Raw genomic sequence first — 56,006 nt, forward strand, 5'->3', positions numbered from 1 at the left:
CGTGAGGCCCTGGCGGTGTGGGTGAACCACTACAACTACCATCGGCCTCATACCTCCTGCGGAGACGCTCCTCCGACCTCGTTGGCACCGGCCCGAGTCAACAACGTCATGCCCTCCTACACCTAGGGTGGGGGCATGCGCACTTCCTCCCCGATAGGACTCCTGCTGGACGTGGACGCCCCCGTGGCCTCCACCGAGACCCGGACCGTGCCGGAGGGGATCATCGACGTGCTCGTCCGCCTCGCGAGGCGCGGGGTGCCGGTCGGCTTCAACACGGGCCGCTCCACGGACTTCCTCCTGCACAACCTGATCGCCCCGCTGCGAGACGCGGGCCTCCCGGACGACGCTCCCTTCCACGCGATCTGCGAGAAGGGCGCCGTGTGGTTCCCGTTCTCCGCGGTGCCCTCCGGGGACCTGCCCGACGTCACCGTGGACGGCACCGCCCCGGACTGGCTCCGCACCGACCCGGACATGGCCATCGACGCGGACACCCGTGATGCAATCTGGGCCCTCAACGATGAGCGCGCCGGGGACCTGCAGTTCACGGACCACACCAAGCTGGCCATGGTCTCCCTCGAGAAGACAGTGGGCGCGGACCAGACGGAGTACGAGCGGGTGCGCGACGACGTCGCCGCGCGCGTCGAGGATCTGCTCGCCGAGCGCGGACTCGCCGAGGAGGTGCGCGTGGCCCCCTCGGTGATCTCGGTGGACGTCGAGCACCGCTCCTCCGGCAAGGACCTGGGCGTCGAGCGCTGCTTCGACCTGCTGGCGGAGGCGGGCACCCCGGTGCCCGAACGCTGGCTCACCGCGGGCGACTCGCGCAGCGACTACGCCATGGCCGACCGGCTGCACGAGCGCGGACTCGCCGTGGAGCACATGGACGTGCGGCCCGCCGACGGCGTCCCCGAGAAGCCCTACGGCGTGGTGACGGCGGCGATCCTCGCCGAACGCGGCATCGGCGACGCCGACGACGTCCACGAGCGGGCGGGCGAGTCCCTGCTGCGCTGGGTGGAGCGCGACCTGCTGCGCTGACCAGGCCGGACGCCCCCTCTGCGGACGGCCGACCCTCCCCGGGCCTGGACCTCGACCCCTAGCGTGGAAGGGAATGCCGCGCCCCTGCCGAACCGGCCCGGGCGCCTCCCGACCAGAGAGAGGTTCCACCGTGGCCACCGTCGCCCAGAACATCGTCGAGACCCTCCACGCCTCGGGCGTGCGCCGCATGTACGGCGTGCCCGGGGACTCCCTCAACGGGCTGACCGAGGCCCTGCGCTCCCACGGCGGCATCCAGTGGGTGCACACCCGGCACGAGGAGACCGCGGCCTTCGCCGCCTCCGCCGAGTCCCAGCTCACGGACGAGCTCGCGGTCTGCGTGGGCTCGTGCGGTCCAGGCAACCTCCACCTGATCAACGGCCTGTTCGACGCGCAGCGCTCCCGCACCCCGGTGCTCGCGATCGCCGCGCACATCCCGTCGGAGGAGATCGGCTCGGGCTACTTCCAGGAGACCCACCCGCAGGACCTGTTCCGCGAGTGCTCCGTCTACGTGGAGCACGTCTCCTCGGCGGACCAGATGCCCCGCATGCTGCGCACCGCGATGCGGGCCGCCGTCGAGCAGCGGGGCGTGGCCGTGCTCGTGATCCCGGGCGACGTGGCCCTCACCGAGCTCTCCGCGAAGCCCGAGGTGATCCGTCACACGCCGTCCCGCGTCATCCCGGCCGACTCCGTGCTGCGCGAGGCCGCCGAGGCCCTGGACTCGTCCAAGCGGATCACCATCCTGGCCGGCGCGGGTGCGGCCGGCGCCCACGACGAGGTCGTGGCCCTGGCGGAGCGCCTGCAGGCCCCGATCGTCCACGCTCTGCGCGGCAAGGACCGGATCGAGTACGACAACCCGTATGACGTCGGCTTGACCGGCCTGCTCGGCTTCGCCTCCGGCTACCACGCGCTCAAGGAGGCCGAGACGCTGCTGATCCTCGGCTCCTCCCTGCCGTACCGGCAGTTCTACCCCGAGGACGCCACGGTCATCCAGGTGGACGTGCGCGGCGAGCAGATCGGCCGGCGGGTGGCCGTGGACGTGCCGCTCGTGGGCGGTGTCACGGAGACGGCCCAGGCCCTGCTGCCGCTGCTGCGCGGGAACTCGTCGTCGGCGTTCCTGGACAAGGCGCTCAAGCACTACGCCAAGACCCGCAAGGACCTCGACCAGCTGGCCACCCCGGGCCGCGGACGCGTGCACCCGCAGTACGTGGCCCGCCTCCTCGACGAGCTGGCCGACGACGACGTGGTGTTCCTGCCCGACGTCGGCTCCCCGGTGGTCTGGGCCTCCCGGTACCTGACGATGAACGGGCGCCGCCGGATCATCGGCTCCCTGTCCCACGGCTCCATGGCCAACGCGGTCACGCAGGCGGTCGGCGCCCAGGCGGTCGACCCTGCCCGCCAGGTGGTGGCGATGGCCGGCGACGGCGGGTTGGCCATGATGCTCGGCGAGCTGCTGTCGTTCGTGCAGAACGACCTGCCCGTGAAGACGCTCGTGTTCGACAACGACTCGCTGAACTTCGTGGAGCTAGAGATGATGGCCGCCGGGTTCGTCCCCTTCGGGACGGACCTGCAGAACCCGGACTTCGCGGCGATCGCGGAGGCAGCCGGCATCAAGGGCTTCCGCGCGGACCACACGACGGACCTGCCTGCGGTGATGCGCGAGTTCCTCGCCCACGACGGGCCTGCGCTGCTGGTGGTCAAGACCGAGCGTCAGGAGCTGACGATCCCGCCGAGCATCGAGTTCGAGCAGGCCAAGGGCTTCGCGCTCTACGCCATGCGCACCGTCCTGGACGGCAAGGGCACCAAGCTGCTCGACCTCGCGAAGGCGAACCTGCGCCAGCTGTTCTGACCTGCCGCGCACGACGACGGCCCGGACGCTGGCGGCGTCCGGGCCGTCGTCGTGGTGGGGCGGGGAGGGCCCAGCCCCGCCGGCCCGTCAGGCGCGGTGGGCGCCGCCCTCGGTGACGATCGGGTGCTCGGCCGTGCCGGCGACGCCCTGGGTGATCAGGCCGTCGGCGCGGTGCTCCCAGAAGTCCGCGTTGCGGATGCCGAGCGGGCGCGGGTCGAACTGCGGGTCGAGACCCTGGCGCTTCTGTGCGCGGTAGTCCTTGAGGGCCTTGAGGGCCGGGCCCTGCAGCACGAGGATGCCGAGGATGTTCAGCCAGGCCATGGAGCCCACGCCGATGTCGCCGAGGCCCCAGGCCGCACCCGTGGTGGCGACGGCGCCGTAGGCCACGGACACGAGGATCAGGGCCTGCAGGAAGCGCAGCACGACGCGGCGGACCATGCCGTTGCGCAGGTTGCGCGTGAGGAACACGAGGTTGACCTCGGCCATGTAGTAGTACGCCACGATCGTGGTGAAGGCGAAGAACGCGAGCGCCACGGCCACGAACGTGGGGCCGAAGCCGGTGAACATGGCGTCGAAGCCGGTCTGGACGAAGGCCGGGCCCTCCGAGGCCGTCGGGGCGACGATGCCCTCGAACAGCAGGCCGGAGCCGGACTCGTCCGAGTACACCCGGTAGGCGCCCGTGGAGATGATGATGAACGCGGTGGCCGAGCAGACGAAGAGCGTGTCGATGTAGACGGCGAATGCCTGCACGAAGCCCTGCTTGGCCGGGTGTGAGACCTCGGCGGCCGCGGCGGCGTGCGGGCCCGTGCCCTGACCGGCCTCGTTGGAGTAGATGCCGCGCTTCACGCCCCACTGGATGGCGAGACCGAGGATCGCGCCGAACACGGCGTGCACGCCGAACGCGCTGGCGAAGATGGAGCCGAAGACCTCGGGGATCTGGTCGAAGTTCAGGAACAGCACGATCAGCGCGAGGATGATGTACAGCGCGGCCATCACGGGCACCACGTAGACGGCGAACGTCGCGATGCGCTTCACGCCGCCCAGGACGATGAAGGCCAGCAGGATGACCATGGCCAGGGCCACGACCCAGGCGGGCACGGCCCACGCCTCGCCCACGGCCGCGGCCACGCCGTTGGCCTGCACGCCCGGCAGGAAGTAGCTGGTGGCGAAGACGGTGACGACGGCGAACAGGATCGCGTACGCCTTGAACGCGGGGGCGGCGGCCGTGTGCTTGTAGGCCTTCTCCAGGTAGTACGCCGGGCCGCCGCGGTACTCGCCGGTGTCCGGGTCGCGCTCCTTGTAGATCTGGCCGAGCGTGCACTCGATGAAGGATGTGGCGGCGCCGAGCAGGGCCATGACCCACATCCAGAACACGGCGCCGGGGCCGCCGAACGCGATGGCCGTGGCGACGCCGCCGATGTTGCCCATGCCGACGCGGCCGGCGAGCGACATCATGAGGGACTGGAGGGACGAGGTGCCGTCCGCGGAGTCCTGGCCCTCGCGGAGCTGCTTCACCATGTCCGGGATGTTCACGAACTGCAGGAACATGGTCCGGATGGTGAAGTAGAGGCCGACGATCAGGCAGAGCCAGATCAGGGCCGGGGACCAGATGACGTCGTTCACGGCGGTGATGAGATCTGCGAAGGACATGGGGTCTCCAGATCGGGGTGGGGATGGCCGGTGCGGTGCGAGCTCCGAGCGGCGGCCGCCGGCGGTCCCGGGCGACTGGGGAGAAGGATACGCGCAAATGTGACGCACGTCTCGCACCCAGCGCGGCGGATGAGGAGTCCGGGCGCATCCTCCCCCTCGACAGCGGTCCCGGACATGCGAAAAGCCCCGGAACCACTGGGGTCCCGGGGCTTACCCGCGGAGGATGGGGGATTTGAACCCCCGAGGGCTGTTAACCCAACACGCGTTCCAGGCGTGCGCCATAGGCCGCTAGGCGAATCCTCCTTGGTGCGCCCTCATGCGGCGGACCGCGCGAGGGCAGGCTCCATCATAACCAGATCGTCCTGGGCCGCGCCAATCCCCCGCGGGAGGCGAGGGCCCGGTCCGGGTCTCGCCGCGGCCCGAATCGCCCCGCCCACCGCCGCCCTGGTAGAGTCGTGGGCGGCCCCTCACGTGGTGTCATCTCGCTGAACTCCCCCAGGACCGGAAGGTAGCAAGGGTAGGTGGGCTCTGGCAGGTGCGTGAGGGGTCTTCACTTTCCCCCAGGAGATCCCATGCCCGCCGGACGCTACGCCCCCTCCCCCACGGGGAGCCTGCACCTGGGCAACCTGCGCACCGCGCTCGTCGCGTGGCTCGCGGCGCGCGCCACGGACCGTGCCTTCCTGCTGCGGGTCGAGGACCTGGACCGCGTCCGCTCCGGGGCCGAGGCCGGGCAGCGGGCGGACCTGGCCGCCGTCGGGCTGGACTGGGACGCCGAGCCGGTGCGTCAGTCCGAGCGCACCGCCCGGTACGACGCCGCCGTGGCCGCCCTGCGGGCCGCGCACGGCGCGGACGCGGTCTACGAGTGCTTCTGCTCGCGCAAGGACATCGCCGAGGCGACGTCGGCCCCGCACCCGAGGCCCGACGACGGCGCCCCCGCCTCCGGCGGCGCCGTGCCGCTGCGTCCGCCCGGCTTCTATCCGGGCACCTGCCGCGGCCTGACGGAGGCCGAGCGGGCCGAGCGACGGCGGGTGCGTCCCGCCGCCCTGCGGATCGACGCGGCGAAGGTCGCGGGCCTGCCGGCGGGCGAGATCCCGCGCGCCACCGCCGTGGACGTGCTGCACGGCGAGGTCACGGGCCTGGTCGACGACCTGGTGCTGCGCCGGAACGACGGGGCGTACGCGTACAACCTGGCCGTCGTCGTGGACGACCTGGCGCAGGGCGTGGACCAGGTGGTCCGCGGCGACGACCTGCTCGACTCGGCCCCGCGCCAGCGCTGGCTGGCCGAGGTGCTGTGCGCCGCGCGCGGGGAGCCGACGCCCGCAGTGGAGTACCTGCACGTGCCGCTCGTGCTGAATGCGGAGGGGCGGCGGCTGGCCAAGCGGGACGGCGCCGTGACGCTCGAGGACCTCGCTGCGCAGGACCCGGCGTGGACCCCCGAGCGGGTGCGGGACCGGCTGCTGGAGTCCCTCGGCCTGCCCGCGGGACCGCTGGCGGCCGCCGTGCCCGCGTTCGACCCGGCCGCCCTGCCGCGTGATCCGTGGGTGTTCACCGGGCTCTGAGCGGGCCGGCGTCCCGGCCCGCCGCAGGCCCGGCCCCGGTCAGAGGACCTGGGCGGCCTGGGCGAAGTCGAGGCGGCCCTGGCGGGGCTGCTGCGCCTTCTCGTCGTCCGCGGCGGCGGGGCCGACGTTGATCACCAGGAGGGACTTCCAGGCACGGTCCGCGTGGAACTCGGCGTCCACGGCGGCGGCGTCGAACCCGGCCATGGGGCCGACCTCGAGCCCGTGCGCGCGCAGGGCCACGAGCAGGTAGCCCACTTGGATGAGCGCGTTCGTGCGGCCCATCCCCTCGCGCATGCCCGGCTTGCCCTCGGCATTCTCCTCGAAGCCCTGCCGGAACGGGGCGAGGTGGCCCATGTGGCGGTGCCAGTCAAGGTCGTAGGAGGCGATCAGCGTGAGCGGGGCGCGCTCCGTCTTCTCCCGGTTGAACTCGATCATGAGCGGGGCCAGGCGGGCGCGGGCCTCGGGGCTGTCCACGACGTCGAGCCGCAGCGGCTGGTTGTTCATGGCGGTCGGCGCCCAGCGGAGGTCCGCGTAGGCCCGCTCGATCAGCGCGAGGTCGACGGGCTCGTCCGAGAAGAGCTGCGTCGTGTGGCGGTCCGCGAAGAGGCGGTCGATCTCGGCCTGACTCAGCGGTCCCGCGTCCGGGGCCGGCTGCGTGGGGTGGATCGTGTCCTCGGCGTCGGTGTGCATGTGCGTGGTGGTCATGGGCCAGGGAACGGGCCGGCGGGCGTGCGCATTCCCCGGCTCCCTTAGCCCGTCCGCCCGCCGGATAGGCTTTCGAGGGTGAGCACCGCCCTGTATCGCCGCTACCGCCCGGACCGTTTCGAGGACGTGATCGGGCAGGACCATGTCACGGTCCCGCTGCGCACCGCACTGGCGAAGGACCGCGTGAACCACGCCTACCTCTTCTCCGGCCCGCGCGGCTGCGGCAAGACCACGTCCGCCCGCATCCTCGCGCGCTGCCTGAACTGCGCCCAGGGCCCCACGCCCACGCCGTGCGGCGAGTGCGACTCGTGCCGGGACCTGGCCACCGGCGGGCCGGGCTCGCTGGACGTGCTGGAGATCGACGCGGCCTCGCACGGCGGTGTGGAGGACGCCCGCGGCCTGCGCGAGCGGGCCACGTTCGCCCCGGTCCGGGACCGCTACAAGATCCTCATCATCGACGAGGCGCACATGGTCACCGCGGCGGGCTTCAACGCGCTGCTCAAGATCGTGGAGGAGCCGCCGGAGCACCTGAAGTTCATCTTCGCCACCACGGAGCCGGAGAAGGTCATCGGGACCATCCGCTCCCGCACCCACCACTACCCGTTCCGGCTCGTGCCGCCGGAGCCGCTCATCGCCTACCTCGAGCAGCTGTGCGCGGAGGAGGCCGTGTCCGTGGAGAAGGGCGTGCTGCCGCTCGTGGTGCGCGCCGGCACGGGCTCGGTGCGTGACACGCTCTCCGTGCTGGACCAGCTGATCGCGGGCGCCCAGGAGGGCCAGGTCTCGTACGAGCTCGCGGTGAGCCTGCTCGGCTTCACCCCGGAAGCCCTGCTGGACGACGTGATCGACGCTGTCGCCGCGGACGACACCCCCACCGTGTTCCGCGTGGTGGACCGTGTGGTGCAGTCCGGCCAGGACCCGCGCCGGTTCGTCGAGGACCTGCTGGACCGCTTCCGCGACCTCGTGATCGCCCGTGCCCTGCCGGAGGAGGCCGGGGCGATCCTGCACGGCATGCCGGAGGACCAGGTGCGGCGTCTGTCGGCGCAGGCCGCGCAGCTCTCCCGCGCGGAGCTCTCCCGCCTCGCGGACGTCACCAACCTCGCGCTGACGGACATGGTGGGGGCCACCAGTCCCCGCCTGCACCTCGAGCTGCTCATGGCGCGCCTGCTGCTGCCTGCCTCGGACGAGACGCACCGCGGCCTGGCCGCCCGCCTCGAGGCCCTCGAACGGCGCCTGGAGCTCGGTGGCGCCGCGCCCGTCGAGGACGGCGCCCCGGAGGGCACGACGACGCCGGCCCGGTCCGGCACGCCCGCCGCGGACGGCGGCGGATCGGCCGAGAACGCGGAGGGCTCCGGCACTCTGACCGGTGCCGCGCTCGCCCGGGCCGCCATGCGGCGGCCGGAGGAGCCCGCGCCGACCGCGTCCACCGCCCCGCCGGAGCGCTGGACGCCGCCTGCCCCGCAGTCCGCGGCAGAGGCGCCGGAGGGGGACGCCGCCGCCGGGGCCACGGGGTCCGAGCGTCCGCAGCAGGCGCCGCAGCCCGGGCGGCCCGAACCGGCTGAGGTCGGGGCCCGTTCCGGGGACACGCGCCGCCCGGAGGCCGGGAGCCGCGCCGAGCCTGAGGGCCGGCCCGAGCCCGAGGGCCGGTCCCAGGCCCAGGAGCGCACCGGTGCCGCGCCGGCCCCCGCCCACGGGCCGGAGGAGACGGCCGCGCCGTCGAGCCCCACGCCCGCCCCGGCGGCGAGCCAGGTGGAGATGATCCGCCGGGCCTGGCCGGACATCCTCACGGCCCTCGAGGACGCCTCACGCCTGGTGTGGATGCTGGTGAAGGACAACGCGAGCGTCGCGGGCTACGACGGCTCGTTGCTGACGATCGGCTTCCAGCAGGACGGGCCCCGCCAGTCGCTGCTCGGCCGGGGTGGCGACCGCGTGCTCGGCGAGGCCGTCCACCAGGTGCTCGGCATCCGCCCGCGGCTCGACCTGATCCTGGGTGGGGACGCGCCGACCGGGGACGCCCGCGCACAGTCCGGCGCTCGCCCGGCCGGTCCGGCGCGGACGGACCGGCCTGAACGTCCGGCCCCGCAGCAGAGCCGGCCCGACCGACCGGCGGCGGCGCAGCCGAACCGACCCGCTCCGGCACCGGGGCAGGCCCCGCGCGAGCCGGAGTCCTCCCGCCCCGCCCCGCCGCGCTCCGCCGCACCCTCCACCGCGGAGGACGACCCGGCACTGCCGGCGGCTCCGCCCCGGGCCACGCAGCAGCGTCAGACGCCGCAGCCGTCCCCCGCCTGGACGCCCGCGGCCCCCGCCACCTCCTGGGGGCCGGCGCCGACGTCGCCGACGACGCCCGCCCCCGCCCCGCCGGCGGACGGCTGGGGCGGCCCGGACGAGGAGCCGCCCGCCTGGGACGACGCTCCCCCGCCCGAGGAGGACCCGTGGGACTCGCTGCCCGCGTTCGACCCGGACGCGGAGCAGGACGACTCGGCCGGCCCCGAGGGCTGGACCCCGCCGGCCCGCGACGCCGAGGAGCGGCCCGTCGGCGCCGCCGGCTGGGACGGCCCCGTGCCGTCGGTCGAGGACTGGGGGGCGCCGCCGCAGGCCGCCCCGGCCCCCGGCGGCGCCGCGCCGGACGCCGGCCAGGACTCCCCGGTCCGGCCCGACGCCCCGGCCCCCGACGAGAGCGAGCCGAGCGCCGAGGAGGTCCGTCGGGCCTACGACCCGGGGCCGCTGGTCCGCGAGGAGGAGCACTCGATCCCCGTGTTCGCCCGTCCGGAGGCGGAGCTGCGCGCGGAGTTCGCGAAGCGCTTCGGCGCGACCCGTCCCGCCGGCTTCGACGACGGCGCGGGCGGAGCCGCGGACGGTGACTCCGCCCGGCCTGCCACGCCGTCACCCGCCCCGGATGACGACGCGGCGGCCACGGAGCGACGCGATCTCCACCCGGCCGCCTCGGGCGCCGGCCCGTCCTCGGACGAGCAGCGGCGCCCAACGGGCGCGCCCACGGCCGACGAGACCCCCGATCCGGGCGTGCCCGCCGACGACGCGGACGCCACGCCGCGTGCGGCTGCCGGCCCGACCGGTTCGGACTTCCCGGGCTCGGGCCACCCGGCGAGCATGTACCCGCGGCTCATGGAGCGGCTCCGGGCCGGAGGGCCCCTCGAGCCTCCGGTGAACGCGGGCTCGGGCGGCGGCAGCGGGACGGGCGGCGGCCCCGGCGCTCCCGGCGGCCCCGGCCCGGACGCCACGCCGGGCTCCCCCGCCGGGGGTCGGCCGAGCGCGGCCTCGCTCGGGGCGCGCCCCGCCGACGTCGAGCCTGCCGGGGGAGCCTCGGCGCCGCCCTCGTTGGACGCGCGGGCCGCGGCCATCCGCGCCGCCCGCGAGGCCGCCCAGGGTCGCGGCCCGGCCCGGCCCGCCGACACCGGCCCCGCCGCCCCGGCGACGTCCGGGGTGGGGTGGGAGGACGAGGTCGCCAGCGACGACGACGTCCCGCTCGAGGACTCGGGCCTCGTGGGCCGAGCCGTCGTCGAACGGGTGCTCGGCGGCCGTCTGCTCGAGGAACGCCCCAACGACGCCTGAGGCGAACGCGCCCGTACGCCGTCCGGGGCCGCGGGCATGATGGACGCGGCGCCGGACCACGGCGCCGCGTCGGGGCGCACGGACCACGAGACGCACCATCGGACGAGGGAGACGGATGTACCAGGGCGCGGTGCAGGACCTGATCGACGAGCTCGGCCGCCTGCCGGGCATCGGGCCGAAGTCCGCCCAGCGCATCGCCTTCCACATGCTGGAGGCGGACCGGGAGGACATGCTGCGGCTGGCGGACGCCATCCGCACGGTCAAGGACAGGGTGCGGCTGTGCTCGGTCTGCTTCAACGTGTCCGAGGACGAGGTGTGCTCGCTCTGCCGGGATGAGCGCCGGGACCGCTCCCAGATCTGCGTGGTCGAGGAGTCGCAGGACGTCATGGCCATGGAGCGCACCCGCGCCTTCCAGGGCCGCTACCACGTGCTCGGCGGCGCCATCAATCCGATCGCCGGCATCGGCCCCGAGCAGCTGCACGTCCGCGAGCTGCTCACCCGGCTGCAGGACGAGGCCGTGCAGGAGGTCATCCTCGCCACGGATCCCAACCTCGAGGGCGAGGCCACGGCCACCTACCTCGGCCGGCTCCTCGGCGCCACGGGCATCCGCGTCACGCGCCTGGCCTCCGGTCTGCCCGTCGGCGGGGACCTCGAGTACGCGGACGAGGTCACCCTCGGCCGCGCCTTCGAGGGACGTCGTCTGATCAGCGGCTGACACCGGCCGGCGTCGAGCAGGCCCCGCCCGACGCCGGCCCGGCTCAGGCCACGCGCGTGCCGGCGGGCAGCCGCCCGGCCGGGGTGTCCAGGCGACGGTGGCCCCACCAGCCCAGCCCGGCCACCAGCACACCCTGCATCGCCAGACCGAGCGGCCACACCGGCCAGGTGCCCTGCCGATCCGGCACGCCGGTGCTGTCGAGACCGCGCAGCTCGCCGTCGAGGCACTCGACGTCCCGGACGGGGTCTCGCTGGGTCCAGCGCAGCCCCACGGACAGCAGGTTGAGCGGCCCGGGCTCCGCCCGGGTCCCGTCCTCGACGAGCCCACCCTCCCAGGGGGAGGCATCCGCGAGCACGGCGTACGGGTTCGCCGCGAGCAGCCATCCGCTGCGCCGCGGGTCGGGGATCGTCCGGGTGGTCACCGGGCCGACGCACCGGTCGGCGATCCCGTCGTACAGCTCCGGGTGCGCCGCCTCCCACTCGGCCCAGGCCTGCTCCGCCTCCTCCGGGGTCATCTTCTCGAGCTCCGCCTCGGTGAACGGCTCCGCCGTCATGGAGCCGTACTCGGCGTCGTTGGCCCGCACCTCGGTCTGCAGGAACTGCAGGGACAGCCCGAAGGCCACCAGGGTGCCGATCGTCAGCGCCGCCACGATCAGGTACGTCACCACGACGGCGAACAGCGTGCGCCCGGCGATCGCCGAGACGGCCACGCCGATCCCCGCGATCATGCCGAACTCCACGAGGATCATCACGAGCCCCACCAGCACGGCCCACGGGGACACGCGCCCCACCACGGCCGCGACCGCGAGCCACGGCAGCGCGGCCGCGAGGAACGCGGCGGAGGCGATCCACGCGGCCAGCCACTTGCCCGCCATCAGGTGCCCGGTCCGCAGCAGCGTGACCTGGGTGATGGCCAACGTGCCGCCGGCACGGTCGCCCGAGATCGCGTTGGCCGCCAGGGCGGGCGAGACCAGCAGCGAGAGGGTGAGGACGAAGAGCAGGACGCCGTCGAAGAGCGTCCGCCCCAGGGCGCGCATCTGCTGCTCCGCCAGCTCCGGCTCCAGGCCGGACGCCTCCATCTCCGCCACGCCCAGGCCGCGCAGCCCGAGGGCGCCGAGGGTCACCGCCCCCACCACCACGAAGAAGACGCCCAACAGCACGTACCAGCCGCGCGAGCGCAGCCGCTGACGCAGTTCCATGCCCACCACGGTGGCCACGGCCTGGGCCGCGCCGAGGCGTCCCCCCGGCTGCGGCTGCGGCGGGCGGCGGTCATGGATCGAGGTCGCGACGGCGGTGCTCACGGCCGGTCTCCTTCGGTGCGGGGGCCCTCCAGATGGAGGCCCAGGTAGGCGTTCTCGAGGCGGGAGCCCTCCGGGGCGAAGTGGCTGACGAGCACACCCTCGCGCACGAGGTCCGCGAGCAGCGCGGCCGCGGCGGCCTCACCCCGCAGCTGCACCACGACGCCGTCCCGGCGCTGGCCCGCGCCGGCGCCGGTGGCCGCGGTGACGGTCAGGCCGCGGGTCTCGAGGGCGCGGACGAGGGTGTCCCGGGCCGTCGGGTCGGGCCCGGCGATCCGGTAGGGGCGGGCGAGGTCGTCGGCGGCGCGGAACTCCTGGGTGGCCACCGTGGCGCCCTCACGGAGGAACACGGCGCGGTCGGACATCTCCTCGAGCTCGGCGAGCACGTGGGAGGAGACGAGCACGGCGGTGCCGGCTGCCGCCATGGCGCGCAGGTCGTCCCGCAGCCGGATGCGGGCGGCCGGGTCGAGGCCGTTGGCGGGTTCGTCCAGGAGCAGGACGGAGGGCCGGTGCACGGTGGCCCGAGCCAGGGACAGGCGCTGCTGCTGGCCGCGGGAGAGCACGCGGGCGGGCCGGTGGGCGAACTCCGTGAGCTCGACCCACTCGAGCTGCTCGTCCGCGCGCGCGGACGCCTCCGCCTTCCCCATGCCGTAGAGCCGGCCCAGGCTGGCGAGGATGTCGTGGCAGGTCAGCTCCTCCCACACGCCCAGGGTGTCGGGCATCCAGCCGAGCCGCCGCCGGGCCTCGACGGGCTCGCGCACCGCGTCCACCCCGGCCACGGACACGGCGCCGGCGTCCGGGCGCAGCAGGGTGGCCAAGATGAGCAGGAGCGTGGTCTTGCCCGAGCCGTTCGGGCCGACGAGGGCCGTCACGGAGCCGGCGGGCACGGTGAGGGAGACGTCCCGCACCGCATGGACGGCGCCGAACGAGCGGGCGAGGCCGTGGGCCACGATCCCGTCGTGGGCGGCCGCCCCCAGGACGGGTGCGGCGGGCGGGGGTGCTGGAGCGGTCATGGCCCCATCCTTGCCGGGCCGTGCACGGACGCGGATCCACCCGGGGGATGATCCCGGCGCCGATCCGAGCCCGACCGGGGTCGCAGGCGGGGTCGCAGGCGGGGCCGCGGGCGCCGTCGTCCTGACCGGCCGCGGGCGCCGGGTCCAGCATCCGGAACAGGGGTTCACCTGGCGGACTCGCGCGGGTGCGCGCCCCTAGACTTGGCCCGAACCGACCCTCGATCCCGTCCGGAGCGACCCATGAGTCTCATCGTCCAGAAGTTCGGCGGCTCCTCCGTGGCCGACGCCGCCGGCATCCAGCGCGTGGCCCGCCGCGTCGCGGACACGGTCCGGGCCGGGAACCGCGTGTGCGTCGTGGTCTCAGCCATGGGCGACACCACGGACGAGCTGCTCGACCTCGCCGCCGAGCTCACGCAGGACGCGCCCGCACGCGAGATGGACATCCTGCTCTCGGCCGGCGAGCGCATCTCCATGTCCCTGCTGGCGATGGCGATCCACGCCGAGGGCGTCGAGGCCCGCTCCTACACCGGCTCCCAGGCCGGCATGCTGACGGACACCTCGTACGGCCGGGCCCGGATCGTCAAGGTCAACCCCCACCGCGTGCAGGAGGCCCTCGACGCCGGCCGCGTGGCCATCGTGGCCGGGTTCCAGGGCATGAGCCCCGAGTCCAAGGACATCACCACCATGGGCCGCGGCGGCTCGGACACCACGGCCGTCGCCCTCGCCGCCGCGCTCGGCGCGGACGTGTGCGAGATCTACACGGACGTGGACGGCGTCTACTCGGCCGACCCGCGCGTCGTGCCGACCGCCCGCAAGCTCACCGAGCTCTCCTCCGAGGAGACCCTCGAGATGGCGGCCTCCGGATCCAAGGTGCTGCACCTGCGCTCCGTGGAGTACGCGCGCCGCTTCGGCGTGCCGCTGCACGTGCGCTCCTCCTTCTCCGACCACGAGGGCACCTGGATCCTGCCCGACCCGAACGACACCATCACCCTTCAGGAAGGCGCTCCCATGGAACAGCCCATCGTCTCCGGCGTCGCCCACGACCGCTCCGAGGGCAAGGTCACGATCGTCGGCGTCCCCGACGTGCCCGGCAAGGCCGCCGAGATCTTCCGCGTGATCGCCGTGTCCAACGTGAACATCGACATGATCGTGCAGAACATCTCCCGCGAGGGCTCGGGTCGCACGGACATCTCCTTCACCCTGCCGATCGTGGAGGGCAAGGACGCCATGGCCGCCCTGCGCGCCGCCCAGGACCGGATCGGCTTCCAGGACATCGTCTCGGACCCGGAGATCGGCAAGCTCTCGCTGATCGGCGCGGGCATGCGCTCCAACCCGGGCGTCTCCGCCACCTTCTTCAAGGCGCTCGCCGACGCCGGCGTGAACGTGGACCTCATCTCCACTTCGGAGATCCGCATCTCCGTGGTCACCGCCGAGGACAAGCTCGACGACGCCGTCCGCGCCGTGCACGCCGCCTTCGGCCTCGACGCCGAGGAGGAGGCCACGGTCTACGGCGGCACCGGCCGCTGACGCCGCACCCGCCGCTGCCCCACCCACCAACGACGCCGGCCCCGCACCTTCAGCGTGAAGGTGCGGGGCCGGCGTCGTGCGGGCGGTTCCTCCCGTTCCGTCAGCGAGGACGGAGGGGGTCGGCGGTCACGGGACCTGGACGGTCACGTCGGTCGTGATGCCCGCGTCCCAGGTGACGAGGCCCTTCCAGGTGCCCGAGGTCAGGCCGGACCAGGAGAGGGTCGCCTCGGTGGCCTTGCCCGAGGTCACGGGCACCGGGTTCGGGGAGACCGTGAGGTTGCCCGCGTCCTCGCGCAGCTTGAGCGTCTCGAGGGTGCCGGTGTCCTTGCCGCCGTTGGCCGCGTACAGGTGGCCGACCACGGTGTAGGCGCCCGGGGCGGGGTCGGCGATCGTCAGCGTCTCGGACTCGTCCGCGGTCGCCCGGGAGAACTGCTTGCCCTCGGGGGTGATCACGTACAGGTCCCAGTCGGCGCCGGCGGCGCCCGCGTTGATCGAGGCCACCAGGGACTGGGTGCCCTCCTCCACGGTCACCGTGGACACGGCCAGTGCGCTGGACTCGAGCGAGTTGCTCGCGGTGGCGGCGGCCACGGTGGAGTCCACCTTGCCCAGGCCCAGGACCTGCGGGGTCAGCTCACCGGTCACGCCGGGGGTGATCTCCACGTCGGCGGAGCCGGTGGCGCCGGAGCCCTCGACGGCGGAGGTGACGGTCGCGGACTTCGCCTTCACGGTGACCGGGGAGGTCACCTCCGGGACGGCCTTGCCCTTGGCGGTGGTCCAGGACATGGAGCCGTGGGTCCAGGTGTTCACGGCGGCGTCGGTGCGGGTGACGGTCAGCTCGACGTCGGCGGACTGGCCGGCCTTCAGGTCCAGCACGGCCGGGGAGGCGGTCACCTCGAAGCCGGGCACGTTCGCAGAGAACCGCCAGCGGCCGTTCTCCAGGGCGGTCACGGTGCGGGTCACGGTGGCCGAGCCGACGACGTCGGGGATCGCCAGGGACGGGACGTTCACGTCACGGCCGGCGATGTCGCCGCGCAGCAGCGCGTCCCACTGCTCCTTGCCGGAGTCGTAGACCAGGCCCGGACGGGCGGCGGCGGCCGGATCGGCGGAGCCGGCACCCGTGGCGAAGTTGTCCGTGTTCACGGTGCCGTCGGCGTTGTACACGTCGCCGGCGGTGGTCATGAGGGCGGACTTCACGGCCATCGGGGACCAGGCCGGGTACTTGCCGATCAGCAGCGTGGCCATGCCGGCCAGGTTCGGCGAGGCCATGGACGTGCCGGACATCAGGCCGAACGTGTTGCCGTGGTAGTCGGGGTCCAGCGGGGAGACGCCGGCGATCACGTTCACACCGGGGGCGGCGAGGTCGGGCTTCAGGAGCTCCTGGTTCACGGCGTTGGCCGGCCCGCGGGAGGAGAAGCCGGCGATCTGGGGCAGCGGGTCCTCCGGCAGGCCGGTGGTGTCGCCCGGGACGATCGTGGCGGTGAGGTCGGAGGACTTCACCTTCTCGATCACGCCGTTGTCGTTCATGTGCACGGTCGGCACCGCGTGGATGTCCGCGTCCAGCGAGCCGGACGGGGTGTTCACGAGGATCATGCCGACGCCGCCGGCCTCCTCCACCACCTGCGACTTCTCGGTGCGGGCGTTCCCGCCGCGCTCGCAGAGCACGATCTTGCCGGCGGCCTCCTCGGTGAGCCCGCCGGGCAGGCAGAGACGCGCGGCCTCGGCGTCGCCGGCGGCGACCTCGGACGCATGGATGACCTCGGCCGGGCCCACGCCGGTGCGGGCCGAGGAGGCACCGCGGAGCTGCGTGCCGTCGGAGAACTGCACGGTGGCGGTGAGCTCGTTGGAGAACGTCTCCGCGGCCACGGTGGTCAGCCACGGGGAGCCGTGGTTCACGGTGTTCGGGCCGGGGCCGGAGTTGCCGCCGGAGGCGGCCACGAAGATGCCGGCCTCGGCGGCGGACTTGAAGGCCATGGCCACCGGGTCCACGATCGAGGTGTTGGAGCCGGAGATCGAGTAGTTCAGCACGTCCACGTTGTTCTCGATGGCCTGCTCGACGGCGGCCACGGAGGCGGAGGTGTAGCAGCCGCCGGTGTCCGGGTCGGTGTCCTCCCAGCAGATCTTGTAGGAGATCAGGTTCGCGGCGGGGGCCACGCCCGCGCCCTCGCCGAAGGAGTCGCCGTCGATGGTCTGCTCCACCCCGGTGTTGCCGAGGATGGTGGTGGCCACGTGGGTGCCGTGGGAGAACACGCCGAGCGGGGAGATGCGCTCCTCCGGGGCCCGCTCGTCCACCGGGACGAAGCGCTCGAAGTCGTCGGAGAAGGCGTAGGCGCCGATCAGCTTGGAGTCGCACGACGAGGCCGGGAAGTCCGGGCCGGTCTCGCACTCGGCCGTGGCGGTGGTGCCGTCCGCCTTGAGCACGGCGATCTGGCCGTCCGCGGTGCGGTACGGCACGCCGACCTTGGCCTTGCCCTTGAGCGGCTGGACGGGCTGGCCGTCGATGAACGGGTTGTCCGGGTGGATGCCGGAGTCGATGACGCCGACCACCACGCCCTTGCCCGCGTTCTCGGCCTTGCCGTACACGGACTTCCAGGTGCCCTTCTTGCCGGGCAGGCCGAGGAACTCGGTGGAGCTGTAGTCCGGGGCCACCTGCTCGTCCGGTGCGACGCCGAGCACGGCCGGGTCCTTCGCGATCGCCTGGGCCTCCTCGGCGGTCAGCTCGGCGACGAACGCGTTCACGGCCCGCTGGAAGGAGATCTCGGCCTTGGCGCCGTGGGCCTTCGCGACCTTCGCCTGCTGGCGCTGGAGCTTGGCCTCGTAGTTCTTCACGCGCGGGTGCGAGGGGTCGAACTTCGCCTTCGGGGCCGCGCCCGGAACGGCGCCGGCCTCGGGGGCGGTCACCGACGGCTGGTCCTTCAGGACCACGAAGTAGCGGCCGTCCTCGAACTGCTGCTGGACCTGCACCTCGCCCTGCGGGCTGGAGACGGTGCTGCCGTCGGGCAGTTCGACGGCGGTGGCCGACACCGCGAGCGCGGGAGCGGCCACGAGGCTCGCGCCGGCGACGGCCGCGGCCAGGGCCCGGCGGCGCCGGGCAGGGGTGGGGTTCTGAGGCATTGCCTCCGCCTTTCTCATCAAGGTCCGCCCAGCTCTCGCCCGTGGCACGCCGGCGGGGATGGCGCCGGGGGACGGGGAGATCGACACCCATGTGATGAGCGCCACAGCGAGACACATGCAATCTACCGTCCGGTAGGGCGTTTGACCAGATCTTTGTCAGGCAACGTCCAGGACCGTCGAATAGGGGCCGCCGGGGCGCGCTCCCCGCGTCGGCATCACGTGGGCCCGCTCGCTCCCGAGGGGCGCCACGGGGGAGGATGGTGGGGCCATGCCCGAGCCACGCACCGCCTCCGCGTCCCCGCCGACCGCCGTCGTCGCCCTGCCCGCCGACGTGTGGCGGGCCCACGCGCGGGCGCACCGCGAGCGCATCGCCCGACGCACGGACCCGCTGGTGGCCCTGCGGATGCGCGGTGAGAAGCACCCGGTGCAGGACTTCCTCTTCGGCTACTACACGCACTCCCCCGCCGCGCTGCAGCGCTGGCACCCCGGGCCGGGGGTCCTCCTCGCGGACGACGACGGCGCCGCGGCCCGCGCCGAGGCGGCCGAGCTGGGCACGACCCCACGGGGCGAGTGGAAGCACTACCGGCGCGTCGAGGCCGGTGAGGTGGCGGGCGCCGTCGTCGACGGCCGCCCGGTGGGCGGCTGGCTGGTGGACGTGGCGGCGGTGCTGGCCGACCGCGCGTCGGGGGTGGCGTTCACGCGGGACCTGCTCGCGCGCACGGCGGAGCGGACGCCGCGCCTGGGCTGCTTCGGGCTGCACGAGTGGGCGATGGCATACCGCTCGGACGTGCACGGGGTGCGGCACTCCCAGCTGCCGCTGCGGCTCGGGGCCGAGGGGACGGACGCGGTGGTGGAGGGCTCGCGGATCCGGTGCACGCACTTCGACGCGTTCCGGTTCTTCGCGCCCGAGGCCCGCGACCGCAACGAGGGCGACGACGGCGTCCTGCCCACGCGCGCCGGGATGCGGGAGATGGAGCAGCCCGGCTGCCTGCACGCGGGGATGGACCTGTACAAGTGGGCGTACAAGCTGGTGCCGGTGGTCGACTCGGACCTGCTCGCGGACTGCTTCGACCTCGCGTGGGACATCCGCAGGCTGGACATGGAGGCCTCGCCGTACGACCTGACCGGGGTGGACGACCTCTCCGACGGGCGCGGCGGCTACGCGGCCGTGCGGATCGAGGAGCCGGCCGGGCGTGCCGAGTACGCGCGGCGACAGCGCGAGTTCGCCGCGCGGGGCCAGGCGCTGCGGGTGCGGCTGCTGGCGGTGCTGGACGCAGCCGCGGGGGCGGCCCCCGGGACCGGGCCGGCCGCCGAGTGGACTTCCAGCGCACGTCCATGATTAGGATGGCCGCTCTACAGGCTGTGAGGCGCATCACTCGCGTCATCCGGTGACCGCCCCGGCCCTCTCCGCACCGAACGACTCGAGGACCTGACGTGACCAGAACCGTTCCAGCTCGCCGCCGCACCACGCTCGCCGCCGCCGTCGCGGCCGTCTCGCTCGCCGTCACGGCCGCCGCCCCCGCGCTCTCCGCGCCCGGCAACGGCAACGGCAACGGCAACGGGTCCGCATCGCAGGGTCAGGCCCGCTCCAACGACCTCTCCGCCACGCGGGGCAACAAGGTCAACGACGCCGCCGCGCTCGCGCCGCACCTCGTGGGCCAGACGCTGGACTGGGAGGCCTGCGACTTCGGCAGCGAGCGCCTCAACGCCCGGTTCAACGCGATCCCCGGCACCGCGTGCGCCGACGTCACGGTGCCGCGGGACTGGAAGAACCCCGAGGACGGCCACACCATCACCCTGCGCGTGGCCAAGACCGAGACCTCGAAGGGCAACCCGGAGCGCCAGGGCATCGCACTGGTGAACCCCGGCGGCCCGGGCGGCTCCGGCCTGCCCTGGGGCCCCGCCATGGCCGAGCGCGCCCCGGAGCTCGCCGAGCAGTACGACTTCATCGGCTTCGACCCCCGCGGCGTGGGCCAGTCCACCGCCCTGGAGTGCACCTACACGCCGAACCCCGAGCACGACGTGTGGCAGGACACGAAGGCCCAGGTCGACGCGTGCCTCGAGAACGAGCTCACCCCGTACATCACCACCGAGCAGACCGTGTACGACATGGACTTCATCCGCGCCGTCCTGGGCGAGGAGAAGACCTCCTACATCGGCTACTCGTACGGCACCTGGCTGGGCAGCTGGTACCAGCGCGTCTTCCCCCAGCACACGCACCGGTTCCTGCTGGACTCCGCCGTGGACATCTCCCGCGACGGGCTCCAGACCACCTGGGACCTGCAGCCGCGCTCCCGCGACCGCCAGTTCCAGGACGCGATGCTCCCCTACGTGGCCCGGCACGACGAGATCTTCGACCTCGGGGACGACCCGATGCAGATCCGGGAGCGCTGGGAGGACGTGGGCGGCACCCGCACCCAGCTCGGCATGATCGTCGCCGGCTCGTTCCTGCTGCCGGCCATGTACGACACGTCCCAGTACCTCGACGCCGGGTCCGTCATCGCCGCCTACATCCGCATCATGGAGTCCGAGGCCGCGGCCACGGACCCCGCGGGGCAGCGCACCCAGATCGAGCGCATCCTGGCCGAGGCCCGTGCGTCGCTGCCGGCCGAGGAGCGTGACTCCTTCGACCGCTTCGCCGCCCGCGGCCTGGAGACCGTGGGCGAGCGCGAGCAGCTCGTCGCCGCCACCCAGGCCGGAGACGCCGTCACCTTCGAGGGCGCGTTCTCGGCGATCCGGTGCCAGGACGGCCAGTGGAACACCTCGCAGGGCTACTGGACCTCGTGGGTGGACGACCTCGGCCGCAAGGCCCCGTGGATCGGTGTGCTGATGGGCCCGTCGGAGTGCATGTACTGGCCCGCCCAGACCTCCATGCCCTCCCAGCCCGGCGGCAAGGGCGCCCCGAACACCGTGATCGTGCAGTCCGAGCTGGACGCGGCGACCCCGTACGAGGGCGGCCACCGTGCCGCCGGCGTGCTGCGCAACACGTCCCTCATCTCCGTGGACAACGAGGGCACCCACGGCCTGTTCCCGTACGGCACCGAGTGCGTGGACACGCCCATCCGTGACTACTTCCTGACCGGCGCCCAGCCGGCCGAGAAGTCACTGTGCGACGCCGTCCCGCTGCCGCTCGAGACCCAGCCGGTCCAGGTGGCCGGGGCCCCGACGCACAAGGGCGACATCAAGATCTCGATGCGCACCGATGCCGTGCGCGAGGCCAACCGCATCACCCACGACGCGATCGAGCGTCAGCTGATCGACTCCCGCGCGGTGACCCCGGACATCGAGGCCTTCCTGGAGGACTGACGGCCCGGGCACCCGGAACCCGGTCCGCCCCCGACGGCCCGGCGACTCCCCCGCGGAGACGCCGGGCCGTCGTCACGCCCCGGGGCGGCCCTGCAACGCTGGTTGGGTTGTCGCGGGTGCCGCCGCCCCACACCCCCGATAACTCAACCCGCGATGGGCAGCCGGAGGGGTGGCGTCGACGCCGAGGCCGATAGCCTCGCGCCATGATCCTGCACATCACCCTCCCGGAGGACTGGGCCGCCGCGCGTCGCACCGGCCGCTACACGGCGTCGACGCGCGGCGCCTCGATCGACGACGTCGGCTTCCTCCACGCCTCCGACGACGCCGCCCAGGTGGGAATGGTCGGCGCGGCGATCTACCCAGACCGGCCCGACGCGTTCGTCGTCGGCCTGGACGAGGACGAACTGGCGGGGGCCGGCCTGCGGGTGCGGCGCGAGCCGGGAGACCCCTCCGATCCCCACTCGGCCGAGTTCCCGCACGTCTATCCGGACGAGGCCGTCTCCGGGCACATCCCGTGCTCGATGCTCACCCCCGTGACCGACCCACGGGCGGACGCCCGCGTGCACCGCGAAGACTCGGCCGAGGCCGCCGCGCTGCTCGACGCCGGGTGGAGCGTGCGCTCCCGCTCCTGGGGCGCGCGCCTCCACCTCGACGACGACGCCGACCTGGCGCCCTACCGTGGCCACATCGCGGCGGCCGAAGCGCGGGGAATCGAGGTGCGGAGACTGACCGCCGTCGACCTGCCTGCCCTGCGCGCCCTCGACGAGGAAGCGGCTCCCCGATTCCCGCACACCGACGGCTCCCGTCACGAGCCGCTGCCGGACGACCTCGAGGCCCGACTGTCCACCCCAGAGGGGCTCGCCGTGGGGGCCTTCGAGGGAGGCGTGCTCATCGGATTCACCCTGACGTTCCGCTCCCCTGCCCGGTAGGAGGTCGACCGCACCGCGGTCGCGGCCGAGCACGAGAACCGTGGCGTGGCGAAGGCCGTCAAGGCGGCGACCGTCCTGGCGACCCATGCCCGCGGTGGGCGCGAGTGGGGAACCGGCGGCGCCGAGTCCAACGCGGCGTCCCTGCGGATGAACGCGGCCCTCGGGTTCCGTCTCGAGCCTGCCTGGCTCGGGCTGACCCCGCCCACGACGTGGGAGGAGTTCGCGCGGGCCCCGGAGTCAAGCTCCCTTGACGACAAGGTCACTTGACTGTCAAGCTTGCTTCACAACGTCCGGTCGGACGGCCCCCACAGAGCCTCCGAGGCGGGCCGGGCCACCGGCCCAGGGCATCGACCACAGGAGGGCCCCATGACCACGAACCACTCCCGCCACACCACCGCCGCCGCGGACGGCCCGGGCACCCGGTACCCGGTCCGCCCCGACGGCCCGGCGACTCCCCCGCGGAGACGCCGGGCCGTCGTGGGGTCGGCTCAGCCGTCGAGGATGCAGAACTCGTTGCCCTCGGGGTCGGCGAGGACGGCCCAGCCGAGGTCGACGCGGCGGTCGTCGACCATCGCGGCGCCGAGGGCGAGCGCCCGCTCGATCTCGGCGTCGCGCGTCGAGCCGGCGGCCGCGCGCAGGTCCATGTGGGCGCGGTTCTTCACGCGCTTGGCGTCCGGGACGCGGAAGAAGAGGACGACCTGCCCGTCAGGGCCGACGAGTGAGCACTCGTCCGACCCCGGGCGGTAGAGGTGAGGCTCGTCGACCTCCCAGCCGAGCAGCGCGCGCCAGAACTCGGCGATGGCGTGGGGGTCCAGCGCGTCCCACGTGGTGTGAGAGAGACGGAGGGACATGGCGGCTCCTCAGGAACGGGCCGGGGCGGGCGGGGACGACTCCACGCGAGCCAAGGGCGCGGCACCCCGGGCAAGGCGGGTTGACTTGTCACGGGTATTCACCGCCCAGACCCGCGACAAGTCAACCCGCGTTGGCCGGACGGGCGGACGGACGGCGGAGGGCCGGGTCACCCGCGGATGTGTCGCATCACGAGCCGCGGGATCGCGCTGCGCGGGCTGATGCTGCACCACGCGACGGGCTCGCCGTCCGAGTACCGACGACGCCGGGCGCAGGCTCCCCCGCAGCGAGCGCCCGCATGGTGTCCTCGCGGGGGTCGCCGGGCGCGTGCCTCTGCGGCGCTGAGAGCCGGGGGGACAGGCACCAGCAGTGCGTGGCGCGGCGGTTCGGGTTGACGACGTGCGCGAAGTCGTCGAAGCGGTCGGCGGTGAGCGGGTGCACCTCGAAGGCCATGCGGCCAGCATCGTGGGCGGCGGTGGAGGCGTCCATGGCGAGGCCCAGCTCCGCCGCCGCCCTGTCGGGCCACCGTCAAGCAGACTTGACGTCAAACTCTCTTTACTGTCAAGCTTGCTTCACACGACGGGGACAAACCCCGGCCCCGCCCCGGAGGGACCGCCATGGCCACCACGCCGCACACCACCACCGACCTCGCCCGCGACCGCCGCCCCCGCTGGGGCCGCTCCGCCCGTCTGGGCGGCGGGTCCGGGCGACTGATCCTCGTCAGCCTCGTGGCCGGCGTCGTCATCGCCCTGCTGATCGGGGCCGCGTCCTACGGTCTGGCCTCGAGCCAGGGCGACGCCGGTCCCCGCTTCCCGGCGGTCACGGGCGCGGTCATGGCGGCGTCGGCGCTCCCGGTCGGCGCAGCCCTCGCCTGGCTGTTCCTCGTGGACCGCACCACCCTGCGCGGCGCCGTCCGGGACACCGAGGAGACCATCGAAGGCCGGTGGCTCGAGAAGGCGCAGTCCGGCGCGTTCGGCGACCTGCTCGTGGTGCTGGGCCTGGGCACGTTCGTCGTCGCCCTGGCGGGGTGGCAGCCCAGCCTCCCCCTCGTGGGCGCCGGGCTGCTCCTCTTCGCGGGCGCCTCGGTGGCCGTCCGCTACGCGCTCCAGAAGCGCCGGGGCTGAGCCGTGGAGAACACCATCCCCGACGAGCGTGCCCGCCTCGGCTGGTCGCAGCAGCGGCTCGCCGACGAGCTCGGCGTCTCCCGGCAGACCGTCATCTCCCTCGAGAAGGGCCGCTACGACCCCTCGCTCCCGCTCGCCTTCCGCCTCGCGGCCGTGTTCGGGCGGCGGATCGAGGACCTGTTCACCCCGGACGGCAACGCGGGTTGAGTTGTCGCGGGTCCAGGCGCCCAGCACCCGTGACAAGTCAACCCGCGTTGGGCCCGGGGCGGCGTGGGGCATGAGAGGCTGGGGCCATGGATCGAGAGCTGCGCACCCCTCCGGAGCTGGAGGGCGTGGACTGGCACGACGACGCCCCGCGTCGCCCCCGCCCGATCGTCACCCTGGTGGCGTGGATCGCCATCCTGGGTCTGGTCCTCAGCGTGGGCGCCGGGATCTTCTCCGCCTTCTGACGCGGCAGCGCCGGCCGCCGTCCGACGCGCCGCCCCGGCCTCAGCGCACGTCGCCGTCCACGTAGCGCCAGACCCCGTCCTCACGGCGGAACCGGCTGACCTCATGGAGTCGGAACCGCCCCTCGGCCCCCGTGCCGACGGCCACGAACTCCACGGTCCCGGCGTCCTGGAACGGCCCGCCGTCCCGCACGTCCAGCACCGCCAGGCGGGTGAACCGCGGCGCCTGTTCCCCCGCGGCCGGCAGCAGCTCGGCCGCGGTGGGCCGGTGCTCGGGAACCCAGGTCGCGGCGAGGTAGTCGGCCATCGCCTGCGCCTCTGCCGGCCCGGCCTCGCCCAGCCGCGCGAACGCCGTGTACCGGGAGCGCATGAGCGCCTCGGCGGTGGGCGCGGTCAGGGCGCCGTCCCGGGCGAAACGCGCGTGCAGGCGACCGCAGCACGCCGCGAGCCCGGCTCCGGACCCGCAGGGGCAGGGCTCGGGGCGGGTCACCGGCGCGGGCGTCCGGTCGCGCGACGCCGGGCGGAGCGGGCCTTGATGCGGCGCACTCCCGTCAGCACGACGCCGGCCGCCGCGGCGAGCAGCGCGGGGCCGAGCGGGCTGATCGGCCGGCGTCGGCCGAGCGGGGACACACGGGTCTGCTGAGGTCTCATGCCGCCAGGCTACGCCGGGCCGGCTGCCGCGTGCCGCCCCCATCACACCCACGATTCCGCGTCCGGGCGGCCGAGTAGACTGGACGGGCAAGCACGCGGAGCGCCCCGGGCCGGGCGTGAGACGGCATCACACCCTCCTGCTCCGCGGCATCGTCCCGCACCCAGGAGCGTGTTCATGCCCATCATCGTCGTCGACGTCATGCCCAAGCCCGAGATCCTCGATCCGCAGGGCAAGGCGATCAACGGGGCCCTGCCCCGCCTCGGCTTCACCGAGTTCAGCCAGGTCCGCCAGGGCAAGCGCTTCGAGCTCACCGTGGAGGGCGAGGTCACCGACGAGATCCTCGCCCAGGCGCGCACGGCCGCCGAGGAGATGCTGTCCAACCCCGTCATCGAGGACGTCGTGAACGTGGCCGTCCTGGACGAGGCCGAGGGCGCCCGATGACCGAGCTCCCCCTCATCGGCGACTACTCGACGCCGACGACGCCGCTCAGCGGCGCGCGCATCGGCGTCATCACCTTCCCCGGCACCCTGGACGACGTGGACGCGCTGCGCGCCGTCCGCCTCGCCGGCGCCGAGCCCGTCTCCCTGTGGCACGCCGACGCGGACCCGCAGCGGACGCTCGCCGGCGTGGACGCCGTCGTGATCCCGGGCGGCTTCTCCTACGGCGACTACCTGCGCGCCGGCGCGATCGCGCGCTTCGCCCCCATGATGGACGCGGTGGCGACGGCGGCCGGCGGCCCCGAGGGCGACGCGGACGGCCTGCCGGTGCTCGGCATCTGCAACGGCTTCCAGATCCTCACCGAGTCGCATCTGCTGCCGGGTTCGATGGTCAAGAACGACCACCTGCACTTCATCTGCCGCGACCAGGAGCTGGTCGTGGAGAGCACGGACACCGTGTGGACCCGCGACTTCGAGCAGGGCCAGACCATCACCGTGCCCCTGAAGAACCAGGACGGCCAGTACGTGGCGGACGAGACGACCCTCGACGCCCTCGAGGCCGAGGGCCGCGTGGTGTTCCGCTATCAGGGCTGGAACCCGAACGGCTCGCGCCGGGACATCGCGGGCATCGCGAACCCGGCCGGCAACGTCGTCGGTCTGATGCCGCACCCGGAGCACGCCGTGGAGCCGGGCTTCGGCCCGGACACCGCCGCCGGCCCCCGCTCCGGCGTGGACGGCCTCGGCTTCTTCACCTCCGTCCTGACCACCCTCGCCAGCCGTGGAGGCCATGCATGAGCCAGCAGTTCAACATCGAGACGGTCGCGGACGCCCAGGCGACGCCGGACGTCGAGCAGCCCTGGGCCGAGCTGGGCCTGAAGGAGAACGAGTACGCCGAGATCAAGAAGATCCTCGGCCGCCGACCCACCGCCGCCGAGCTGGCCATGTACTCGGTCATGTGGTCCGAGCACTGCTCGTACAAGTCCTCGAAGGTGCACCTGCGCCAGTTCGGCGAGAAGCTCACCGACGAGATGAAGCAGCACATGATGGTGGGCATCGGCGAGAACGCCGGCGTGACCGACCTCGGTGACGGCTGGGCCGTGACGTTCAAGGTCGAGTCCCACAACTCGCCCTCCTACGTGGAGCCCTATCAGGGCGCGGCCACGGGCATCGGCGGCATCGTGCGCGACATCATCTCCATGGGCGCCCGCCCGGTGGCCGTGATGGACCCGCTGCGCTTCGGCGCGATCGACCACCCGGACACCGCCCGCGTGTTCCACGGCGTGGTGGCCGGCATCGGCGGCTACGGCAACTCCCTGGGCCTGCCGAACATCGGCGGCGAGACCCGCTTCGACCCGATCTACCAGGGCAACCCGCTCGTCAACGCCCTCGCCGTGGGCGTGCTCAAGCACGAGGACCTGCGTCTGGCCAACGCCTCCGGCGTGGGCAACAAGGTAGTTCTGTTCGGCGCCCGCACCGGCGGTGACGGGATCGGCGGCGCCTCCGTGCTGGCCTCCGAGTCCTTCGACGGCGACGGCAAGCCCGCCAAGCGCCCCTCGGTGCAGGTCGGCGACCCCTTCTCCGAGAAGGTGCTCATCGAGTGCTGCCTCGAGCTGTTCCGCGACTCCCTCGTCGAGGGCATCCAGGACCTCGGCGCCGCCGGCATCTCCTGCGCCACCTCCGAGCTCGCCTCCAACGGCGAGGGCGGCATGCGCGTGGAGCTGACCGACGTGCTGCTGCGCGACTCCACGCTGACCCCGGGCGAGATCCTCATGTCCGAGTCGCAGGAGCGCATGATGGCCGTGGTGACGCCGGAGAACGTCGCCGCGTTCGAGGCCGTCATGGCAAAGTGGGACGTCGAGTACTCCTGGCTGGGCGAGGTCACCGGCGACGGCCGCCTGATCATCACCTGGGACGGCGAGGTCATCGTCGACGTGGACCCGCGCACCGTGGCCCACGACGGCCCGGTCTACGAGCGCCCGTACGCGCGTCCGGCCTGGCAGGACGAGCTCCAGGCGGACACGTTCCGCTCCTCCGAGGCCGGTCAGGACCTGCCCGCCACGGGCGAGGAGCTGCGCGCCGCCGTCGTGGAGCTGATGAGCTCCCCGAACCTGGCGGACACCTCTTGGATCACCCGCCAGTACGACCGCTACGTCCGCGGCAACACCGCCCTGGCGGCCCCGGACGACGCGGGTGTGGTGCGCGTGGACGAGGAGACCGGCATAGGCGTGGCCCTGGCCACGGACTGCAACGACCGGTTCACCTACCTGGACCCGTACACGGGCGCGCAGGCCTCCCTGGCCGAGGCGTACCGCAACGTCACCACCGCCGGGGCCGTGCCCCTGGCCGTCTCCGACTGCCTGAACTTCGGCTCCCCCGAGGACCCGGACGTGATGTGGCAGTTCGCGGAGGCCGTGCGCGGCCTGGCGGACGGCTGCCAGACCCTCGGCATCCCGGTGACCGGCGGCAACGTGTCCCTGTACAACCAGACGGGCAGCACCCCGATCCACCCCACCCCCACGGTGGCGGTGCTCGGCCAGCTCGACGACGTCCTGCGCCGCACCCCGTCCGGCTTCGCCCCGGACGCGGACGGCCAGGCGATCTACCTGCTGGGCGAGACCGCGGACGAGCTGGACGGCTCCGAGTTCGCGCGCCTGCGCGGCCACCTCGGCGGCCTGCCCCCGAAGGTCGACCTGAAGAAGGAGCGCCTGCTCGGCGAGCTGCTGGTCAACATGTCCCGGGACGGCATGATCGACGCCGCCCACGACGTCTCCGGCGGCGGCCTCGCGGCCACCCTGTCCGAGATGGTGCTGCGCTTCGGCGTGGGCGCCCGCGTGGTGCTGGACGAGGTGCTGCGCCGCGCCGGCGTGGACCTGTTCACCGCACTGTTCTCCGAGACGCAGGCGCGCGCCGTCGTGGCCGTGCCCCGCACCGAGGAGGTCCGGTTCACGGACATGACCACGGCCCGCGGCTACGCGGCCGTGCGCATCGGCGTGGTGGACGCCGACTCCGCGGCCCTCGAGGTCCAGGACGCCTTCACCCTGCCGATCGCGGAGCTGCGCGAGGCCTGGGAGGCCACCCTGCCGAAGCACTTCGGCTGACCCCGTGGGCCCACGGGCCCCGGCACGACGACGGCCGCTCACCTCCGGGGTGGGCGGCCGTCGTCGTGGGGCGGGACGGCGGGGACGAACGCCGCCGACCCTCGCACGGCCGTGCGCCTCAACCGTTGACGCGGCGGGCTCCGGTGACCAGAGTGATCCCAGGACAGCGCGCCAGCGCGCCGCCCGGCCCGTCCAAGAGGGTCGGCGCGGTCCCGACACACGAAGGAGACCACCCATGCGCCTCATCACCCTGGGCCTCGGCGCCGCACTCGGCTACCTGCTCGGCTCCGCCGAGGGCCGCAAGAACCTCGAGAAGATGACCCAGAACGCCCAGAAGCTCTGGAACGACCCCAAGACCCAGGAGAAGGTCGGCCAGGTCCAGGAGACCGCCCAGCAGAAGTTCGCTGAGGTGAAGAAGTCCGATCCGGTGCAGAAGGCCACGACGAAGGTGGAGGATGCCATGCAGGGCAACGACAAGAAGAACGACGCCCGCGAAGATCGCGTGACCGAGTCCAACAACGACAACGTCACCTCGGCGGCCCGCCACGGTGCCGAGCCGGACACCATCTCGGACCCGTCCACCCCGCTGGGTGACGAGGGTCCGCTGACGCGCTGACCCGCGCAGACACGGCGGCCCGCCTCCCCGCGGGGAGGCGGGCCGCCGTCGTCGTGGGCCGGATCAGCCGTCCTGCTTCAGGACCTCGTCGGCCGGCGGGGCCTGCACCGGATCCACCCCGCCCATCTCGGAGAGGGTCACCACGGCCTTCGTGCCGGCGGACTCGGTCTCCACGGTGAGCAGGCGGCCGTCCTCCTTGGACACCGTGAACGCGGTCAGCGCCACGCCCTCCTGCGGGCCCGAGACGGGCTCGTCCAGCACGTAGCGGATCGCGTCCTGACCGCTGCGGCGGATGCCGTCCGCGTCCGCCTCGACGTCGTCCAGGCCGCCCGACTCCGGCAGGGAGCCCAGCAGCGAGCTCACCATCGCGCCCATGCCGGTGGCGCGGGGATCGCTCTCGTACGGGGTGGCGGTCCAGCGCTCCACATACGCGGGGCGGTCCTCGCCGCTCGCGCCGGCGCGCTCCACCGTGAATCGGGAGTACGCGGTGCCATCCACGATCCGGGACTCGTCCCGGGTGATCAGACCGTCGTCCTGGTACACGGACACGTACCGCATGGACGAGCCGTCCACGGGACCGGAGATGTCCACCGAGTCCGGGACCGCGCGGCCGTTGCTCGGGGCCTCGGACCGCAGCTCGGTGACCATGCGGACGGAGTCGGCCTCCTCGAGCTGGGTGCGGGCGCGGTCCCAGGCGCCGGGGGCGTCGTCGCCCGAGGCGCAGCCGGTCAGCAGCAGGGCGGCCGCCCCGACGGCGGCGAGGGACAGGCCGCGGCGGGTGCGGCGGGTCTGGGTCTGGCGCTGCCTCACTCGGCCACCTCCTCCGGCGCCTCGGCCGGCTCGATCTGGTTCCAGTCGCTCAGGGCGTACTGCTGGGTGGCCCGGCCGTCGTCGACGGTGAGCGCGACCAGCTCGCCGTCGTCGTCCACCGTGAAGGAGTGCACCCGGGTGGCGTCGCCCTCGGCCATCGCCGCGTCGGCGACCTCCTCGGGCACGGCATAGCGGTAGGCCGTGCCGCCGTCCCAGTCGACCTCCTCGGCGCGCACCTCGGCGCCATCGAGGGCGTCCGCCGCGGGGAAGCCCACCTGGTCGAGGAGGGACTTCAGGGGCGGCTCCTGCCCCTCACCGGCCGAGACACGGCGCCACTGCGGGTCGGCGTACATCAGCTGGACGTCGTCCGGGACGTCGGACCCGTCCACCTCGACCCGCACGAACACGTCCTCGCCGACCTGGCGGGACTCCATGGTGATGTGCGAGTCCCGGCCGACCTGCATGACGCCCTTCGACTCGGCGTCACCGCCGTCGAGCCGACCGGCGATGTCCCAGCGGACCGACTGCGGGCCCTGACGGCCCGTGGTGTAGGCGGTCTCGAGTCGGACGGTCTCGGCCTCGTCCACCTGGGTGCGGGCCTGATGCCAGGCCTCCCCCACCGACTGCGGCTCGGATCCGCACCCGGCCAAGGCCAGGGCGCCCACGACGCCGAGCCCGGCCGCGCGGACGGCACGTCTGCGCTGCATGTTCTCCTCCTGGGGCTGCTGCCGGCCGAGGCAGGGCGCCGCGGCCACTGGCGTCACCCTACCGGCGGCGCAGGGCGAAGGATGCGCCGTGGTGGTTCTGCGGCAGGTGGTCGCCGCGGCCGAAGAGCTTGTGGCGCAGCGTGCCGTCCGTGTACGCGGTCTTGTAGCGGCCGAGCTTCTGCAACTCCGGCACCACGAACTCCACGATGTCCTCGAAGGTGCCCGGGGTGATGTGGTAGGCGAGGTTGAAGCCGTCCACGTCGGTCTCGTCGGCCCACTCGACGAGCTGGCGGGCCGCGGACTCGCCGCCGCCCACGATCACGGGGCCGAAGCCGCCGATGCCCACCCACTCGGCGAGCTTGCGCACGGTCCACTCCTCGTCCGTCCCGGAGGCCTTCTGGAAGGTCTCCACGGTGGACTGGATGGCGTTCGACTTCACGTCCCCGATCGGCTCGTCCAGGTCGTACTGGGACAGGTCGATGCCCATCCAGCCGGACATGAGCACGAGGCCGCCCAGCGGGTCCACGTACTGCGCCAGGTCGTCGTACTTGGCCCGCGCGTCCTCGTCGGTGGCCCCGGTGACGATCGTCTGCATCGCGAAGATCTTCACGTCGTACGGGTCACGGCCGGCGTCCACCAGGGCCTGGCGGATCTTCTTCACGGTGGCGGCCGCCAGCTCCTTCGTGGGGGAGTTGATGAACACGGCCTCGGCGTGCTTGCCGGCGAAGGCGCGGCCGCGTGTCGAGGCGCCGGCCTGGTAGATCACGGGGGTGCGCTGCACGGACGGCTCGGTGACGGCGTGGCCGGGGACCTTGAACCACGTGCCCTCGTGGGCGATGTCGTGGACCTTGGCCGGGTCCGCGAACACGCCGGACTCCTTGTCGTAGACGACGGCGTCGTCCTCCCACGAGCCCTCGAGGAGCTTGTAGACGACGTCGAGGTACTCGTCGGCGTGCTCGTAGCGCTCGTCGTGCTCCATCTGGTCGTCCTGGCCCATGTTCTGGGCAGCGGAGGGCAGGTAGCCGGTGACCACGTTCCAACCCACGCGGCCGCCCGTGAGGTGGTCGAGCGTGGCGAGGCGGCGGGCGAACGGGTAGGGGTGCTCGTAGGCGGTGCCGGCGGTGACGCCGAAGCCGAGGTGCTCGGTGACCGCGGCCATCGCGGAGACGAGCAGGAACGGGTCGTTCACGGGGGTCTGCGCGCCGGTCCTGATGGCGGCCTCGGAGGTGCCGCCGTACACGGAGTACGGGCCGAGGACGTCGGCGATGAACAGGCCGTCGAACAGGCCCTTCTCCAGCGTCTGCGCCAGGTGCGTCCAGTAGCCCAGGGTGTTGTAGTCGCGGGCGTGGTCGTCGGGGTGACGCCAGAGCCCCGGGGACTGGTGGGCGACGCAGTTCATGTCGAATGCGTTGAAGAGGATCTCGCGGTGCTCGTCCGGGCGGGTGGGTGCTCCGGCCCCGGCGTTCTCGGCGGTGCTCATGGGTCTCCTTTCCAGGGCCGCCCGGTCGCAGGGGCGCGGCCGGGCGGGCGACGGTCCCGCACCATGCAACGCCGACGCGGCCGGCGGTGGAAGTGGGTCCGGCCCAGGGGTTCATGACGGCCCCGCCGGGCCCGGCCACGCGTCCGGCGCCCGGTTCGTGACATGCCCCGACCATGACGGAGGACACGTCCGCGGGCGGCGGCCCTGTTGCGGCCCAGTGGCACCCCAGCGCTGAGCCAGAGAAATCTGCTGCCTCCACCCTGCAGAGACGACCGAAACGTCTGGCTCGGCGCTGGGCTCGGGCCGTGACGGCCGGCCGGGCCAGGACCGGCGGCGCCCCCGGTGTGACGCCCGTGTGACCCTCCGGCGCCGGCGGCCGGGCGACCGCGCGGCCGACCGGGCCCGCGGTGGTCTACTGGCATCCGTATCCGTCCGACACCGACGACGAAGCGACGATGGGAGCCCTCCATGAGCGTGCACGCGCCTTCCCGTGCCACCGCCTCCACCCCGGTCCGGGACGAGGACCGCCACAGCCTCGACGTCGTCTTCCGCGGCGTCGGGCGCACGTTCCCCACCGCGGACGGACCACGCGTCGTCCTGCGCGACGTGGACCTGACCGTGGCGCCCGGCGAGGTGCTCGCCGTGATCGGCGCCTCCGGCTGCGGCAAGTCCACGCTGCTGCGCGCCGTGGCCGGCCTGGACCCGGACTTCGACGGAGAGCTGCTGATCGACGGCTCGCCCGTGCGACCCTACGACGAGCGCACCGCCGTCGGCTTCCAGGAGCCGCGCCTGCTGCCCTGGCGCACCCTGCGCCGCAACGTGGAACTCGGCCTGCCCCGGGAGCTGGACCGCGCCGCGGGCCGGGACCGCGTGCAGGAGCTGCTCGAGCTCGTGGGCCTCGCGCCCTTCGCGGAGCACCGCCCCCGGGAGGTCTCCGGCGGCATGGCCCAGCGGGCCTCGCTCGCCCGCGCCCTGGCGCGCCGCCCCGGCGTGCTGCTGCTCGACGAGCCCTTCGGCGCCCTCGACGCCCTGACGCGCCTGAAGATGCAGGACCTGCTGCTGGACGTGCACGCCGCCACCGGCACCACCGTCCTGCTCATCACCCATGACGTGGAGGAGGCCCTGCAGCTCGCCGACCGCGTGCTGCTGCTCGCCCGTGACGTCCCCGCGCCCGACGGCGGGGCCCGCCCCGGAGCGACCGTGGGGCGGATCGTGGACGTGCCGGGGGCCCGTCCCCGCGACCGCGCGGACGCCCGCCTGGCCCGGCTGCGCGCCGAGCTCCTCGAGGGCCTCGGCGTCGAGAGCCACGCCCGATGAGCGGCGCCGGCTCCGCACGCCTGACCCGTCGCACGGCGCTCGGCCTGCTGGCCGCGTCCCTGCCCCTGGGCCTGAGCGGATGCGTCCTGCAGGGTGAGGCGACGACCGGGCCGGTGAACGGTCCGGACACGCTGAGCATCGACTACGCCACCTACAACCCGCTCTCCCTCGTGATCCGCCACCAGGGATGGCTGGAGGAGACGCTCGCGCCCCGCGGCGTCCGGGTGAACTGGGTGTTCTCCGCCGGCTCCAACAAGGCCAACGAGCTCCTGCGCTCGAACTCCGTGGACATCGGGTCGACGGCCGGCTCGGCCGCGCTGCTGAACCGGGCCAACGGAGCGCCCACGCGCATCGTGGGCGTCGCCTCGCGGCCGGAGTGGTCCGCGCTCATGGTCCCGCCCGGCTCGGACATCACGGACGTCGCCCAGCTCGCGGGCCGCACGGTGGCCGCCACGCGCGGGACGGACCCGTACTTCTTCGCCGTGCAGGCGCTCGAGGCCGCCGGGGTGGACCCGGCCGACGTCGAGATCCAGAACCTGCAGCACGCCGACGGCCGCGCCGCCCTCGCCGGCGGATCGGTGGCCGCGTGGTCCGGGCTCGACCCGATCATGGCCAAGGCCGAGGCCGAGGGCGCCCGCTTCCTGTACCGGGACCTCGCCCTGAACACGTTCTCCGTCCTCAACGCCACGGAGTCCTTCCTCGAGGCGGACCCGGAGACGGCCCAGACCGTCCTGGACACGTACGAACGCGCCCGCGCCTGGGCGCTCGAGCACCCGGACGAGACCGTCGGGATCCTGGCCGAGGCCGCGAAGATCTCTCCCGACGTCGCCCGCACCGTGATCCTCGAACGCACCAACGCGGACGTCAGCCCCGTGCCGGGCCAGGAGCTGCTCGACGCCCTGACGGGGGTCGGACGGATCCTGGTCGGCACCGGGTCCGTCGACTACCAGCACCAGGTGGACGCCGCCCTGGCGAGCATCCTGGACACCCGTTTCGCCGAGGAGGCCATCCGATGAGCACCGCCCTGACCACCCCCGCCGCGACGACGGGCCCCGAGGCGCGCGAGCGGTCGGGTCACGACGACGGCGACACAGGGGCGCGCCGACGGCAGCGGCCCCGGGTGCTGGACCGGCCCGGCGCCCGGGCGGTGGTGGGGCTGGCCGCGCCCGCCGTCCTCCTGGTGCTGTGGTGGGCGGTGACGGCCGCCGGGCTGCTCTCCGCGGTGCAGCTGCCCTCCCCCGGCGCGGTGCTCAGCGCCGGCGTCAACCTGCTGGAGCGGGGCGACCTGTGGCTGCACGTGGGGATCTCCACCCAGCGCGTGCTGCTGGGCTTCCTGCTCGGGGCCGCGCTCGGGCTGGCCGTGGGGTCCGCGCTCGGGCTGTCCCGGTGGGCGGACGCGCTGTTCGCCCCGCTGATCGGGGCGCTGCGCGCGGTGCCCTCGCTGGCCTGGGTGCCGCTGCTGATCCTCTGGATGCAGATCGGCGAGGAGTCCAAGGTCACCCTCATCGCGATCGGCGCGTTCTTCCCGGTGTTCACCACCGTCTACGCCGCCCTGCGCCACGTGGACCCGCACCTGGTGGAGGCCGGACGGGCCTTCGGCTACCACGGGCTGTCCCTGCTGCGGACGGTGCAGCTGCCCGCCGTGGTGCCGGCCGTGTTCTCCGGCCTGCGGCTGGCCCTGGCCCAGGCCTGGCTGTTCCTGGTGGCCGCGGAGCTGATCGCCTCCTCGATGGGCCTGGGCTTCCTGCTCACCGACTCGCAGAACAACGGACGCACGGACCGCCTGATCCTGGCGATCATCCTGCTCGCCGTGCTCGGCAAGCTCACCGACTGGCTGCTCGGCCTGCTGGAGCGCCGGGCCCTGCGCCGCTGGGCCTGAGCCCGGCACGTCCGGCCGCCCGGTCGTCGGGTCAGTCCCCCTCGGGGACCTCGCCGGCCGACGTGTAGGCGGTCGGCGGGGTGCCGTTCACGAGCCAGTCGCCGGCCATGCGCACCTTGTACGCCGCCGGGTCGTGGGTGGCGAGGGTGCGGGCGTTACGCCAGTGCCGGTCGAGCCGCAGCGTGGCCGACGTCGCCGACGCGCCGAGCGTGTCGAAGATGCGGGTGCACACCTCGAGGACGGCCTCCGGCACCACGGCCTGGGCCCGGTACGCGGCGGCCATCGCCTCGGCGGACGCCGCCACGACGTCGGCCTCCGCCGGGCCGGCCCCGTCGGCGCCGTCCTCCCCCTCGTCGAGCAGACGCCCGATCTCGCGCACCATCAGCTCGGCCGCGGCCTGCCGCCCGGCCAGCTGCCCCATGATCTCGAGGAGCTGCGGGTCGTCCTTGGGCAGCGCGGCCGTGCCGGTGTTGAAGGTGCGGCGCCGCTGCCGCAGCAGCTGCGTGCCCTCCGTGAGCGCCGCCCGGCCTATCCCGGCCTGCAGCGCCAGCAGGGTCGCCTCCATGAGCACGGGCACCGGCCCGTCCTGCCGCGGCACCTCGAGCAGCTCCTCGGCCGCGGCGTCGTCGAGCACCACGGACCCGGTGGCGGTCAGGCGCTGGCCGAAGCCGTCCCAGTCGTCCTTGATGCCCACGCGCGGCTGACGCACGCGCACGACGGCGACGGCCCGGTCCGGCTCGCGGACCGCGCCCCCGGCCCGCTTCGAGTTCCGGCGCGAGACGAGGTCCGCCCCCTCGATGCCCACGGTCGCGGCGGTCCACGTGGCGAACGCCGAGCCGGTCGCGTAGTACTTCTGCCCCCGCACGACCCAGGTGCCGCCCTCGTCCCGGCTGGCCAGGGTGGCGGCACGGCCCGGTGCGGCCCCGCCGGCGCGTTCGGCCAGGGCGGAGCCGGCCCAGTCCCCGTCGACGATGTGCCGCAGCCACCGCTCCCGGCGGGCGGGCGCCTGGTCCATGGCCGTGGCGATGAACACGAGGTGGGAGCGCCAGACGTGCGCGGTGTTCACGTCCCGGGCGGCCAGGTCCATGAGCAGGCGCAGCACGGTCTCGCTGCCGCCGCCCTCGCCGCCCGCGTCCACGGGGACGCCGACCTTGCCGAACCCGGCGGCCTGCAGCTCCCCGAGCGCGGCGAACGGCAGGTGCCGGCCCGCCTCGCGGGCCCGCTCGCCGTGGGCGACGGAGTCGAAGGCGTCGGCGTACCGGGCGGCGAGGGTGGCGTAGGTGGTCATGGACCTACTCTGACACGTGCGGGCGGCCCGGCGGCCGGGGCGCCCCGGCCGTGGGACGGGGTCCACACCGGCCGCCGTCGCCGTGGCCCGCGCCAGGCGCCCGCGGGGGTCCGGCGGGCCGAGCATGACCGCCGGTGACGACGGCGGGCGCGGCGCCGTCGTCGGCGTCCCTACCCTGGTCGGACCCGCCGACCAGGAGGAACCGCCGCCCATGACGCCCACCGAGGACCCCGCCCGCCCCGACCCGGCCGAGGAGGGCGCCTCCGGGGCCGTCCGCGGACCGAACGACGGCGTGCCCGCCGCGGCCCTCGCGACGCTGCCCGGCCCCCTCCCGCAGGCGCTCGTCGACGCCGCCGACCCGGACGTCCACCCCGGCCGCCCGGCGGACCGGCTGCACGGCGGGCGCGGCGACGGCCGCCCGGTGGCCGAGTCGGACCGGCTCGCGTTCTGGGAGGCGGCCGGCCGACGTCTGAGCTGGGAGCGGCCCTTCACCCGGACGCGCTCCCTCACCGCCCCGGACCCGGCCGCCGAGCGCGGCCCGGAGATCCGCTGGTACGAGGACGGCACCCTGAACGTGGCCGTGAACTGCGTGGACCGGCACGTGGCGGCGGGGCGCGGGGAGAAGGTCGCCCTGTACTTCGAGGGCGAGCCCGGCGACCGCCGCGCCGTCACCTACGCGCAGCTGCAGCGCGAGGTCGCCCAGGCCGCGAACGCCCTCGAGGAGCTGGGCATCGAGGCGGGCGACCGCGTCGTCGTGTACCTGCCCGTGCTCGTGGAGACGATCGTCATCACGCTGGCGTGCGCGCGGATCGGCGCCGTGCACTCGCTCGTGTTCGGCGGGTTCTCGGCGGAGGCGCTGCGGTTCCGCGTCGAGGACACGGGCGCCAAGCTGCTCGTCACCACCGACGGCCAGTTCCGCCGCGGTGCCGCCGTCCCCGTGAAGGCCAACGCGGACGAGGCCGTGTCCGGGGACAACGCGATCGAGCACGTCCTCGTCCTGGACCGCACGGGCCACCGGGACATCCCGTGGACCGAGGGCCGGGACCTGTGGTGGCACGACGTCGTGGACCGCCAGCCGGACACCCACACCCCGCGCGCCTTCGACGCGGAGCACCCGCTGTTCATCATGTACACCTCCGGCACCACGGGACAGCCCAAGGGGCTCGTGCACACCTCCGGCGGGTACCTCGCCGCGGCCTCGTGGACGCACGACTTCCTGTTCTCCCACCCGGACCCGGCACGGCGCGACGACGACGTCCACTGGTGCACCGCGGACCTGGCCTGGGTCACCGCGCACACCTACGAGATCTACGGTCCACTCTCGAACGGGGTCACGCAGGTGATCTACGAGGGCGTGCCGAACGCCCCGCACCCGGGCCGGCACTTCGAGGTGATCGAGCGCTACCGGGTGACGAGCTACTACACGGCGCCCACCCTGATCCGCTCGCTCAAGGGCTGGCATCCGGACGGGATCCCGGCGCACGCGGACGGCGGCCCGGACCTGTCCTCGATCCGCCTGATCGGCACCGTGGGCGAGTCCGTGAACCCGGAGGCCTGGACGTGGGCGCGGACCCAGATCGGCCGGGACACCCCGGACCTGCCGATGGTGGACACGTGGTGGCAGTCCGAGACGGGCGCCACCGTGCTCTCCCCGCGCCCCACGGACACGGCCTTCAAGCCGGGCTGCGGCTCCCGGCCCCTGCCGGGGGTGGACGTGGCCGTGGTCGACGACGACGGCGCCCCCACGCCCGAGGGCCTGCAGGGCCGGATCGTGGTCACCCGCACCTCGCCGGCGATGGCGCGGACCGTGTGGCGGAACCCGGCCCGCTACTTCCACTCGTACTGGGAGGACTACGCGGACCAGGGCGAGGCGGGCTGGTTCCTCGCCGGCGACGGCGCCAAGCGGGACGAGGACGGCGACGTCTGGATCCTCGGGCGCGTGGACGACGTCATCAACATCTCCGGGCACCGGCTGAGCACCATCGAGATCGAGTCCGCCCTCGTGGCGCACCCGGAGGTGATCGAGGCGGGGGTGTGCCCCGTGCCGCACGAGACCACCGGGCATGCCGCCGTCGCCTTCGTCGTGGCGCACGAGAGCTGGCTGGCCGGCGACGACGGCCCCGGCGCCTCCGCCGCCGACCGCGCCGAGGAGCTGCGGCGGCACGTGGGGCGGGTGATCGGGCCGGTGGCCAAGCCCGCCGAGGTGGTCTTCGTCCCCGACGTGCCCAAGACCCGTTCGGGCAAGATCATGCGGCGGCTGCTGACGCAGCTGCACCAGGGCACCGCGCTCGGGGACACCACGAGCCTGCAGAACGAGCCGTGCGTCGGGCAGATCGCCGAGGTGCTCCGGGCCGGTCGCCGCGCTCAGGACGCCGGCACCGGCGCCGTCCGCAGCGCCAGCTCGGCCAGCACCTGAGCGGCCCGCGGCACCACGGCGTCGTCGAACACGGCCTGCGGGGAGTGGTTGACCGGGGCCTCGTCCGGGTCCACGCCCTCCGGGACCGCCCCGAGCAGGACGTAGGCGCCGGGCACCCGCTGGAGGACCTCGGAGAAGTCCTCGCTGCCGGGCTCGGGCTCGGGCAGCTCCCGGTAGGCGTCGGCCCCGTACAGGTCCTCCACGGTCCGGCGGACGAAAGCCACTGCGTCCGGATCGTTGGCCGTCACCGGGAACGCGCAGTCCGTCCGGACCTGCGCGCTCATGCCGTGCGCCGCGGCGATCCCGTGCACCATGCGCTCCACGGCCGAGAGCAGCCGGGTTCGGGAGGGCGCGGAGAAGGTCCGCAGGGTGAGGGCGAGGGTGGCGCTGTCCGGGATGATGTTGGCCGCCGTGCCCGCGCTCAGGTGCCCGACGGTCGCGACCACCGGGTCGAAGGCGTCGAACTGCCGGGTGACCACGGACTGCAGCGCCAGCACCATCTCGGCGGCCACGGGCACCGGATCCTGGGCCAGGTGCGGCACCGAGCCGTGCCCGCCTCGACCGTGCACCGTCACCACCAGGTCGTCGCAGCCGGCCTGGATCGCCCCCGGGCGGCTGAGCAGGACGCCGCGCGGGTACGTGCCCGAGGAGACATGGATCGCGTAGGCGGCGTCCACCGGTCGCCCGGCCGCCTCCAGCAGCCCCTCCTGGATCATGTGCAGGGCGCCGCCGCCGGTCTCCTCCCCGGGCTGGAACATGGCCACCACGTCGGCGGCGAGCTCCCCGCGACGGCGCACCAGCCACGCCAGGGCGCCGTAGAGGCCGGCGGTGTGCAGGTCGTGGCCGCAGGCGTGCATGGTGCCCGGCACGGAGGGGGCGTACTCCAGCCCGGTCTCCTCCGTGACGGGCAGGGCGTCCATGTCCCCCCGCAGCAGCACGACCGGCCGCCGGGCCCCCTCCGGCAGCGGGGCCCCGCCGCGCAGCACCACGACGACGGAGCTCAGCGCCCGGCCCACGCTCGTCTCCAGCGCGGGGCGGCCGGTGGCGGCATCCTCCCCCGCCTCGGCGCGCAGGGCCTCGAGCCGCTCGAGGACGGCGGCCTGGGTGCGGGGCAGGTGCAGGTCCAGCTCCGGATGCCCGTGGAGGCGGCGGCGGAAGGCGATCGCCTCGCGGGCGATGTCCTCCGGCAGGTCCGGGGCGAGGGCGTTCGCGGGCGGGGTGGGGGCGGTGCGGTCCATCAGGACATCATGCCGTGGCGGCCCGCCGGCCCACCCGGATCGCGCAGCGGGTCAGCCGGCCAGCTCCTGCAGCTCGGCCAGGTCGAAGACGTCCTCCTTGGCGGGGGCCTCGGGCGCCTCGACCGCGTTCCACTCGGTGAAGGTGGCGTTCGCGTCCACGTCCTCGTCCTCCGAGTTCACGTCCTCGAGACGGTAGAGGGTCGTGCTCTCCGGGTCGATCAGCATCGTCCGGCCGAACTCGTGGTGCTCCTCGGGCAGCGCGTACTTGAGGTACGTCCTGCCCTCGAGCTCCACCTCCTCGGCCTTCAGGTCCTTGCCGTCGAAGGCGTCCGCGGCGGGCATGTCCTCCTCGAGGTCGGACATGATCTCCTGGAGTGAGATGTCCATCTGCGCGGCCTGATCGGCGCTCGTCTTGATCCAGCGGTCGCCCACGAGGGTGGAGAACATGCCCATCTCCTGGGGCAGGTCGTCACCGTCGGCCTTGAGCTTGAAGAACACGTCGGCGTCCCGGCGCAGGACCTCGATGTCCATGGTGGCCGCCCCCATGTCCATGTTCATGGTGCCCTTGAGGTGGGAGTCGTCGGTGGCGCCGGCGAGGTCCACGTTCAGGGACTGGCTGGCGTCCGTGCCCAGGGAGGCGGAGGGCGCCGCCGAGGCCGACGCGTCGTCCTTCTCCTCCTCCTTGTCGGCGGCGGTGCCCTCCACCCTCAGGCGCAGGCTCTCGGCGTCCACGACCTTCTGGCGGATCTCGGGCCAGCTCTCGTCCAGCGTCGGGTCGGAGGCGCAGCCGGTGAGCAGCAGACCGGAGGCGGCGAGCATGCCGACGGCGAGGCGTGCGGGCGTCTTCATGGGGACTCCTTCACAGAGGTGCGGACGTGCCGGCGGCCGGGCACCGCCGGACGATGACCCCTCGACCGTCTCACGTCACCCCTGGCCCGTCAGGCCCTGAGGGGCGGCGAAGCTGCTGCTGTGCCGAACCTGTGCGGGTCAGCCGCCGGTGGCGCCGTCCTCGAAGATCTGCCCCACCGGGGTCTGCTTCTCCGCCTGGAACACATCCTCGGCACGGCCGTAGGCCCAGTACGCGCTCACCGACAGCTGTCGCCGGTCCACGCCGCGCACGTCCGTGAGGTACGCCCGGACGCGCTTGACCTGCTCCCGCTCGCCGTGCACGAACGCGTGCACCCGTCCGTCCCGCCACGCCGCGCCCTCGACGGCGGCGGCGAACCTCGTCGTCTCCGGGGTGAAGGGGCCGCCGCGGTGCAGCCAGCGCACCTCGACGCCGGCCGGCGCGGTCAGGGGCACCTCGTCCCCGGCGTCGGTCACCTCGATCAGCGCGACGCCGGCCGCCGCGGCGTCCGTGGCGGCGAGGTCCTCGAGGGCGGCGGCGATCGCCGGCAGCGCGGCCTCGTCGCCGGCGAGCAGGTGCCAGTCGGCGGTGGGGTCGGGCCGGTAGGCGCCGCCGGGACCCAGGAACGCGACCTGCTGCCCCACCGGCTCGGACGCCGCCCACGCCCCGGCCAGGCCACCGTCGTGCCCGGGGGCGGCGCCGCCGTCGGACGCACCGTGGACCACGAAGTCGACATCCATGGTGCGGGCGGCCGCGTCCATGTGGCGCACCGTGTAGGTGCGGCGGACCGGCAGCTGCTCCGGGGCGAGGCGCTCGCGGAGGGCGTCCAGGTCGTACGGGGGCTCGAGGCCGAGCGCGGGGTCGGCGAAGAGCAGCTTCACGTACTGGTCCGTGGCGCCCTTCTCCGCCCAGCGGGCATGGACGGCGTCGAACTGCTCACCGCCGAGGGTCAGGCGCACGAGGTGCGGGGTGAGCCGGCGGGCGGCCACCACGGTGAGGACGGTCTGGGGCCGGGCCATGCGGGCCTCCTGGGGTCGGGGCGGGGTCTGCGCGGGTACGCGTCCCCCACTCTCCCACGACGAGACGGATTAGCGCACGTCAGCGTGACGTTTTCCCGTGGCGTCGGGGTCAGCGGAACCGGGCCCCCCGGTGGTCCTCCGGCAGCAGCGGTCCCCCGCCGGCCACGTTCTCGCGCAGGGTCCGCCCCGCCTCGGGCTCACGCAGCAGGCCGCGCCGCCGCAGCTCGGGGCTCACGAGCCGGGCGAACCGCTCGAGGTCCGTCGGGCGCACGGCCGCCGAGATGTTGAAGCCGTCCACGCCCGTCTCGCGGTGCCAGCGCTCGAGCTCATCGGCCACGGTGGCCGGGGACCCCACGATCACCGGCCCCCGCCCGCCCACGCTCACGAACTCCGCCACCTCGCGCACCGTCCAGCGACGGTCCGGCGACTGGGTGGTGAACGCGGCCAGCGCCGTCCGCGAGGCCTCGCTCTCCACGTGCTCCAGCTCGGCGTCCGGGTCCAGGCCGGACAGGTCCACCCCCGTCCAGCCGCCGAACAGCGCGAGCGCGGACTCCACGTCCACGTGTTCGTGGTACTCGGCCAGCCGCGCCTGCGCCTCCTCGTCCGTGTCCGCGACGACGACGGTCACCATCGCCAGCACGCGGATCGCGTCCTCGGGGCGGCCGGCCTCCCGCAGGCCCTCGCGGGTCTGCTCGACGAACCGCCGCACGTGCGCCGTCGTCGGGCCGATGTAGAAGACCGCCTCCGCGTGCTCGAGCGCGAACCGTCGCCCCCGCGAGGACGCGCCGGCCTGGAACAGGAACGGGGTGCCCTGCGGCCCGGGGTGCGCGAGCGCGACGCCGGGCAGGCGCACGTGCGGGCCCTCCACGCCGATCGGGTGCACCTTCGCCGGGTCCGCGAACACCCCGGACTCGCGGTCCGCCACGACGGCGTCCCGCTCCACGGACCCCTCGAACTGGCGGTACATGGCGTCGAGGTAGGCGTCGGCGCGGTCGTAGCGCTCGTCGTGGCCCGGCTGCCGGTCCAGGCCGAGGTTGCGTGCGGCCGAGTCCTGGTAGCCGGTCACCACGTTCCATGCGATGCGCCCCTCCGTGAAGTGGTCCAGCGAGGTCAGCGTGCGCGCCAGCAGGTACGGCTGCTCGTAGGTGACGGACGCGGTGACGCCGAAGCCCACCCGCTCGGTGACGGCGGCCATCGCCGAGACCACCGTGAACGGGTCCAGCAGCGGCCACTGCACGCCGCCGCGCACCGTGGCGTCCACGCCGCTGCCGTGCACGTCGTACAGCCCGAGGATGTCCGCGAGGAACACGGCGGTGAACCCGCCCTCCTCCACGGTGCGGGCCAGGTCCGTCCAGAAGGACAGCCGGTCGAACTCGTGGGCGCGGGACTCGGGGTGCCGCCACAGCCCGGGCGACTGGTGCACGGGCGTCACCATGTCGAACGCGCTGAGGATGAACGGGGCGGGGGTCGCGGTCATCGGGTCTCCAGGGTCACGGGGGCACGGTCGGGGCGGGCGGTCACCGCGGCGGCACCGGGGGCGGCATCGACGGCCGGCCCGTCCGCCTGTGCGGCCAGGATGGCGGCGTCGTCGGCCACGAGGTCCGTCTCGGGGCGGGCCACGGGGTCACGGGCGAAGCGCGAGGCGATCAGCGAGAGCGTGGCCAGCAGCGTCAGGTACGCGGCGATCAGCCACGGCGTGTGGCCGCCGACCTCGTACAGCAGCGCCGCGATGAACGGGGCGAACCCGCCGCCCACCACCGTGCCGAGCTGATAGCCCAGGTTCACGCCCGAGTACCGCACGCGCACCGGGAACTGCTCGGCGAACCACGCGGCCTGCGGACCGTAGACGCTGTCGTGGGCCACGTTGATCACCAGCACCACGACGAGCGGCAGCACCGCCAGCGCGCCGGCATCCACGACGGCGAACAGCACCCAGCCCGCCACCGCCGTGAGCGCGTACCCGACCCGGGACACCCGGGCACGGCCCACCCGGTCCGAGACCGCGCCCCAGAAGGGGGTGCTCACCAGCCCGATGGCCGAGGCGACCATGATGGCGGAGACGAGGACGCCGTCGTCGGCGCCGCGGAGCACGAGGTAGCTGACCAGGTACGCGGTGACGAGGTAGTAGAGGCCGTTCTGGCCGAGACGCAGGCCGGCGGTCACGAGCACGGGGCGGGCGTGATGGCGCAGCAGCTCGACGACGGGCGCGCGGCTGACGGTCCCGGCGTCCCGGTGCACGCGGAACTCGGCCGAGTCCTCGACGCCGAGGCGGATGGCCAGGCCCACCACCACGAGCAGACCCGAGGCGAGGAACGGCAGGCGCCAGCCGAACGCGGCGAACTGCTCGTCGGTGGTGGCCAGCTTGACCAGGGAGAACGCGCCGGTGGCCAGGAGCATGCCGGCCGAGGAGCCGACCTGCGTGAACGAGCCGAACAGGCCGCGCCGGTCCGCGGGGGCGTGCTCCACGGACATCAGGGCGGCGCCGCCCCACTCCATGCCGGCGGAGAGGCCCTGCAGGCAGCGCAGCAGCACGAGCCCGGCCACCGCCCACCAGCCCGCCTGGGCGAACGTGGGCAGGACGCCGATGAGCATCGAGGCGCCGCCCATCAGCAGCAGCGAGATGACCAGCAGGGCCTTGCGGCCCACGCGGTCCCCGAAGTGGCCGGCCACGATCCCGCCCAGCGGGCGCAGCACGACGCCGACGGCGAGCGTGGCGAACGAGGCGAGGGTCGCCCCGAACGCGGTCTGGCCGGGGAAGAACTGCACGTTGAACACGAGCGCGGCGGCCAGGCCGTAGAGGTAGAAGTCGTACCACTCGATGGTGGTGCCGATGAACGAGCCGAGCACGGCCCGGCGACGGTGGGTGCGCAGGGTGCTCATCGGGCGGCCTCCCCGGAGGCGGGGGCGTCGGCGCCGAGGGGCGCGGAGGCGGCCGGGGCGTCGCCGATCGCGTTGAGGCCCTCGGGCACGGTGCCGTTGATCCAGAAGTCGCCGATCGCCCGGGCGCGGAACGCGATGGGATTGTGCGTGGCCACCGTCTGCGCGTTGCGCCAGTGCCGGTCCAGGCCCTTGGCGGTGCTCGTGGCGGAGGCCCCACCGGTGAGGAACAGCTCCTGGGCGGCGCCGAGGGCCAGCTCCGGGACGGTCACCTGGGCGTGCTCCACCGCCAGCTCGGCCCACGTGAAGGAGGCGGGCACCTCCTCGGGGGCGCCGGAGCCGGTGCGGCCGGCCTCGTGGTCCGCGAGCGCCGCATCCAGGGCGTCCGCCGCCGAGAGCACCGCGGCCTCGGCCGTGAACGCCTTGGCCGCGATCCGCCCGACGGCCTCCTGGATCAGCGGGTCCTCCCGGAACGGCAGGCCCAGGCCCGTGTTGAAGGTGCGCACGCGGACGGCCACGGCGTCGGCGGCGTCCCGACGGGCCGCCCGGGCGATCCCGGCGAGGACGGCGAGCAGGATGAGCTGGAACCACGCCGCCTCGTAGACCGCCTCGGCGCTGCCGGGTGCCCGGTCGAGCACGTCCTGCGGCGGCACGGCGACGCCGTCGAACACCGCGGTGCCGGTGCCGGTCAGGCGCTGGCCGAAGCCGTCCCAGTCGTCGTCCAGACGCACACCCGGGGCCTCCACCGGCACGACGGCGAAGCGCCGGCCCGGGGCCGGTCGCCCGTCCGCGTCGGTCTGGGCGGCGGAGACGCGCGTGTGCGAGGAGAAGATCGAGCCGGTCGCGTAGAACTTGGTGCCAGTCAGGGTCCACGGGCCGTCGCCCGCGGGTGCCGGGGTGAGGACCGTGTTGAGCGTGCCCAGCGCGTTGCCGCCCTTCTCGGTGGATGCGTTGCCGACCGTGGCGCCGGCCAGGATCCGGGCATGCCAGCGCTCGCGGACGGCCTCGGGCTGGAAGCGGAGGGAGTCGAGGAATCCCAGGTGCGAGCGGTAGAGGTGCGCGACGTTCGCGTCCGCCTCCGCCAGGTCGATCAGCAGGGCCACGGCGGTCCGCACGTCCACACCGGGCCCACCGGCCTCCGCGGGGACCCGCAGCGTGGCGAAGCCGGCCTCGTTGAGGGCACGGACCTCCTCGAACGGGAGGATCCGGCGGCGGTCGCGCTCGCGGGAGCCTTCGGCGATCCGCGCGAACACCGGGGCGAAGTGGCGGCGCAGGCCGGCCAGGTCGCGGGGCAGGTCTGCGGGGCGCTCGAGCGGCGGGACGGCGCCGAGCGGGACGGGCGTGGCGGCGGGCGGCGCGGACGCGTCCGTCGGGTCGGTGAGCGGCATGTCGATCTCCTCGGTCCGGAGGCGGGCGGCCCGCCGGGCGCGGTGCCGCGGGTCGTGGGGGTCGCTGGGTCGTATGGAGGCCCACGCTAGGAACGGTTCCGGGGCGGTGTGCCGGCGGCCGTCACATTCGGCGGGCCGGTCGCGGGGAGGGCTCCGGCCGGGGCCGGGGTGACGCGGCGCGGCCCTAGGCTGAGCCCGTGCGTCTCGTCCTGCTCGTCCTGCTCTCGCTGCTGAGTCAGCAGCTCGGCGCGTCCGTGGCGGGCCTGCTGTTCGACGACGTCGGCGCGTCCGCCATGGTCGCCCTGCGCGTGGTGTTCTCCGCGGCCGTGCTGCTGCTCGTCACCCGGCCGAGCCGCGCCGCCCTCGCCGGCCTGGGTCCCCGGGGGTGGGCCGCCGTCGTCGGGCTGGGTGCGGCCATGACCGGCATGAACCTGGCCATCTACGAGGCGTTCGCGCGGATCCCGCAGGGCGTGGCCGTGACGTTCGAGGTGCTCGGGCCGCTGGCGCTGTCCGTGGCGGCGCGGCCGTCATGGCGGTCGGCGGCGTGGGCGGCCCTCGCGCTCGTCGGGATCGGGGTGCTCGGCCGGGAGGGGTTCAGCGCGGACGGCGGGATCGGCGGCGCGGGGCTGGACCCGGTGGGGGTGGCGCTCGCGCTGGCCGCGGCGGCGTGCTGGGCGGCGTACATCCTGCTCTCCCGGCGTGCGGGGACCCATCTGCCGGGGGTGCAGGGGCTGGCCCTGGCGACGGCGGCCGGGTCCCTCGTGGCGCTGCCGGTCGGCGTCGCGACGGCGGGTACGGCCCTGCTCTCTCCCGTGGTGCTGGGCGTGGGACTGGCCGTGGCGCTGCTGTCCACGGCGGTGCCGTACGGGATCGACCTGCAGGTGCTGCGCCACATGCCGACCGCACTGTTCTCCCTGCTGACGTGCCTCTCGCCGATCGCGGCGGCGCTGACCGCGTGGGCCGTGCGCGGGCAGGAGCTCACCCCGCTGGACCTGGCGGGGATGCTGCTGGTGATCGCGGCGTGCGCGGCCGCCGTCTGGACGGGCCGGTCACCCGGTGTGGCGGGCGGGGGCCGAAGTTAGCCTGGGTCGATGACCCACCCGCCCCATCCCGTCCCCGCCGACGTCCCCGCCGCCGAGCGCGCCGCCCTGCGCCGTGGCCGGCTGCGTCCGTGGCTGCCGTTCCTGCTCGCGGCCGCGCTGTGCCTGGCGCTGCTGGGGTGGGCCCTCGTCGCCCTGCCGGGCCTGCCGGAGCGCGTGCCCACGCACTGGGGCGTCGACGGGCGACCGGATGCGTGGGAGGACGCCTCGTTCGGCACGGTGGCGACGGGGCCGCTGATCGGCCTCGGCATGACGGGGTTCCTGGCCCTGGTCTCCGCGATGGTCACTGCCCTGGTTCCCATGGATCCGGGGCTGTCCCCGTGGCGGCGCGTGCGCCAGCCGGGGGTGCACCGCGGGGTCCAGGCGTGCCTCGGGTGGTCGTGCGTGCTCATCGTGCTGGTGCTGGCCCCGACGACGGCCGAGGTGCTCGCCGCCGGGGCGTGGACGATGGCCTGGTGGCTCCTGCCCCTCACGCTGACCGTGCTCATGGTGGGCATCTTCCCGGCGATGCGGGCCGGCACCCGGCGGTGGACGCGCTGGGCGGACCGCGTCGCCGCGGACCTCGGGCACCGGCCCACGGCCGCGGAGCTCGCCGAGGACGAGGTGTGGACGCCCCTGGGGCTCAAGCGCGACCCCGAGGACCCGGCCGTCTTCCCCGCCAAACGCCCCGGCTACGGCGTGGGTGTGACGGTCAACCTCGCCACCCCGGCGGGCCGGTGGCTGGTGCGCGGATTCGTGGCGGTGTTCATCGTCGGCCTGCCGCTGGCGCTCTGGCTCGGCGCGTTCGCCGCGCGGTGAGGCGGACCGTGTCCGACGACGTCGCCGTCCGCCTGCTCCTGATCGCCGACACCCACATCCCGCGGCGTGCCCGCGCCCTGCCCGCGCAGGTGTGGGCCGGGGTGGCGCGGGCCGACGTCGTGCTCCACGCCGGCGACTGGGTGACCGAGGACGTGCTCGACGACCTCGACGCACGGGCCGCCCGGCTGGTGGGCGTGTGGGGCAACAACGACGGGCCGGGGCTGCGGGCGCGGCTGCCCGAGGTGGCGCGCGTGGAGATCGGCGGGGTGCGGATCGCGATGGTCCACGAGACGGGCCCGGCGGCCGGCCGCGAGCGCCGCATGGCCGCGGCGTTCCCGGACGCGGACGTGCTGGTGTTCGGGCACAGCCACATCCCGTGGGACACCGTGGCCGGCCCGGAGACCGCGAACCCGGGCCTGCGGCTGCTCAACCCCGGCTCCTGCACGGACCGGCGACGGCAGCCGGTGTGCACGCTGATGCGCGCGGTGGCGCGGGACGGACGGCTCGAGGACGTGGAGCTGGTGTCCGTGGACCGCACGCCGTGACCGACGGGCCGGCCGCTCCCCGCAACGCGGGTTGAGTTATCACCGGTCCAGGCGGCGCGCACCCGTGATAACTCAACCCGCGTCGCGCCGGGGCCGCCGTGTCCGGCGGGTCGGCCGCTCCTGCACAGCCACCACGACGACGGCGGCCCTCCCCAGGGCGCGTCGGTCCGGTCCGTCGCAGGGCCCGGGGGCGGCAGGCTCACCCCATGACCGCGCGCACGCCCCTGCCGTCCACCCTCGCCGCGGGCGCCTTCACGACGGCCGAGCTGCACGCCGCCGGCCTGCCGTGGCGCCGCACCCTCGCGGCAGACCTCGCCCGGATCTGCCGCGGCGTGCACACCGCGGGCATCCCCGACCCGTGCGCCCCGGACGGCGCGGCCGCGCTGGTCCGCCTCACGGGCGGGGTGGTCTCCCACGTCTCTGCCGCCCTCTGGCACGGACTGCCGCTGCCGCCCCGCCTCACGCGGCCAGCCGGACTGCACCTGACCTTCGACCGGTCCGCGCGCACGCACCGGACCGACCTGGGCGGCGTCGTCAGCCACCGGGTGCGACTGCCCTCCGACCACGTGCTCGAGCTTCCCGACGGCCAGCGCGTCACGACGGCGGCGCGCACCTGGTTCGACCTCGCCGGGATGCTCCGCCCCCACGAGGTGGACTGGCTCATCGCGGCCGGCGACCACCTGGTGTGTCCGCCGTGGACGCCGACGGGCCGGGCGCACCCCGTGGCCACCGTGCCCGGGCTGTCGGAGGTGCTCGCCCGCTGCCGTGGCCGGCCGGGTGTCCGTCTCGCACGTGCCGCGCTGGCCGAGGTGCGCGTCGGGGCCGACTCCCCGCCCGAGACCTTCCTCCGGCTCGCGCTGATCCGGGCCGGGCTGCCGGAGCCGGAGCTGCAGGTCGCCGTCGACCCGGCCGACCCGGCCTCGCCCGTCGTGGACCTCGGGTACCGGGGGGCGCGCCTGGCCCTCCAGTACGACGGCGCCGGCCACCGCACGGCTCAGCAGCAGGCGAGGGACGCCCGTCGGGACGCGTACTGCCTCGAGCGGGAATGGACGACCCTGCGCTGCACCTGGGAGGACCAGCGCGCTGGGTTCGGGCGGATCGTGGGGCTGGTCCGGCGTCGGCTCGCCCGCACGCGCTGATCCGCCCCCGCCCGTCCCGACGCGGGTTGAGTTGTCACGGGTCCAGACCAACGCGGGTTGAGTTGTCACGGGTCCAGGCCCGCGTAACCGGTGATAACTCAACCCGCGTTGCACGCCACCGGCCGGCCCCGCGTGACGCTCTGCGACGCGCCCACCCTGCACTCGGCGCGCCTCGCCCGGGACAATGGGTCGGACTGTCCCGAAGCCTCCATCGAAAGGACCCCCGTGGCTGACCACGAGTTCGGCTTCCGCACCCAGGCGTTGCACGCGGGCGCCGTCCCGGACGCCGTCCACGGCTCCCGTGCGGTGCCGATCCACCAGACCAGCTCCTTCGTGTTCGAGTCCGCCGAGGACGCCGCCAACCTCTTCGCGTTGCAGAAGTACGGCAACATCTACTCGCGGATCGGCAACCCCACGGTCGCGGCGTTCGAGGAGCGCATCGCCACGCTCGAGGGCGGCATCGGCGCCGTCGCGACGGCGTCCGGCATGGCCGCCGAGTTCATCACCTTCGCGGCCCTCGCCGGGGCCGGGGACCACATCGTGGCCTCCTCGAAGCTGTACGGCGGCACGATCACCCAGCTCGACGTCTCCCTGCGCCGCTTCGGCGTGGAGACCACCTTCGTGGACTCCACCGAGGCCGCGGACTTCGAGGCCGCGATCCAGGACAACACCAAGGCCGTGTACACGGAGATCGTCGCCAACCCCTCCGGCGACGTCGTGGACCTGCCGGGTCTGGCCGACGTCGCCCACCGGCACGGCATCCCGCTCGTGGTGGACGCCACGCTCACCCCGCCCTACCTGATCCGGCCGATCGAGCACGGTGCGGACATCGTGATCCACTCGGCCACCAAGTTCCTGGGCGGGCACGGCACCACTCTGGGCGGCGTCGTGGTGGAGTCCGGCCGCTTCCCGTGGGACAACGGCAAGTTCCCGTCCATGACCGAGCCCGTGCCCTCGTACGGCGGCGTGTCCTGGTGGGGCAACTTCGGCGAGTACGGGTTCCTCACCAAGCTGCGTTCCGAGCAGCTGCGTGACTTCGGCCCGTCCTTGGCCCCGCAGTCGGCGTTCCAGCTGATGATCGGCGTCGAGACGCTGGCCCCGCGCATGGATGCCCACCTCGCCAACGCCCGCGCCGTCGCCACCTGGCTGGACGAGGACCCGCGCGTCTCCTGGGTGCGCTACGCCGGCCTGCCCGACCACCCGCACCACGCCCGCGCGCAGCAGCTGCTGCCCCGGGGTGTCGGCTCGGTGTTCAGCTTCGGTGTGGTCGGCGGCCGCGAGACCGGCGCCGCGTTCATCTCCGCCCTGCAGCTGGCCAGCCACCTGGCGAACATCGGCGACGCGAAGACGCTCGTGTTGCACCCGGCCTCCACCACGCACCAGCAGCTCACCGCCGAGCAGCTCGTGGCCGCGGGCATCCCGGCGGACCTGATCCGCATCTCGGTGGGCATCGAGGACCTCGAGGACATCCTCTGGGACCTGGACCAGGCCCTGACCGAGGCCACCGGCCGCACCCGTGACGGCGCCGTCGTCCCCGCAGAGCAGGAGGCCTGAGCCATGAGCACCACCCACCCCGAGCGCACCTGGACCGGCCCCGGCGCCCCCGAGCGCCTGGCGATCCTGCGGCGCACCCGGTCGATCGCGATCGTCGGCGCCTCGGACAAGCCGGCCCGCGCGTCGTACTTCGTGGCCACGTACCTGCTGAGCTCGACCACGTACCACGTCTACTTCGTGAATCCCGTGCTCGCCGCGGCCGGCAAGGAGATCCTCGGCCACCGCGTGTATGCCTCGCTGGACGACCTGCCCGTCATCCCGGACCTCGTGGAGGTGTTCCGCAAGTCCTCCGACGCCCCCGAGGTGGTGGCGGACGCCGCCCGCGTGGGCGCCCGGACCGTGTGGCTGCAGCTGGGCATCTGGAACGAGGACGCCGCGCGTCAGGCCGGGGCCGCGGGCCTGGAGATCGTGATGGACCGCTGTGTGAAGATCGAGCACGCCCGCTTCCATGGCGGGCTCAACCTCGCCGGCTTCGTCACCGGCGTGATCAGCTCGCGGCGCCAGGAACTGGACCGCTAGGCGGACGACGCCCCGTGTCGGGCGTCGTCCGGCCCGCGTTGCGCACCCGCCGTCGATGGCGTGGGATGGTCCCATGACCTCCGAGCTCCCCTCCTCGTCCCTCTCCTCCGCCTGGACCGGCCGCACCGACGGCGACGCCCCCGAGCACCTACGCTGGCACCAGGTCGTCCGCCCCGCCGACGGCCGCGGCGAGCCCACGACGCCGCAGCGCCACCCCGGTGCCGGTGCTCCGACGTCGGGCGCGCGGTCCACGGCGCTCATCGGCTTCGCCTCGGACGAGGGCGTGCGCCGGAACCACGGCCGCGTGGGCGCCGAGGACGGCCCGGAGGCGCTGCGCGGCGCGCTCGCCTCGCTCGCGTATCTCGAGGGCACGGGCGCGCTCGTGGACGCGGGCGACGTGTCCGTGGACCGCGGAGACGACGACGCCCCGGGCGAGCTCGAGGCGGGCCAGGCCGAGCTGGGCACGGTGGTCAGCGGGCTGCTGAACGCCCACGACCTGGCCGTGGTGCTCGGCGGCGGACACGAGACCGCCTACGCATCGATCACGGGCCTGACCGGCTCCACGCGCGTGGGCGCGGGCACCCGCGTGGGCATCCTCAACCTGGACGCGCACTTCGACCTGCGCGAGGCGCCGCGGCCCAGCTCCGGCACCCCGTTCCTGCAGGCGCTGCGGGACGCCGAGGGGGCGGAGCATCAGCTCTCCTACGCGGTGGTGGGCATCAGCGAGGCAAACAACACCCGGGCCCTGTTCGACACCGCGCGCGAACGCGGGGTCACGTGGGTGACCGACGAGCAGGCCCAGACCGCCGACGTCACCGGCGTGCGCCGCTGGGTGCGCTCGTTCATCAACGCCGTGGACGTGCTCTACCTGACGATCGACCTGGATGTGCTGCCGGCCGCCGTCGCCCCGGGGGTGAGCGCACCGGCCGGCTTCGGCGTGCCGTACGAGGTGATCCACGCGTGCGCGCTGGAGGCCACCCAGTCCGGGAAGCTGGCCCTGGCCGACGTCGTGGAGCTCAACCCCGCCCTGGACGTGGACGGCCGCACGGCGAAGGCCGCGGCCCGGCTGATCCACACGATCGTCAGCCGTCACCGGACGGACGCGTCGCTGCTGGCCTGAGGCGGGCGGGGGTCCGTTCAGGCGCGGGGGCCGCGCGCGTCAGTGCCCCGCTGCCCACGGGGCTGGGGGCTCGGCGCTGCCGTGGGCCGCGCGTCGGGCGGCGTAGTCCAGCGCCGAGCGTGCCAGGAAGTCGTGCAGGGCCAGCACCCCGGCCCGGGCTCCTGCCGCGTCCCTCCGGGTCACCGCCTCCAGCGCCGGGACGTAGAACGCCCGGCCGCGTTCGACCTCGTCGGGCAGGCCCTTCGTGGTGGCGAGCCAGAACCGCCGGGAGAGCCCCTGGAGCGGGACCAGGGAGTCGGCGAGATAGCGGTTGTTCGCGATCGTGCGCAGGAGTTCGTGCGAGCGCCCGACGGCGGCGACGTACGCCGGCAGGTCCTCCACCGTGCGCAGGTGCCGCACGTGGGCCGCGACGGCGGCCAGCTGCTCCTCGTCCGCCCGCGCGCAGGCCAGTCCCACGGCCAGGGCCTCGAGCGACCGCCGCACCTCCAGCCTCTCCAGCTGGTCGTCCACGGAGATCGGGGGCACCTGCAGTCCCCGTCCCCCACCGGCCAGGAGCCAGTGGTCTCGGATGAGGCGCTGCACGGCCTCGCGCAGGGGTGTGCGCCCCGTCTCGGCGGCGTCGATGAGGTCCGCCTCGCTGAGGATGGCGCCCGGTGGCAGCTCCCCGGTCTCGATCTTCTGCGTCAGGCGGGCGTAGGCCTCCTCCGACTTGTTCATGGGCCCAGCGTAGGCAGTCATCTGCCCCCAATCCGTTTGATATATCCGGGATATGCGGCGTAGCGTGACCCACATCCTGTTACCGGCGTCACATGGAGGACTCATGAAGTACCGCCCGCAGCACGAGGCCAACCCCCTGCCCTTCTCCCCCTTCAAGAGCTCCACCGTGCCGCGGCCCATCGGCTGGCTGTCCTCCGTGAGCACGGACGGCCGGGAGAACATCGCCCCCTACAGCCAGTGGCAGAACCTCACCTTCGACCCGCCCATGGTGATGTTCTCCGCGAACCAGTACCCGGACGGACGCCGCAAGGACACCGTCCTCAACGCGGAGCAGACCGGCTGGTTCGTGTGGAACATGGCCACCTACGACCTGCGCGAGGCCGTCAACGTCTCCGCCATGGCCCTGGAGCCGGGCGAGAGCGAGTGGGACCGCATCGCCGAGCACGGCGTCACCAAGGTCTACGCGGACAACCACCCCATCCCGATGGTCGCCGAGTCCCCCGTGCGCTTCGAGTGCCGCTACCACTCGACGCACCGCATCAAGGGCGACTCGAACGTCGGCACCATCGACGTGGTCTTCGCCCACGTGGACACCATCCACATCGACGACGACGTCATCACCGCCGACGGCCGCCTCGACATCCCGCGCATCCAGCCGATCGCCCGCCTGGGCTACTTCGACTACACCGTGGTGCGGGAGACCTTCGAGATGCGGGTGCCCGGCGCCGACGGCGATGCCCAGGCCGGCCTCGAGGGACGGGCATGAGCACCGCGGCCACCGGCGCGGCCCGGCCCGCTCCCGTGCCCGGGGCCTGCCCCCGGAGCCTGAAGGACATGCTGGCCGTGAACTTCGGCAACGCGCTGGAGTGGTACGACTGGAACGTCTACACGATCTTCGCCCCGGTCTTCGCGGCGCAGATCTTCCACGCGGACAACCCCACCTCCGAGCTGCTCGCCACCCTGGCCGTCTTCGCGGTGGGCTTCGTCGCCCGCCCCATCGGCGGCTACGTGTTCGGCGCCTACGCGGACCGGGTGGGCCGCAAGCGCAGCCTCTTCGCGGCGATGATGATCACCGCGCTCGGCAGCCTGATCATCGCCTTCACCCCCACCTACGGCACGGTGGGCGTCCTCGCCTCGGTGATCCTCGTCGTCGCCCGCCTGCTGCAGGGCCTGGCGCACGGCGGCGAGATGGGCACCTCCGTGACCTACCTCGTGGAGCGGGCGCCGCAGGGCCGGCGCGGGCTGTTCGGGGCGACGTCGTGGGTGTCCGTGGTGGTGGGCACGATCCTGGCGACGCTCGTGGGCCTGGCCATCAACACGCTGCTCTCCCACGAGCAGGTGGCGTCCTGGGGCTGGCGCGTGGCGTTCGGCATCGGCGGCGTCCTCGGCCTCTACGCGCTGTATCTGCGACGGAGCCTGACGGAGTCGGAGCACTTCACGGCGGCGCAGCAGGTGGTGCCCACCGCCGACGACGCCCCGCGCCGGGAGCCGGGCGCGGTGTGGCGCGGCCTGCTGACGATCTTCCTGGTCTCCGCGGGCGGCTCCCTGATGTTCTACACGTGGCTGATCTACCTGCCCACGCACGCGCAGGTGGCCCATCAGATGGACAAGTCCACCACCCTCTCGGCCTCGCTCCTGGCCCAGGTGATCTTCCTGGCCGCCATCCTCGGGGCGGGCCTGCTGGGCGACCGGATCGGCCGCCGCCCGCTGGTCATCGCCTTCGGCCTGCTCTTCGTGGTGCTGCCGTTCCCGCTGTTCGGCATGCTGGA

51 protein-coding genes, 1 tRNA gene and 1 other RNA gene (1 of these 53 running past the window's edge) are annotated in these 56,006 nt (G+C 74.0%); 32 read left to right on the forward strand and 21 right to left on the reverse strand.

Annotated elements, in window-relative coordinates; all coding sequences use genetic code 11:
• The 3 genes from O3T09_RS03815 to poxB all read left to right on the forward strand — a co-directional run.
• A partial coding sequence (locus O3T09_RS03815) for an integrase core domain-containing protein (RefSeq protein ID WP_144819830.1) occupies nt 1–126 on the forward strand: 126 nt, incomplete at its 5' end.
• A gap of 9 nt (nt 127–135) precedes the next feature.
• Nucleotides 136–1,032 (forward strand): haloacid dehalogenase, encoded by an 897-nt coding sequence (locus tag O3T09_RS03820; protein WP_101965625.1) that lies wholly within the window; start codon nt 136–138, stop codon nt 1,030–1,032.
• A 130-nt stretch (nt 1,033–1,162) separates the two neighbouring features.
• Nucleotides 1,163–2,878, forward strand: coding sequence for a ubiquinone-dependent pyruvate dehydrogenase (poxB, locus tag O3T09_RS03825; protein WP_101965626.1), 1,716 nt, complete (start codon nt 1,163–1,165; stop codon nt 2,876–2,878).
• 87 nt (nt 2,879–2,965) lie between these two features.
• Here poxB and O3T09_RS03830 read toward each other — a convergent pair whose 3' ends face one another.
• The gene (locus tag O3T09_RS03830; protein ID WP_101965627.1) at nt 2,966–4,528 is read right to left on the reverse strand and encodes an alanine/glycine:cation symporter family protein; all 1,563 of its coding nucleotides are present in this window, start codon (nt 4,526–4,528) and stop codon (nt 2,966–2,968) included.
• A 217-nt stretch (nt 4,529–4,745) separates the two neighbouring features.
• Nucleotides 4,746–4,831: transfer RNA gene (locus O3T09_RS03835), tRNA-Ser, on the reverse strand.
• Between the two features lie 155 nt (nt 4,832–4,986).
• Between O3T09_RS03835 and ffs the strand changes: the two genes are divergently transcribed.
• Nucleotides 4,987–5,083: signal recognition particle sRNA small type (gene ffs, locus O3T09_RS03840), an RNA gene on the forward strand.
• Nucleotides 5,084–5,100: 17 nt separating this feature from the next.
• Nucleotides 5,101–6,087: a tRNA glutamyl-Q(34) synthetase GluQRS gene (gene gluQRS / locus O3T09_RS03845; RefSeq protein WP_036384004.1), complete on the forward strand. Its 987-nt coding sequence runs from the start codon at nt 5,101–5,103 to the stop codon at nt 6,085–6,087.
• Nucleotides 6,088–6,126: 39 nt separating this feature from the next.
• Here gluQRS and O3T09_RS03850 read toward each other — a convergent pair whose 3' ends face one another.
• Nucleotides 6,127–6,792: a malonic semialdehyde reductase gene (locus tag O3T09_RS03850; protein ID WP_206450355.1), complete on the reverse strand. Its 666-nt coding sequence runs from the start codon at nt 6,790–6,792 to the stop codon at nt 6,127–6,129.
• 78 nt (nt 6,793–6,870) lie between these two features.
• Between O3T09_RS03850 and O3T09_RS03855 the strand changes: the two genes are divergently transcribed.
• Both O3T09_RS03855 and recR read left to right on the forward strand, forming a co-directional pair.
• Nucleotides 6,871–10,359, forward strand: coding sequence for a DNA polymerase III subunit gamma and tau (locus O3T09_RS03855; protein WP_269295396.1), 3,489 nt, complete (start codon nt 6,871–6,873; stop codon nt 10,357–10,359).
• 115 nt (nt 10,360–10,474) lie between these two features.
• Nucleotides 10,475–11,074 carry a recombination mediator RecR gene (gene recR, locus O3T09_RS03860; RefSeq protein WP_002856659.1) on the forward strand — a complete coding sequence of 200 codons (600 nt, stop codon included), beginning with the start codon at nt 10,475–10,477 and terminating at the stop codon, nt 11,072–11,074.
• A gap of 43 nt (nt 11,075–11,117) precedes the next feature.
• Here the strand turns inward: recR and O3T09_RS03865 are convergent, their stop codons facing one another.
• Together O3T09_RS03865 and O3T09_RS03870 are read right to left on the reverse strand one after the other, a co-directional pair.
• Nucleotides 11,118–12,374 carry an ABC transporter permease gene (locus O3T09_RS03865; RefSeq protein ID WP_101965629.1) on the reverse strand — a complete coding sequence of 419 codons (1,257 nt, stop codon included), beginning with the start codon at nt 12,372–12,374 and terminating at the stop codon, nt 11,118–11,120.
• Nucleotides 12,371–13,384, reverse strand: coding sequence for an ABC transporter ATP-binding protein (locus tag O3T09_RS03870; protein ID WP_269295397.1), 1,014 nt, complete (start codon nt 13,382–13,384; stop codon nt 12,371–12,373). The genes O3T09_RS03865 and O3T09_RS03870 overlap by 4 nt, the downstream gene beginning before the upstream one ends.
• Nucleotides 13,385–13,624: 240 nt before the next feature.
• Between O3T09_RS03870 and O3T09_RS03875 the strand changes: the two genes are divergently transcribed.
• Nucleotides 13,625–14,911, forward strand: coding sequence for an aspartate kinase (locus O3T09_RS03875; protein WP_063190141.1), 1,287 nt, complete (start codon nt 13,625–13,627; stop codon nt 14,909–14,911).
• Between the two features lie 126 nt (nt 14,912–15,037).
• On the opposite strand, the gene O3T09_RS03880 is transcribed toward O3T09_RS03875, so the two are convergent.
• The gene (locus O3T09_RS03880) at nt 15,038–18,022 is read right to left on the reverse strand and encodes a S8 family serine peptidase (protein WP_063190142.1); all 2,985 of its coding nucleotides are present in this window, start codon (nt 18,020–18,022) and stop codon (nt 15,038–15,040) included.
• Between the two features lie 268 nt (nt 18,023–18,290).
• On the opposite strand from O3T09_RS03880, the gene O3T09_RS03885 reads away from it, so the two are divergent.
• From O3T09_RS03885 to O3T09_RS03900, 4 genes are all read left to right on the forward strand, one after another.
• Complete coding sequence (locus O3T09_RS03885; RefSeq protein ID WP_101965631.1) at nt 18,291–19,361, forward strand: 3-methyladenine DNA glycosylase; 1,071 nt, start codon at nt 18,291–18,293, stop codon at nt 19,359–19,361.
• Nucleotides 19,362–19,456: 95 nt separating this feature from the next.
• Nucleotides 19,457–21,328 (forward strand): alpha/beta hydrolase, encoded by a 1,872-nt coding sequence (locus O3T09_RS03890; protein ID WP_269295398.1) that lies wholly within the window; start codon nt 19,457–19,459, stop codon nt 21,326–21,328.
• Between the two features lie 203 nt (nt 21,329–21,531).
• Entirely contained in the window at nt 21,532–22,257 is a 726-nt protein-coding gene (locus tag O3T09_RS03895; RefSeq protein WP_020621447.1) for a DUF952 domain-containing protein, read from the forward strand.
• 45 nt (nt 22,258–22,302) lie between these two features.
• Nucleotides 22,303–22,524, forward strand: a complete 222-nt coding sequence (locus tag O3T09_RS03900; RefSeq protein ID WP_020621446.1) for a hypothetical protein — start codon at nt 22,303–22,305, stop codon at nt 22,522–22,524.
• 221 nt (nt 22,525–22,745) lie between these two features.
• Here O3T09_RS03900 and O3T09_RS03905 read toward each other — a convergent pair whose 3' ends face one another.
• Nucleotides 22,746–23,108 (reverse strand): VOC family protein, encoded by a 363-nt coding sequence (locus O3T09_RS03905; RefSeq protein WP_020621445.1) that lies wholly within the window; start codon nt 23,106–23,108, stop codon nt 22,746–22,748.
• 187 nt (nt 23,109–23,295) lie between these two features.
• A complete protein-coding gene (locus O3T09_RS03910) occupies nt 23,296–23,595 on the reverse strand; it encodes a hypothetical protein (protein WP_051049981.1) in 300 nt (99 codons plus the stop codon).
• A 128-nt stretch (nt 23,596–23,723) separates the two neighbouring features.
• Here O3T09_RS03910 and O3T09_RS03915 point away from each other — a divergent pair, with 128 nt between their 5' ends.
• From O3T09_RS03915 to O3T09_RS03925, 3 genes are all read left to right on the forward strand, one after another.
• Nucleotides 23,724–24,230, forward strand: a complete 507-nt coding sequence (locus O3T09_RS03915; protein WP_020621444.1) for a hypothetical protein — start codon at nt 23,724–23,726, stop codon at nt 24,228–24,230.
• Nucleotides 24,231–24,233: 3 nt separating this feature from the next.
• Nucleotides 24,234–24,437, forward strand: coding sequence for a helix-turn-helix transcriptional regulator (locus O3T09_RS03920; protein WP_002856639.1), 204 nt, complete (start codon nt 24,234–24,236; stop codon nt 24,435–24,437).
• Nucleotides 24,438–24,523: 86 nt separating this feature from the next.
• Nucleotides 24,524–24,679: a hypothetical protein gene (locus O3T09_RS03925; RefSeq protein WP_010079551.1), complete on the forward strand. Its 156-nt coding sequence runs from the start codon at nt 24,524–24,526 to the stop codon at nt 24,677–24,679.
• Between the two features lie 40 nt (nt 24,680–24,719).
• Here O3T09_RS03925 and O3T09_RS03930 read toward each other — a convergent pair whose 3' ends face one another.
• Nucleotides 24,720–25,166, reverse strand: coding sequence for a YchJ family protein (locus O3T09_RS03930; protein ID WP_020621443.1), 447 nt, complete (start codon nt 25,164–25,166; stop codon nt 24,720–24,722).
• On the reverse strand, nt 25,163–25,327 hold the full coding sequence (locus O3T09_RS03935) for a hypothetical protein (protein ID WP_155395521.1): 165 nt from the start codon (nt 25,325–25,327) through the stop codon (nt 25,163–25,165). Before O3T09_RS03935 ends, O3T09_RS03930 begins: the two co-directional genes overlap by 4 nt.
• A 175-nt stretch (nt 25,328–25,502) precedes the next feature.
• Here O3T09_RS03935 and purS point away from each other — a divergent pair, with 175 nt between their 5' ends.
• The 4 genes from purS to O3T09_RS03955 all read left to right on the forward strand — a co-directional run bounded on the left by purS (nt 25,503) and on the right by O3T09_RS03955 (nt 29,479).
• Entirely contained in the window at nt 25,503–25,769 is a 267-nt protein-coding gene (purS, locus tag O3T09_RS03940) for a phosphoribosylformylglycinamidine synthase subunit PurS (protein ID WP_002856633.1), read from the forward strand.
• Nucleotides 25,766–26,560 carry a phosphoribosylformylglycinamidine synthase subunit PurQ gene (gene purQ, locus O3T09_RS03945; RefSeq protein WP_020621441.1) on the forward strand — a complete coding sequence of 265 codons (795 nt, stop codon included), beginning with the start codon at nt 25,766–25,768 and terminating at the stop codon, nt 26,558–26,560. The genes purS and purQ overlap by 4 nt, the downstream gene beginning before the upstream one ends.
• Entirely contained in the window at nt 26,557–28,863 is a 2,307-nt protein-coding gene (gene purL / locus O3T09_RS03950; protein ID WP_041103643.1) for a phosphoribosylformylglycinamidine synthase subunit PurL, read from the forward strand. Before purQ ends, purL begins: the two co-directional genes overlap by 4 nt.
• A 235-nt stretch (nt 28,864–29,098) precedes the next feature.
• On the forward strand, nt 29,099–29,479 hold the full coding sequence (locus O3T09_RS03955; protein ID WP_069941509.1) for a YtxH domain-containing protein: 381 nt from the start codon (nt 29,099–29,101) through the stop codon (nt 29,477–29,479).
• A gap of 63 nt (nt 29,480–29,542) precedes the next feature.
• On the opposite strand, the gene O3T09_RS03960 is transcribed toward O3T09_RS03955, so the two are convergent.
• From O3T09_RS03960 to O3T09_RS03970, 3 genes are read right to left on the reverse strand one after another with little or no spacing between them, the layout of a single operon-like run.
• Complete coding sequence (locus O3T09_RS03960; RefSeq protein ID WP_069941510.1) at nt 29,543–30,289, reverse strand: hypothetical protein; 747 nt, start codon at nt 30,287–30,289, stop codon at nt 29,543–29,545.
• Nucleotides 30,286–30,996, reverse strand: a complete 711-nt coding sequence (locus O3T09_RS03965) for a Tat (twin-arginine translocation) pathway signal sequence (RefSeq protein ID WP_223247498.1) — start codon at nt 30,994–30,996, stop codon at nt 30,286–30,288. The genes O3T09_RS03960 and O3T09_RS03965 overlap by 4 nt, the downstream gene beginning before the upstream one ends.
• A gap of 58 nt (nt 30,997–31,054) precedes the next feature.
• Nucleotides 31,055–32,476, reverse strand: coding sequence for an LLM class flavin-dependent oxidoreductase (locus O3T09_RS03970; protein ID WP_069941512.1), 1,422 nt, complete (start codon nt 32,474–32,476; stop codon nt 31,055–31,057).
• 468 nt (nt 32,477–32,944) lie between these two features.
• On the opposite strand from O3T09_RS03970, the gene O3T09_RS03975 reads away from it, so the two are divergent.
• The 3 genes from O3T09_RS03975 to O3T09_RS03985 are packed head-to-tail and all read left to right on the forward strand — an operon-like array spanning nt 32,945 to nt 35,672.
• Entirely contained in the window at nt 32,945–33,793 is an 849-nt protein-coding gene (locus O3T09_RS03975) for an ABC transporter ATP-binding protein (RefSeq protein ID WP_020621435.1), read from the forward strand.
• Entirely contained in the window at nt 33,790–34,809 is a 1,020-nt protein-coding gene (locus O3T09_RS03980) for an aliphatic sulfonate ABC transporter substrate-binding protein (RefSeq protein WP_020621434.1), read from the forward strand. Before O3T09_RS03975 ends, O3T09_RS03980 begins: the two co-directional genes overlap by 4 nt.
• Nucleotides 34,806–35,672, forward strand: a complete 867-nt coding sequence (locus tag O3T09_RS03985; protein ID WP_020621433.1) for an ABC transporter permease — start codon at nt 34,806–34,808, stop codon at nt 35,670–35,672. Before O3T09_RS03980 ends, O3T09_RS03985 begins: the two co-directional genes overlap by 4 nt.
• A 31-nt stretch (nt 35,673–35,703) precedes the next feature.
• On the opposite strand, the gene O3T09_RS03990 is transcribed toward O3T09_RS03985, so the two are convergent.
• A complete protein-coding gene (locus O3T09_RS03990) occupies nt 35,704–36,960 on the reverse strand; it encodes an acyl-CoA dehydrogenase (RefSeq protein WP_020621432.1) in 1,257 nt (418 codons plus the stop codon).
• Between the two features lie 211 nt (nt 36,961–37,171).
• On the opposite strand from O3T09_RS03990, the gene acs reads away from it, so the two are divergent.
• The gene (gene acs / locus O3T09_RS03995) at nt 37,172–39,376 is read left to right on the forward strand and encodes an acetate--CoA ligase (RefSeq protein ID WP_269295412.1); all 2,205 of its coding nucleotides are present in this window, start codon (nt 37,172–37,174) and stop codon (nt 39,374–39,376) included.
• Here acs and O3T09_RS04000 read toward each other — a convergent pair.
• From O3T09_RS04000 to O3T09_RS04025, 6 genes are all read right to left on the reverse strand, one after another.
• Nucleotides 39,325–40,614, reverse strand: coding sequence for a M20 metallopeptidase family protein (locus tag O3T09_RS04000; protein ID WP_269295399.1), 1,290 nt, complete (start codon nt 40,612–40,614; stop codon nt 39,325–39,327). The genes acs and O3T09_RS04000 overlap by 52 nt on opposite strands.
• A 51-nt stretch (nt 40,615–40,665) precedes the next feature.
• Nucleotides 40,666–41,463 carry a hypothetical protein gene (locus O3T09_RS04005; RefSeq protein ID WP_020621429.1) on the reverse strand — a complete coding sequence of 266 codons (798 nt, stop codon included), beginning with the start codon at nt 41,461–41,463 and terminating at the stop codon, nt 40,666–40,668.
• A 138-nt stretch (nt 41,464–41,601) separates the two neighbouring features.
• The gene (locus O3T09_RS04010; RefSeq protein ID WP_020621428.1) at nt 41,602–42,480 is read right to left on the reverse strand and encodes a siderophore-interacting protein; all 879 of its coding nucleotides are present in this window, start codon (nt 42,478–42,480) and stop codon (nt 41,602–41,604) included.
• Nucleotides 42,481–42,589: 109 nt separating this feature from the next.
• Nucleotides 42,590–43,957, reverse strand: a complete 1,368-nt coding sequence (locus tag O3T09_RS04015) for an LLM class flavin-dependent oxidoreductase (protein ID WP_020621427.1) — start codon at nt 43,955–43,957, stop codon at nt 42,590–42,592.
• A complete protein-coding gene (locus O3T09_RS04020) occupies nt 43,954–45,360 on the reverse strand; it encodes an MFS transporter (protein WP_070709836.1) in 1,407 nt (468 codons plus the stop codon). The genes O3T09_RS04015 and O3T09_RS04020 overlap by 4 nt, the downstream gene beginning before the upstream one ends.
• Entirely contained in the window at nt 45,357–46,745 is a 1,389-nt protein-coding gene (locus O3T09_RS04025) for an acyl-CoA dehydrogenase family protein (protein ID WP_020624946.1), read from the reverse strand. Before O3T09_RS04025 ends, O3T09_RS04020 begins: the two co-directional genes overlap by 4 nt.
• Nucleotides 46,746–46,942: 197 nt before the next feature.
• Here O3T09_RS04025 and O3T09_RS04030 point away from each other — a divergent pair, with 197 nt between their 5' ends.
• The 7 genes from O3T09_RS04030 to hutG all read left to right on the forward strand — a co-directional run bounded on the left by O3T09_RS04030 (nt 46,943) and on the right by hutG (nt 53,520).
• Nucleotides 46,943–47,827, forward strand: coding sequence for an EamA family transporter (locus O3T09_RS04030; RefSeq protein WP_063189894.1), 885 nt, complete (start codon nt 46,943–46,945; stop codon nt 47,825–47,827).
• 9 nt (nt 47,828–47,836) lie between these two features.
• Nucleotides 47,837–48,643 carry a DUF1648 domain-containing protein gene (locus O3T09_RS04035; RefSeq protein ID WP_063189893.1) on the forward strand — a complete coding sequence of 269 codons (807 nt, stop codon included), beginning with the start codon at nt 47,837–47,839 and terminating at the stop codon, nt 48,641–48,643.
• An 8-nt stretch (nt 48,644–48,651) separates the two neighbouring features.
• Nucleotides 48,652–49,188, forward strand: coding sequence for a metallophosphoesterase family protein (locus tag O3T09_RS04040; RefSeq protein ID WP_041104447.1), 537 nt, complete (start codon nt 48,652–48,654; stop codon nt 49,186–49,188).
• Nucleotides 49,189–49,394: 206 nt separating this feature from the next.
• Nucleotides 49,395–50,327 (forward strand): hypothetical protein, encoded by a 933-nt coding sequence (locus tag O3T09_RS04045; RefSeq protein WP_020624950.1) that lies wholly within the window; start codon nt 49,395–49,397, stop codon nt 50,325–50,327.
• A 225-nt stretch (nt 50,328–50,552) separates the two neighbouring features.
• Nucleotides 50,553–51,881, forward strand: coding sequence for an O-acetylhomoserine aminocarboxypropyltransferase/cysteine synthase family protein (locus tag O3T09_RS04050; protein WP_020625719.1), 1,329 nt, complete (start codon nt 50,553–50,555; stop codon nt 51,879–51,881).
• Nucleotides 51,882–51,884: 3 nt separating this feature from the next.
• Nucleotides 51,885–52,400 (forward strand): CoA-binding protein, encoded by a 516-nt coding sequence (locus tag O3T09_RS04055; protein WP_020625718.1) that lies wholly within the window; start codon nt 51,885–51,887, stop codon nt 52,398–52,400.
• Between the two features lie 73 nt (nt 52,401–52,473).
• Complete coding sequence (gene hutG / locus O3T09_RS04060) at nt 52,474–53,520, forward strand: formimidoylglutamase (protein WP_020625717.1); 1,047 nt, start codon at nt 52,474–52,476, stop codon at nt 53,518–53,520.
• A 39-nt stretch (nt 53,521–53,559) separates the two neighbouring features.
• On the opposite strand, the gene O3T09_RS04065 is transcribed toward hutG, so the two are convergent.
• A complete protein-coding gene (locus O3T09_RS04065) occupies nt 53,560–54,237 on the reverse strand; it encodes a GntR family transcriptional regulator (RefSeq protein ID WP_020625716.1) in 678 nt (225 codons plus the stop codon).
• A gap of 103 nt (nt 54,238–54,340) precedes the next feature.
• Between O3T09_RS04065 and O3T09_RS04070 the strand changes: the two genes are divergently transcribed.
• Together O3T09_RS04070 and O3T09_RS04075 are read left to right on the forward strand one after the other, a co-directional pair.
• Nucleotides 54,341–55,003 (forward strand): flavin reductase family protein, encoded by a 663-nt coding sequence (locus O3T09_RS04070; RefSeq protein ID WP_020624777.1) that lies wholly within the window; start codon nt 54,341–54,343, stop codon nt 55,001–55,003.
• Nucleotides 55,000–56,006: the 5' portion of an MFS transporter gene (locus tag O3T09_RS04075; RefSeq protein ID WP_060973915.1), read on the forward strand. Its footprint extends 304 nt past the window's final position; only the first 1,007 of its 1,311 coding nucleotides appear in the window; the start codon lies at nt 55,000–55,002; the stop codon falls past the right edge of the window. The genes O3T09_RS04070 and O3T09_RS04075 overlap by 4 nt, the downstream gene beginning before the upstream one ends.

Origin of the sequence: Micrococcus sp. H39-S4, from assembly GCF_027158145.1 — a bacterium.
Taxonomy (GTDB): Bacteria; Actinomycetota; Actinomycetes; order Actinomycetales; family Micrococcaceae; genus Micrococcus; species Micrococcus luteus.

Bases quoted from the DNA above. Each gene is read 5' to 3' on its own strand.
- O3T09_RS04020 (WP_070709836.1), bottom strand. From the start codon at position 45,360: ATGAGCACCCTGCGCACCCACCGTCGCCGGGCCGTGCTCGGCTCGTTC.
- purS (WP_002856633.1), top strand. From the start codon at position 25,503: ATGCCCATCATCGTCGTCGACGTCATGCCCAAGCCCGAGATCCTCGAT.
- O3T09_RS03905 (WP_020621445.1), bottom strand. From the start codon at position 23,108: ATGTCCCTCCGTCTCTCTCACACCACGTGGGACGCGCTGGACCCCCAC.
- O3T09_RS03915 (WP_020621444.1), top strand. From the start codon at position 23,724: ATGGCCACCACGCCGCACACCACCACCGACCTCGCCCGCGACCGCCGC.
- O3T09_RS04025 (WP_020624946.1), bottom strand. From the start codon at position 46,745: ATGCCGCTCACCGACCCGACGGACGCGTCCGCGCCGCCCGCCGCCACG.
- O3T09_RS03955 (WP_069941509.1), top strand. From the start codon at position 29,099: ATGCGCCTCATCACCCTGGGCCTCGGCGCCGCACTCGGCTACCTGCTC.
- O3T09_RS03990 (WP_020621432.1), bottom strand. From the start codon at position 36,960: ATGACCACCTACGCCACCCTCGCCGCCCGGTACGCCGACGCCTTCGAC.
- O3T09_RS04035 (WP_063189893.1), top strand. From the start codon at position 47,837: ATGACCCACCCGCCCCATCCCGTCCCCGCCGACGTCCCCGCCGCCGAG.
- O3T09_RS03970 (WP_069941512.1), bottom strand. From the start codon at position 32,476: ATGAGCACCGCCGAGAACGCCGGGGCCGGAGCACCCACCCGCCCGGAC.
- O3T09_RS03885 (WP_101965631.1), top strand. From the start codon at position 18,291: ATGCCCGAGCCACGCACCGCCTCCGCGTCCCCGCCGACCGCCGTCGTC.
- O3T09_RS04005 (WP_020621429.1), bottom strand. From the start codon at position 41,463: ATGAAGACGCCCGCACGCCTCGCCGTCGGCATGCTCGCCGCCTCCGGT.
- O3T09_RS03870 (WP_269295397.1), bottom strand. From the start codon at position 13,384: ATGACCGCTCCAGCACCCCCGCCCGCCGCACCCGTCCTGGGGGCGGCC.
- O3T09_RS03975 (WP_020621435.1), top strand. From the start codon at position 32,945: ATGAGCGTGCACGCGCCTTCCCGTGCCACCGCCTCCACCCCGGTCCGG.
- hutG (WP_020625717.1), top strand. From the start codon at position 52,474: ATGACCTCCGAGCTCCCCTCCTCGTCCCTCTCCTCCGCCTGGACCGGC.
- purQ (WP_020621441.1), top strand. From the start codon at position 25,766: ATGACCGAGCTCCCCCTCATCGGCGACTACTCGACGCCGACGACGCCG.
- O3T09_RS03880 (WP_063190142.1), bottom strand. From the start codon at position 18,022: ATGCCTCAGAACCCCACCCCTGCCCGGCGCCGCCGGGCCCTGGCCGCG.
- O3T09_RS03850 (WP_206450355.1), bottom strand. From the start codon at position 6,792: ATGACCACCACGCACATGCACACCGACGCCGAGGACACGATCCACCCC.
- O3T09_RS04000 (WP_269295399.1), bottom strand. From the start codon at position 40,614: ATGGACCGCACCGCCCCCACCCCGCCCGCGAACGCCCTCGCCCCGGAC.
- O3T09_RS04065 (WP_020625716.1), bottom strand. From the start codon at position 54,237: ATGAACAAGTCGGAGGAGGCCTACGCCCGCCTGACGCAGAAGATCGAG.
- O3T09_RS03820 (WP_101965625.1), top strand. From the start codon at position 136: ATGCGCACTTCCTCCCCGATAGGACTCCTGCTGGACGTGGACGCCCCC.
- O3T09_RS04045 (WP_020624950.1), top strand. From the start codon at position 49,395: ATGACCGCGCGCACGCCCCTGCCGTCCACCCTCGCCGCGGGCGCCTTC.
- O3T09_RS03965 (WP_223247498.1), bottom strand. From the start codon at position 30,996: ATGCAGCGCAGACGTGCCGTCCGCGCGGCCGGGCTCGGCGTCGTGGGC.
- O3T09_RS03980 (WP_020621434.1), top strand. From the start codon at position 33,790: ATGAGCGGCGCCGGCTCCGCACGCCTGACCCGTCGCACGGCGCTCGGC.
- acs (WP_269295412.1), top strand. From the start codon at position 37,172: ATGACGCCCACCGAGGACCCCGCCCGCCCCGACCCGGCCGAGGAGGGC.
- O3T09_RS03910 (WP_051049981.1), bottom strand. From the start codon at position 23,595: ATGGACGCCTCCACCGCCGCCCACGATGCTGGCCGCATGGCCTTCGAG.
- O3T09_RS04055 (WP_020625718.1), top strand. From the start codon at position 51,885: ATGAGCACCACCCACCCCGAGCGCACCTGGACCGGCCCCGGCGCCCCC.
- gluQRS (WP_036384004.1), top strand. From the start codon at position 5,101: ATGCCCGCCGGACGCTACGCCCCCTCCCCCACGGGGAGCCTGCACCTG.
- O3T09_RS04010 (WP_020621428.1), bottom strand. From the start codon at position 42,480: ATGGCCCGGCCCCAGACCGTCCTCACCGTGGTGGCCGCCCGCCGGCTC.
- O3T09_RS03985 (WP_020621433.1), top strand. From the start codon at position 34,806: ATGAGCACCGCCCTGACCACCCCCGCCGCGACGACGGGCCCCGAGGCG.
- O3T09_RS03925 (WP_010079551.1), top strand. From the start codon at position 24,524: ATGGATCGAGAGCTGCGCACCCCTCCGGAGCTGGAGGGCGTGGACTGG.
- purL (WP_041103643.1), top strand. From the start codon at position 26,557: ATGAGCCAGCAGTTCAACATCGAGACGGTCGCGGACGCCCAGGCGACG.
- O3T09_RS03875 (WP_063190141.1), top strand. From the start codon at position 13,625: ATGAGTCTCATCGTCCAGAAGTTCGGCGGCTCCTCCGTGGCCGACGCC.
- O3T09_RS03935 (WP_155395521.1), bottom strand. From the start codon at position 25,327: ATGAGACCTCAGCAGACCCGTGTGTCCCCGCTCGGCCGACGCCGGCCG.
- O3T09_RS03895 (WP_020621447.1), top strand. From the start codon at position 21,532: ATGATCCTGCACATCACCCTCCCGGAGGACTGGGCCGCCGCGCGTCGC.
- O3T09_RS04070 (WP_020624777.1), top strand. From the start codon at position 54,341: ATGAAGTACCGCCCGCAGCACGAGGCCAACCCCCTGCCCTTCTCCCCC.
- O3T09_RS03830 (WP_101965627.1), bottom strand. From the start codon at position 4,528: ATGTCCTTCGCAGATCTCATCACCGCCGTGAACGACGTCATCTGGTCC.
- O3T09_RS04015 (WP_020621427.1), bottom strand. From the start codon at position 43,957: ATGACCGCGACCCCCGCCCCGTTCATCCTCAGCGCGTTCGACATGGTG.
- recR (WP_002856659.1), top strand. From the start codon at position 10,475: ATGTACCAGGGCGCGGTGCAGGACCTGATCGACGAGCTCGGCCGCCTG.